Origin of the sequence: Marinomonas algicola (genome assembly GCF_014805825.1) — a bacterium.
Lineage (GTDB): Bacteria > Pseudomonadota > Gammaproteobacteria > Pseudomonadales > Marinomonadaceae > Marinomonas > Marinomonas algicola.
The window spans coordinates 2,306,862-2,364,532 of the sequence record NZ_CP061941.1; the positions used below are offsets into that span (position 1 = coordinate 2,306,862).

General features: G+C 43.1%; 58 protein-coding genes and 4 tRNA genes (2 of these 62 cut by a window edge). 25 read left to right on the forward strand and 37 right to left on the reverse strand.

Annotated features, from left to right (window positions below; all coding sequences use genetic code 11):
- The 6 genes in view from IEZ33_RS10495 to IEZ33_RS10520 are tightly spaced (at most 42 nt apart) and all read left to right on the forward strand, a layout consistent with a single transcriptional unit that may run on beyond the window.
- On the forward strand, positions 1-1,095 hold the 3' portion of the coding sequence (locus IEZ33_RS10495; protein ID WP_191600044.1) for a TRAP transporter large permease. Its footprint begins 177 nt before the window's first position; the window shows 1,095 of its 1,272 coding nt (coding positions 178-1,272); the start codon falls outside the window, past its left edge; its stop codon occupies positions 1,093-1,095.
- A 42-nt stretch (positions 1,096-1,137) separates the two neighbouring features.
- Positions 1,138-2,451 (forward strand): histidinol dehydrogenase, encoded by a 1,314-nt coding sequence (gene hisD, locus IEZ33_RS10500; protein ID WP_191600045.1) that lies wholly within the window; start codon positions 1,138-1,140, stop codon positions 2,449-2,451.
- Between the two features lie 5 nt (positions 2,452-2,456).
- Positions 2,457-3,221, forward strand: coding sequence for an SDR family NAD(P)-dependent oxidoreductase (locus IEZ33_RS10505; protein WP_191600046.1), 765 nt, complete (start codon positions 2,457-2,459; stop codon positions 3,219-3,221).
- Positions 3,222-3,242: 21 nt separating this feature from the next.
- Positions 3,243-4,211 (forward strand): cupin domain-containing protein, encoded by a 969-nt coding sequence (locus IEZ33_RS10510; RefSeq protein WP_191600047.1) that lies wholly within the window; start codon positions 3,243-3,245, stop codon positions 4,209-4,211.
- The gene (locus IEZ33_RS10515) at positions 4,204-4,917 is read left to right on the forward strand and encodes an alpha/beta fold hydrolase (protein ID WP_206696841.1); all 714 of its coding nucleotides are present in this window, start codon (positions 4,204-4,206) and stop codon (positions 4,915-4,917) included. Before IEZ33_RS10510 ends, IEZ33_RS10515 begins: the two co-directional genes overlap by 8 nt.
- The gene (locus tag IEZ33_RS10520) at positions 4,914-5,618 is read left to right on the forward strand and encodes an RraA family protein (protein ID WP_191600048.1); all 705 of its coding nucleotides are present in this window, start codon (positions 4,914-4,916) and stop codon (positions 5,616-5,618) included. The genes IEZ33_RS10515 and IEZ33_RS10520 overlap by 4 nt, the downstream gene beginning before the upstream one ends.
- Before the next feature lie 324 nt (positions 5,619-5,942).
- Here IEZ33_RS10520 and IEZ33_RS10525 read toward each other — a convergent pair whose 3' ends face one another.
- The 3 genes from IEZ33_RS10525 to IEZ33_RS10535 all read right to left on the reverse strand — a co-directional run bounded on the left by IEZ33_RS10525 (position 5,943) and on the right by IEZ33_RS10535 (position 11,329).
- Complete coding sequence (locus IEZ33_RS10525; protein WP_191600049.1) at positions 5,943-6,680, reverse strand: substrate-binding periplasmic protein; 738 nt, start codon at positions 6,678-6,680, stop codon at positions 5,943-5,945.
- A 243-nt stretch (positions 6,681-6,923) separates the two neighbouring features.
- On the reverse strand, positions 6,924-8,657 hold the full coding sequence (locus IEZ33_RS10530; RefSeq protein WP_191600050.1) for a BCCT family transporter: 1,734 nt from the start codon (positions 8,655-8,657) through the stop codon (positions 6,924-6,926).
- A 158-nt stretch (positions 8,658-8,815) separates the two neighbouring features.
- Positions 8,816-11,329 (reverse strand): CoA transferase, encoded by a 2,514-nt coding sequence (locus tag IEZ33_RS10535; RefSeq protein ID WP_191600051.1) that lies wholly within the window; start codon positions 11,327-11,329, stop codon positions 8,816-8,818.
- Positions 11,330-11,800: 471 nt separating this feature from the next.
- On the opposite strand from IEZ33_RS10535, the gene IEZ33_RS10540 reads away from it, so the two are divergent.
- From IEZ33_RS10540 to IEZ33_RS10550, 3 genes are all read left to right on the forward strand, one after another.
- Positions 11,801-12,958, forward strand: coding sequence for an iron-containing alcohol dehydrogenase (locus IEZ33_RS10540; protein ID WP_191600052.1), 1,158 nt, complete (start codon positions 11,801-11,803; stop codon positions 12,956-12,958).
- Between the two features lie 67 nt (positions 12,959-13,025).
- A complete protein-coding gene (locus tag IEZ33_RS10545) occupies positions 13,026-14,516 on the forward strand; it encodes a CoA-acylating methylmalonate-semialdehyde dehydrogenase (protein WP_191600053.1) in 1,491 nt (496 codons plus the stop codon).
- A gap of 238 nt (positions 14,517-14,754) precedes the next feature.
- Entirely contained in the window at positions 14,755-15,672 is a 918-nt protein-coding gene (locus tag IEZ33_RS10550; RefSeq protein ID WP_191600054.1) for a LysR substrate-binding domain-containing protein, read from the forward strand.
- 230 nt (positions 15,673-15,902) lie between these two features.
- Here the strand turns inward: IEZ33_RS10550 and pdxR are convergent, their stop codons facing one another.
- Positions 15,903-17,360, reverse strand: coding sequence for a MocR-like pyridoxine biosynthesis transcription factor PdxR (pdxR, locus tag IEZ33_RS10555; RefSeq protein ID WP_191600055.1), 1,458 nt, complete (start codon positions 17,358-17,360; stop codon positions 15,903-15,905).
- Positions 17,361-17,469: 109 nt separating this feature from the next.
- Here pdxR and IEZ33_RS10560 point away from each other — a divergent pair, with 109 nt between their 5' ends.
- Together IEZ33_RS10560 and IEZ33_RS10565 are read left to right on the forward strand one after the other, a co-directional pair.
- Positions 17,470-18,246: an aldolase gene (locus IEZ33_RS10560; protein WP_191600056.1), complete on the forward strand. Its 777-nt coding sequence runs from the start codon at positions 17,470-17,472 to the stop codon at positions 18,244-18,246.
- A 10-nt stretch (positions 18,247-18,256) separates the two neighbouring features.
- The gene (locus tag IEZ33_RS10565; RefSeq protein WP_191600057.1) at positions 18,257-19,135 is read left to right on the forward strand and encodes a dihydrodipicolinate synthase family protein; all 879 of its coding nucleotides are present in this window, start codon (positions 18,257-18,259) and stop codon (positions 19,133-19,135) included.
- Positions 19,136-19,567: 432 nt separating this feature from the next.
- On the opposite strand, the gene IEZ33_RS10570 is transcribed toward IEZ33_RS10565, so the two are convergent.
- From IEZ33_RS10570 to IEZ33_RS10590, 5 genes are all read right to left on the reverse strand, one after another.
- Positions 19,568-19,933 (reverse strand): WYL domain-containing protein, encoded by a 366-nt coding sequence (locus tag IEZ33_RS10570; protein WP_191600058.1) that lies wholly within the window; start codon positions 19,931-19,933, stop codon positions 19,568-19,570.
- A gap of 755 nt (positions 19,934-20,688) precedes the next feature.
- Positions 20,689-20,764: transfer RNA gene (locus IEZ33_RS10575), tRNA-Val, on the reverse strand.
- 53 nt (positions 20,765-20,817) lie between these two features.
- Positions 20,818-20,894, reverse strand: a tRNA-Asp gene (locus tag IEZ33_RS10580).
- A gap of 47 nt (positions 20,895-20,941) precedes the next feature.
- Positions 20,942-21,017: transfer RNA gene (locus IEZ33_RS10585), tRNA-Val, on the reverse strand.
- A gap of 53 nt (positions 21,018-21,070) precedes the next feature.
- A tRNA-Asp gene (locus IEZ33_RS10590) sits at positions 21,071-21,147 on the reverse strand.
- Between the two features lie 653 nt (positions 21,148-21,800).
- On the opposite strand from IEZ33_RS10590, the gene IEZ33_RS10595 reads away from it, so the two are divergent.
- On the forward strand, positions 21,801-22,094 hold the full coding sequence (locus IEZ33_RS10595; protein ID WP_191600059.1) for a hypothetical protein: 294 nt from the start codon (positions 21,801-21,803) through the stop codon (positions 22,092-22,094).
- 230 nt (positions 22,095-22,324) lie between these two features.
- Here the strand turns inward: IEZ33_RS10595 and IEZ33_RS10600 are convergent, their stop codons facing one another.
- The 4 genes from IEZ33_RS10600 to umuD all read right to left on the reverse strand — a co-directional run bounded on the left by IEZ33_RS10600 (position 22,325) and on the right by umuD (position 24,984).
- Complete coding sequence (locus IEZ33_RS10600; RefSeq protein ID WP_191600060.1) at positions 22,325-22,708, reverse strand: antitoxin Xre/MbcA/ParS toxin-binding domain-containing protein; 384 nt, start codon at positions 22,706-22,708, stop codon at positions 22,325-22,327.
- 66 nt (positions 22,709-22,774) lie between these two features.
- The gene (locus IEZ33_RS10605; RefSeq protein ID WP_191600061.1) at positions 22,775-23,197 is read right to left on the reverse strand and encodes a hypothetical protein; all 423 of its coding nucleotides are present in this window, start codon (positions 23,195-23,197) and stop codon (positions 22,775-22,777) included.
- Between the two features lie 69 nt (positions 23,198-23,266).
- Entirely contained in the window at positions 23,267-24,538 is a 1,272-nt protein-coding gene (gene umuC, locus IEZ33_RS10610; RefSeq protein ID WP_191600062.1) for a translesion error-prone DNA polymerase V subunit UmuC, read from the reverse strand.
- Complete coding sequence (gene umuD, locus IEZ33_RS10615; protein ID WP_191600063.1) at positions 24,538-24,984, reverse strand: translesion error-prone DNA polymerase V autoproteolytic subunit; 447 nt, start codon at positions 24,982-24,984, stop codon at positions 24,538-24,540. The genes umuC and umuD overlap by 1 nt, the downstream gene beginning before the upstream one ends.
- A 311-nt stretch (positions 24,985-25,295) precedes the next feature.
- Here umuD and IEZ33_RS10620 point away from each other — a divergent pair, with 311 nt between their 5' ends.
- Positions 25,296-25,625 (forward strand): hypothetical protein, encoded by a 330-nt coding sequence (locus IEZ33_RS10620; RefSeq protein WP_191600064.1) that lies wholly within the window; start codon positions 25,296-25,298, stop codon positions 25,623-25,625.
- A 22-nt stretch (positions 25,626-25,647) separates the two neighbouring features.
- On the opposite strand, the gene IEZ33_RS10625 is transcribed toward IEZ33_RS10620, so the two are convergent.
- The gene (locus IEZ33_RS10625) at positions 25,648-26,919 is read right to left on the reverse strand and encodes a YbiU family protein (RefSeq protein ID WP_206696842.1); all 1,272 of its coding nucleotides are present in this window, start codon (positions 26,917-26,919) and stop codon (positions 25,648-25,650) included.
- 110 nt (positions 26,920-27,029) lie between these two features.
- Here IEZ33_RS10625 and IEZ33_RS10630 point away from each other — a divergent pair, with 110 nt between their 5' ends.
- Positions 27,030-28,166: an ROK family transcriptional regulator gene (locus tag IEZ33_RS10630; RefSeq protein WP_191600065.1), complete on the forward strand. Its 1,137-nt coding sequence runs from the start codon at positions 27,030-27,032 to the stop codon at positions 28,164-28,166.
- A gap of 351 nt (positions 28,167-28,517) precedes the next feature.
- Here the strand turns inward: IEZ33_RS10630 and IEZ33_RS10635 are convergent, their stop codons facing one another.
- On the reverse strand, positions 28,518-28,748 hold the full coding sequence (locus tag IEZ33_RS10635) for a helix-turn-helix domain-containing protein (RefSeq protein ID WP_191600066.1): 231 nt from the start codon (positions 28,746-28,748) through the stop codon (positions 28,518-28,520).
- A gap of 132 nt (positions 28,749-28,880) precedes the next feature.
- On the opposite strand from IEZ33_RS10635, the gene IEZ33_RS10640 reads away from it, so the two are divergent.
- The 3 genes from IEZ33_RS10640 to IEZ33_RS10650 are packed head-to-tail and all read left to right on the forward strand — an operon-like array spanning position 28,881 to position 30,932.
- On the forward strand, positions 28,881-29,096 hold the full coding sequence (locus IEZ33_RS10640; RefSeq protein WP_191600067.1) for a hypothetical protein: 216 nt from the start codon (positions 28,881-28,883) through the stop codon (positions 29,094-29,096).
- 2 nt (positions 29,097-29,098) lie between these two features.
- On the forward strand, positions 29,099-30,304 hold the full coding sequence (locus IEZ33_RS10645; RefSeq protein WP_191600068.1) for an Arm DNA-binding domain-containing protein: 1,206 nt from the start codon (positions 29,099-29,101) through the stop codon (positions 30,302-30,304).
- Complete coding sequence (locus tag IEZ33_RS10650; protein ID WP_191600069.1) at positions 30,297-30,932, forward strand: hypothetical protein; 636 nt, start codon at positions 30,297-30,299, stop codon at positions 30,930-30,932. Before IEZ33_RS10645 ends, IEZ33_RS10650 begins: the two co-directional genes overlap by 8 nt.
- A 228-nt stretch (positions 30,933-31,160) precedes the next feature.
- On the opposite strand, the gene IEZ33_RS10655 is transcribed toward IEZ33_RS10650, so the two are convergent.
- The 3 genes from IEZ33_RS10655 to IEZ33_RS10665 all read right to left on the reverse strand — a co-directional run bounded on the left by IEZ33_RS10655 (position 31,161) and on the right by IEZ33_RS10665 (position 32,952).
- Positions 31,161-31,736 carry a hypothetical protein gene (locus IEZ33_RS10655; protein WP_191600070.1) on the reverse strand — a complete coding sequence of 192 codons (576 nt, stop codon included), beginning with the start codon at positions 31,734-31,736 and terminating at the stop codon, positions 31,161-31,163.
- Between the two features lie 43 nt (positions 31,737-31,779).
- Positions 31,780-32,025: a hypothetical protein gene (locus tag IEZ33_RS10660; RefSeq protein WP_191600071.1), complete on the reverse strand. Its 246-nt coding sequence runs from the start codon at positions 32,023-32,025 to the stop codon at positions 31,780-31,782.
- Positions 32,026-32,757: 732 nt separating this feature from the next.
- A complete protein-coding gene (locus IEZ33_RS10665; protein ID WP_420844853.1) occupies positions 32,758-32,952 on the reverse strand; it encodes a DUF4113 domain-containing protein in 195 nt (64 codons plus the stop codon).
- Between the two features lie 528 nt (positions 32,953-33,480).
- Between IEZ33_RS10665 and IEZ33_RS10670 the strand changes: the two genes are divergently transcribed.
- The gene (locus IEZ33_RS10670; protein WP_191600072.1) at positions 33,481-33,684 is read left to right on the forward strand and encodes a DUF4172 domain-containing protein; all 204 of its coding nucleotides are present in this window, start codon (positions 33,481-33,483) and stop codon (positions 33,682-33,684) included.
- 127 nt (positions 33,685-33,811) lie between these two features.
- On the opposite strand, the gene IEZ33_RS10675 is transcribed toward IEZ33_RS10670, so the two are convergent.
- The 11 genes from IEZ33_RS10675 to IEZ33_RS10725 all read right to left on the reverse strand — a co-directional run bounded on the left by IEZ33_RS10675 (position 33,812) and on the right by IEZ33_RS10725 (position 47,389).
- Positions 33,812-34,255, reverse strand: coding sequence for a DUF411 domain-containing protein (locus IEZ33_RS10675; protein WP_191600073.1), 444 nt, complete (start codon positions 34,253-34,255; stop codon positions 33,812-33,814).
- A 23-nt stretch (positions 34,256-34,278) separates the two neighbouring features.
- Entirely contained in the window at positions 34,279-36,627 is a 2,349-nt protein-coding gene (locus tag IEZ33_RS10680; RefSeq protein WP_191600074.1) for a heavy metal translocating P-type ATPase, read from the reverse strand.
- Positions 36,620-36,847, reverse strand: coding sequence for a hypothetical protein (locus tag IEZ33_RS10685; RefSeq protein ID WP_191600075.1), 228 nt, complete (start codon positions 36,845-36,847; stop codon positions 36,620-36,622). The genes IEZ33_RS10680 and IEZ33_RS10685 overlap by 8 nt, the downstream gene beginning before the upstream one ends.
- A 238-nt stretch (positions 36,848-37,085) precedes the next feature.
- Complete coding sequence (locus IEZ33_RS10690; RefSeq protein ID WP_191600076.1) at positions 37,086-37,979, reverse strand: copper resistance D family protein; 894 nt, start codon at positions 37,977-37,979, stop codon at positions 37,086-37,088.
- Between the two features lie 52 nt (positions 37,980-38,031).
- Positions 38,032-38,379 carry a copper resistance CopC family protein gene (locus IEZ33_RS10695; protein ID WP_191600077.1) on the reverse strand — a complete coding sequence of 116 codons (348 nt, stop codon included), beginning with the start codon at positions 38,377-38,379 and terminating at the stop codon, positions 38,032-38,034.
- Positions 38,380-38,509: 130 nt separating this feature from the next.
- Complete coding sequence (locus IEZ33_RS10700) at positions 38,510-41,629, reverse strand: efflux RND transporter permease subunit (RefSeq protein WP_191600078.1); 3,120 nt, start codon at positions 41,627-41,629, stop codon at positions 38,510-38,512.
- 9 nt (positions 41,630-41,638) lie between these two features.
- Complete coding sequence (locus IEZ33_RS10705) at positions 41,639-43,192, reverse strand: efflux RND transporter periplasmic adaptor subunit (RefSeq protein ID WP_191600079.1); 1,554 nt, start codon at positions 43,190-43,192, stop codon at positions 41,639-41,641.
- Positions 43,189-44,577 (reverse strand): TolC family protein, encoded by a 1,389-nt coding sequence (locus IEZ33_RS10710; RefSeq protein ID WP_191600080.1) that lies wholly within the window; start codon positions 44,575-44,577, stop codon positions 43,189-43,191. The genes IEZ33_RS10705 and IEZ33_RS10710 overlap by 4 nt, the downstream gene beginning before the upstream one ends.
- Before the next feature lie 71 nt (positions 44,578-44,648).
- The gene (locus tag IEZ33_RS10715; RefSeq protein WP_191600081.1) at positions 44,649-45,083 is read right to left on the reverse strand and encodes a hypothetical protein; all 435 of its coding nucleotides are present in this window, start codon (positions 45,081-45,083) and stop codon (positions 44,649-44,651) included.
- Positions 45,084-45,433: 350 nt separating this feature from the next.
- Positions 45,434-46,255 carry a DinB/UmuC family translesion DNA polymerase gene (locus IEZ33_RS10720; protein WP_240009504.1) on the reverse strand — a complete coding sequence of 274 codons (822 nt, stop codon included), beginning with the start codon at positions 46,253-46,255 and terminating at the stop codon, positions 45,434-45,436.
- A 159-nt stretch (positions 46,256-46,414) separates the two neighbouring features.
- Positions 46,415-47,389, reverse strand: a complete 975-nt coding sequence (locus tag IEZ33_RS10725) for an IS5 family transposase (protein ID WP_240009700.1) — start codon at positions 47,387-47,389, stop codon at positions 46,415-46,417.
- Positions 47,390-47,630: 241 nt separating this feature from the next.
- Here IEZ33_RS10725 and IEZ33_RS10730 point away from each other — a divergent pair, with 241 nt between their 5' ends.
- The 4 genes from IEZ33_RS10730 (at position 47,631) to IEZ33_RS10745 (ending at position 49,964) form a co-directional block, all read left to right on the forward strand.
- Positions 47,631-47,801 (forward strand): hypothetical protein, encoded by a 171-nt coding sequence (locus IEZ33_RS10730; RefSeq protein WP_191600083.1) that lies wholly within the window; start codon positions 47,631-47,633, stop codon positions 47,799-47,801.
- Positions 47,802-47,858: 57 nt separating this feature from the next.
- Entirely contained in the window at positions 47,859-48,128 is a 270-nt protein-coding gene (locus IEZ33_RS10735; RefSeq protein WP_476738634.1) for a hypothetical protein, read from the forward strand.
- Positions 48,129-48,330: 202 nt separating this feature from the next.
- The gene (locus IEZ33_RS10740) at positions 48,331-48,654 is read left to right on the forward strand and encodes a helix-turn-helix transcriptional regulator (RefSeq protein ID WP_191600084.1); all 324 of its coding nucleotides are present in this window, start codon (positions 48,331-48,333) and stop codon (positions 48,652-48,654) included.
- Positions 48,648-49,964, forward strand: a complete 1,317-nt coding sequence (locus IEZ33_RS10745) for a type II toxin-antitoxin system HipA family toxin (protein ID WP_191600085.1) — start codon at positions 48,648-48,650, stop codon at positions 49,962-49,964. The genes IEZ33_RS10740 and IEZ33_RS10745 overlap by 7 nt, the downstream gene beginning before the upstream one ends.
- Before the next feature lie 107 nt (positions 49,965-50,071).
- Here IEZ33_RS10745 and IEZ33_RS21100 read toward each other — a convergent pair whose 3' ends face one another.
- Both IEZ33_RS21100 and IEZ33_RS21105 read right to left on the reverse strand, forming a co-directional pair.
- The gene (locus IEZ33_RS21100; protein ID WP_428981121.1) at positions 50,072-50,320 is read right to left on the reverse strand and encodes a hypothetical protein; all 249 of its coding nucleotides are present in this window, start codon (positions 50,318-50,320) and stop codon (positions 50,072-50,074) included.
- Positions 50,321-50,498: 178 nt separating this feature from the next.
- Entirely contained in the window at positions 50,499-50,663 is a 165-nt protein-coding gene (locus IEZ33_RS21105) for a hypothetical protein (RefSeq protein WP_428981122.1), read from the reverse strand.
- A gap of 609 nt (positions 50,664-51,272) precedes the next feature.
- Here IEZ33_RS21105 and IEZ33_RS10760 point away from each other — a divergent pair.
- The 3 genes from IEZ33_RS10760 to IEZ33_RS10770 are packed head-to-tail and all read left to right on the forward strand — an operon-like array spanning position 51,273 to position 52,687.
- Positions 51,273-51,575, forward strand: a complete 303-nt coding sequence (locus tag IEZ33_RS10760; protein ID WP_191600086.1) for an antibiotic biosynthesis monooxygenase family protein — start codon at positions 51,273-51,275, stop codon at positions 51,573-51,575.
- A gap of 15 nt (positions 51,576-51,590) precedes the next feature.
- The gene (locus IEZ33_RS10765; RefSeq protein WP_191600087.1) at positions 51,591-51,974 is read left to right on the forward strand and encodes an amino acid-binding protein; all 384 of its coding nucleotides are present in this window, start codon (positions 51,591-51,593) and stop codon (positions 51,972-51,974) included.
- A 2-nt stretch (positions 51,975-51,976) separates the two neighbouring features.
- Positions 51,977-52,687: an ArsR/SmtB family transcription factor gene (locus IEZ33_RS10770; protein WP_232472874.1), complete on the forward strand. Its 711-nt coding sequence runs from the start codon at positions 51,977-51,979 to the stop codon at positions 52,685-52,687.
- 220 nt (positions 52,688-52,907) lie between these two features.
- Here IEZ33_RS10770 and IEZ33_RS10775 read toward each other — a convergent pair whose 3' ends face one another.
- From IEZ33_RS10775 to IEZ33_RS21110, 6 genes are all read right to left on the reverse strand, one after another.
- Positions 52,908-53,621 (reverse strand): hypothetical protein, encoded by a 714-nt coding sequence (locus tag IEZ33_RS10775; RefSeq protein WP_191600088.1) that lies wholly within the window; start codon positions 53,619-53,621, stop codon positions 52,908-52,910.
- Positions 53,622-53,709: 88 nt separating this feature from the next.
- A complete protein-coding gene (locus tag IEZ33_RS10780; RefSeq protein WP_191600089.1) occupies positions 53,710-54,783 on the reverse strand; it encodes a DUF7146 domain-containing protein in 1,074 nt (357 codons plus the stop codon).
- Between the two features lie 90 nt (positions 54,784-54,873).
- The gene (locus IEZ33_RS10785) at positions 54,874-55,215 is read right to left on the reverse strand and encodes a plasmid-related protein (RefSeq protein ID WP_191600090.1); all 342 of its coding nucleotides are present in this window, start codon (positions 55,213-55,215) and stop codon (positions 54,874-54,876) included.
- On the reverse strand, positions 55,215-55,712 hold the full coding sequence (gene radC / locus IEZ33_RS10790; protein ID WP_000791199.1) for a RadC family protein: 498 nt from the start codon (positions 55,710-55,712) through the stop codon (positions 55,215-55,217). The genes IEZ33_RS10785 and radC overlap by 1 nt, the downstream gene beginning before the upstream one ends.
- Positions 55,713-55,795: 83 nt before the next feature.
- Positions 55,796-57,451, reverse strand: a complete 1,656-nt coding sequence (locus IEZ33_RS10795; protein WP_191600091.1) for a VWA domain-containing protein — start codon at positions 57,449-57,451, stop codon at positions 55,796-55,798.
- A 69-nt stretch (positions 57,452-57,520) separates the two neighbouring features.
- Positions 57,521-57,671: the 3' portion of a hypothetical protein gene (locus tag IEZ33_RS21110; RefSeq protein ID WP_476738635.1), read on the reverse strand. It continues 8 nt past the right edge of the window; 151 of the gene's 159 nt are visible here — the last part of the coding sequence; its start codon lies off the right edge, out of view; its stop codon occupies positions 57,521-57,523.

Consider the following 57,671-nt stretch of genomic DNA (forward strand, 5'->3'; position numbering starts at 1 on the left):
ATTTTATTTACACTCGCAGGGAATTTAATGAGCCAAGGCGGTATTTCAGACCGACTATTAAAAGTAGCTTACGCTTTTTTCGGTAACACAAAAGGCGGGTTAGGAACCGTTACTATTATTGCATGCCTATTTTTTGCTGCCATTTCAGGTACAGGCTCAGCGACTGTGGCCGCCATAGGTTTAGCTATGATTCCAGCAATGGTTAAAAACGGCTATGACAAACCGTATGCAGGGGCAATGGTTGCGACAGCTGGAGGCTTAGGTGTCATGATACCTCCCAGCGTTGTGATGATTGTTTATGCCGTGACGGCTGGCGTTTCCGTTACATCTATGTTTATAGCTGGAATTGTTCCGGGCTTAGTTGTTGCCGCTATTCTTATTATTTATAACTTATTTCAATCAAAGCGATTTGATTCAAAGAAACAACATTTTGACACCTCTTGGGAGGCAAAACTAAAAGCCATCAATGATGCTAAATTGTCCTTATTAATGCCTATTTTAGTGTTAGGTGGCATTTACAGTGGCGTGGTCACACCAACAGAATCGGCCGCTGTTGCTGCGGTATTTGGCTTTGTTCTAAGCGTCTTTGTTTATAAAGAATTGTCCATCAGCCTTGTGCCTAAAATCATCCTTGAGTCCGCCTTACTTGTCTCTTCAGTACTCATCATTGTTGGTGCATCTGTTGCTTTTGGACGCATTATGGCTCTCGAAAATGTGCCCACTATTATTGCTAATTTCGTCATTAATTTAACAGAAAATAAAATTCTTATTTTACTAAGCATTAACTTACTGTTGCTGATAGTTGGTACTTTTTTAGAAACATTAGCCGCTATTGTTATTTTAACACCTATCTTATTGCCTGTTGTTGTGCAACTTAATGTCGACCCGGTTCACTTTGGTATCGTCATGATCGTTAATCTTGCAATTGGCTTTGTTACCCCTCCTCTCGGCGCCAATTTATTTATGGCGGCTCAAGTGGGTAATATCAAATATGAACATCTATCTAAGGCTGTTATTCCTTGGATCATAGCCATGCTATTCGCGCTTATGCTGATCACATTTATCCCTACTATTTCGTTGCTGTTTCTCAGTTAAACAGCACCACTCAATTTACATTAACAAAAAAAGAGGTCCATCATGGCTATCTATTTAAAAACTGGAAAAGAAGAAAGTGTCGTTGCTGAAATGAACGCCCAAGTAAGGGCCATTGTTGAAGCGGCAATCATTGATGTTGAAACTCGTGGAGATGAAGCGGTTCGTGAAATGTCGAATAAATTCGATAAATGGGATCGTGAGAGTTACCAGCTTACACAAACAGAAATTCAAGCCTGTTTGGATAGCCTGAGCAACCAAGAACTAAAAGACATTGAATTTGCTCAAACACAAGTACGTCGTTTTGCAGAACATCAAAAAGCCGCTTTACGAGACATTGAAGTAGAAACCTTACCCGGAGTGATCCTAGGTCATAAAAACATTCCTGTAAATTCCGTCGGTTGCTATGTTCCTGGTGGCAAATACCCCATGGTCGCCTCTGCACATATGTCCGTATTAACAGCCAATGTGGCTGGCGTTAAACGCATCGTATCTTGTGCACCACCATACAAAGGAAAGCCTTCCGCGGCTATTGTGGCCGCACAACATCTAGCAGGTGCTAATGAAATTTACGCTTTAGGTGGTATTCAAGCGGTTGCCGCTATGGCGATCGGCACGCAAACCATTAAACCTGTTGACATGCTTGTGGGGCCAGGAAACGCCTTTGTTGCCGAAGCAAAACGTCAGCTATTCGGCCGTGTTGGTATTGATTTATTTGCTGGCCCAACGGAAACATTAATCATTGCTGACGAGACTGTAGATGGTGAACTCTGTGCTGTTGACTTACTTGGTCAAGCTGAGCATGGCATTAACTCACCAGCCATTCTGTTAACAAACTCTGAGCAACTAGCTAAAGAAACCATGGCGGAAGTAGAACGCCAGTTAACCATTTTACCTACCGCTGATGCCGCGCGCCAAAGCTGGGAAGAATATGGGCAAGTTATCGTTGCTGAAAGTTATGATGAAATGCTTGCTATCGCAGATGATCTTGCGTCTGAGCATGTGCAAATAATGACTAATTGTGATGATTGGTTCAAAGACAATTTAACAAATTATGGTGCACTGTTTCTAGGCCCACGCACTAACGTTTCTTTTGGTGATAAGTGCATTGGCACCAACCACACCCTTCCAACTAAAAAAGCAGCACGCTTCACGGGCGGTTTATGGGTTGGTAAATTCATCAAGACATGTACGTATCAAAAGGTTATCACCGATGAAGCCTCTGCTCATGTCGGTGAACACTGTTCTCGACTTTGTGCTTTAGAAGGCTTTGCAGGACATGGAGAACAAGCCAATATCCGTGTTCGTCGCTACGGTAACCGTATCGTAACGCCTTATAGTGCTGTTCAACCTGAGTAATTGCCATGAACTTACCAAAAACACCGTCTTTTAACCTCCAAGGCAAACGCGCCTTGGTAACCGGTGCAGGTAGAGGTATTGGCCTAGCATCAGCTGTCGCATTAGCGGAAGCTGGTGCTCACGTCACCTTAACTGCACGAAGCGAAAACGAAATATCAAGCGCCGCATTAGCCATTAGAGAACAAGGATGGTTAGCCGACTCAAAAACACTGGACGTGACGAATCTGGAGGAAGTGGCTCAATTCATCGAGACCTCTGAACCATTCGACATTCTTATATCCAGTGCGGGAGGGGCCAAGCACCGCCCAGCATTAGAAGTCACAGAAGCCGACTTTGATTTTACTTTTGATTTAAACACCAAGTCTGCTTTTTTTGTCGCTCAATGTGTTGCAAACAAGCTCATTAAACATCAACTTCCGGGAAGTTTGATCACTATCTCTAGCCAAATGGGGCACGTGGGTGGCCCAAACAGAGCAACCTATTGCGCCAGTAAACACGCCATTGAAGGCTTTACTAAAGCAATGTCAAAAGAGCTGGGGGCGCACAACATTCGCATCAACACCCTTTGCCCAACGTTTATTAAAACACCTTTAACTGAACCTTTTTTACAAGATGCCAGCTTTAAGGCGTATGTCGAGGACATGATTGCGTTAAAGCGTGTCGGTGAAATTGAGGACATTATGGGGCCAGCTGTATTTCTTGCATCAGATGCCAGCGCACTAATTACTGGTAGCGCTCTAATGGTTGATGGTGGTTGGACTGCCTATTAAATTAAATTCAAGAGTGAATACATGAATACTCAAACATTACAACAAAGAATAGTACGCTACGGAGAGCTGATTCCTTGCCGTACTGCGTTTATCGATACTCACACTCCAGGCTCAGATCAAAAAGAAAACTTTACTATCATTGGGGCAGGTGTATCTGAAAGTCTAGATCAACATGTCCATATCCATGAGACACCTGGCTTTAACATTGGCGCAGCAGGACAGCCACCTAAATGCACTAATTCATTACACACTCATCGTACCGCTGAAGTGTTCTTTGTCCATAAAGGAACTTGGCGTTTTTTTTGGGGTATCGATGGGACCGATGGCGAGTTTATTGCTAAAGAAGGCGACCTATTCAATATCCCTACAGGCATTTTCAGAGGGTTTGAAAATGTGGGTGAAGAGTACGGTATGATTATGGCCGTTCTTGGTGGTGATAATGCTGGTGGTGGCGTAATTTGGGCACCCCACGTCATAAAAACAGCAGAGCAACACGGTTTAATTTTAGCGGAAACAGGCCGTCTTTATGACTCTAAAAAAGGGGAAAAATTACCTAATGGTATTAACCCAATGCCACTATTAACGTTTGAAGAATTGGCACAATTTCCTGTTTTAAGTGAAAAGGAAGTTATTCCTCACTATGTTGCTCGCTACCTCGATATAAAAGCAACTGGAAATAAAGAGACCATTCAAGTGTTAGGCGCTCAAGGATTATTAAAGGATAGGCCTGGGTTTGAAATTGATTTTTTACAAGCTGGTCAAGCCGGTTTAGGAGAATCCTATACAAGTAATCAACATGAAATTTTTATGGTCCATGAAGGCCATTGGAAAATAACAGTGGATGATGAAACGGCCATTCTTGCGCCAGGAGATACCTGTGCGGTACCACCTAATACAACCCGAAGTATACAACCTAATGTAAGTGGTGTGACTGGGCTGTTTCTTGTTCGCAGTACCGATGATGACGCAGGCTATACTCAAAGTGTTTAATTCAACATTACCGCTTGTTCTGATTCCTGGCATGATGTGTGATCAACGCTTGTTCGCACATCAGCTTACGGCCTTTCAGAGTGATCGCGATGTCCTGGTTGTTCATGCAAATCATGGATCAAGCATGGAAGCCATCGCTAATGACGTATTTAATCAAATCCCCTGGAAACGCTTTGCTCTAGCAGGGCTATCCATGGGAGGCATCATTGCTATGGAAATGGCCCGTCAGCATCCTGAGCGTATCGCTGGTTTAGCTCTGATGGACACCAACCCTTGGGCTGAATCTGCAGAAATACAAGCAACTAGAACACCACAAATTGAAATGGCGCTTGAAGGACGGCACTTAGAGGTCATCCAACATCAAATGGCACCAAAATACGGTGGTTCAGATACAGAACAAGAAGCTCAATTATCACTTGTTTTAGCCATGGCTCAAGATCTAGGACAAGACGTTTTTATTCAACAATCCTTGGCGCTACGTAATCGACAAGATCAATCTGAATCACTCAAAAACTTTACAGGCAACAGCATCACTTTATGTGGTGAATTTGACCAGCTATGTCCATTAAATCGGCATCAAGCTATAGCGGCTATGATGCCAAATTGTCAACTACACGTAATCCCTAATGCGGGCCATTTAATTACTTGGCAAGCACCACAAGCAACCAACAATCATCTTGAAAATTGGCTGGAGAATCTTATATGATTTTTGACAAGGCTTACTTCGACGCTCTACGAGCTGTTGATACTCCTTCTATTGCAAATGCCATCGAAGTGGTATTAGGCAAAAGACAAGGCGACGGTTTTACTCGTAAAACCGTTTTAGCTGCGAACACGTCTCTTGCTCCTATTTGTGGCTATGCACGCACTGCAAAAATTAAAGCCGCTGTACCCACTACAGAAAAAACAGAAATAATTGCGACTCGTCGAATGGCATATTACGAATACATGGCGAATTCACCGGAATGCAGCATCGCTGTGATCGAAGACCTAGACTATCCAGACTGTGTTGGTGCTTACTGGGGGGAAGTGAATACGGCCGTTCATAAAGGTTTTGGGTTAGAAGGAACTCTTACCAATGGTGTCATGCGAGATCTCGATGCTATGGCAGAGGGTTATCAAGTTATTGCGGGGTCTATTGGTCCTTCCCATGCATTTGTGCGAATCAAGGAAATTGATACACCTGTCTCACTATTTGGATTAACCATTCACCCAGGAGACATGATACATGCCGATAAACACGGGGCCGTTGTCATCCCAAAAGCAGCTCAAGCAGGTCTAGTTGAAGCCATAAAAAAAATGATTGATCGTGAAAAGATTGTTCTCGATGCAGCGAAACAACCTGGTTTTAACTTTGAGTCATTTAAACAAGCTTGGTCTGAGTTTGAAGCACAAAGAGAAAAATAGCGTTAGCGTTAGCGTTAGCGTTAGCGTTAGCGTTAGCGTTAGCGTTAGCGTTAGCGTTAGCGTTAGCGTTAGAAAATAGTCATAAAATGACATTCTAGAATAATGCCACTAGCTTGATCAGTCCTTACGAATTAATCATATAACGGATCTAGAAGCCTACCTCGGTAGGCTTCTATTAAACTACCGACTACTTCATTAACAATTAATCTTTATTTTACCTTGTTAATTTCAACATCATGGTATCTATTAAAGAATGACGAGTTGGATAAATGACTTTCGATAATTCTTCACTTTCTGATCCAACTCAATCATCAATTGCTTACCTTATTGCTGGTTGAATTCAGTAAGAATCTCGTTGTAACGACCAGATGTTTGAATTTCAATCAAACCATTGTTAAATGCATCACGAAGCTTTTCAGCGTTTGGAATAGATTTAGAAATCAAAAGAAATAAATCGTTTTCCTCAAGTGGTGGCGTCAAGATTTGCAGTTTTGAGACATCAATTCCTTCCGATTTGGCGGCTTCTCTCGCTACGGCTAGGTTATCTGCGTAAAGCTGTATTTCACCGGTATTTAATGCTTTCACCGCATCAGATACTTCTTGGTATTCTTTTAATTTAGTAAATGCGAAGCTTTCAAAAGATCCGCCAATAACAAATCCTTTTAGCTTCCCTATGCTGTATGAGTCTAAAGACTCAAATGAACTGTAGTTGTTTAGGGGGAAGTCAGACTTTTTAATCAGACCCGTTAGCACCGTATAGATTGGAATAGAGTAGTAATATTCTTTAGTACGCTCTTCTGTAAAGTAACCACCGACAATGGCATCTTTATCACCGTTTTTCACAGACGATAGCGCTGTTTGCCAAGCCGTAAACTCAATCGTACTGTCGTAGCCAGACTGAGCCAGTGCTTCATCAACAATAGCCGTTATGAAACCACCTTTTTCCAGGCTTTCACCGAAGAATGGCGGCCAGTTCATGGTTGTTAGCTCAACTGTTTGAGCTTGAAGCGTAAGAGGTAGAGCAAGAGCAAGAGCAGAAAAAAAGTTCGTAACTATTTTCATTTGGTGTTCCTCTTTTTAATAAAATTCAAAATTAACCTGTACATTCTTTATGCCACTGCAATCAAAAATATGTTAACTATTCCGTCCACTAAAAAAATAAGTGCCATTAGCCTTTTTAAGCACCCGTCACTAACAGCAACTTATTTAATTTAAGAGAACCTCTTTCCTATCTAGAGGTTCAATACACCCTTAACCTGATACTTTGACGAATAAGGAAGAAGCATAACTTCGTAATGATCTTCCTTACGAAAGATCCGCTATTTCCCTTTCCACTATTTTCTTCACTTGCTCTTCATCAGCGACAAAGCTTTCGCTGTCTTTGCGTAACGACTTAACTAAACCGAACATCATTGCAATGATGACAAAGGTAAAAGGCAATGCACCAGCGATTGAAGCCGCTTGCAAGGCTTTTAATGCCTCGCTTCCACCCATTAGTAGAATCATCAGGGTTACTACACCAAGTAAAGTCCCCCAAAGAATTCGCTGCTGAACCGGAGGGCGACGACCAAATGACAGCAATCGACCTAATACCAGTGTGCCTGAATCGGCTGCCGTTACAAAAAACACCACAACCACAACCAGCGCACAGACTTTAGCAATTGTCGCAGCAACGCCAGGAGTCAGTACTTCAAAAGCGGTAAACAAGGTTCCTGCATAATCCCAATTATTCACAGAAGTGTTGTAAATACTCATGTCTGCCCCATATATGGATGCATGAATACCGGCTGAACCAATCACACTAAACCACACTAAAGAAACGAGCGTTGGAATAAACACAACACCCATAACAAACTCACGAATAGTACGTCCACGAGAAATACGCGCAATAAACATACCTACAAAGGCGGACCATGCAATCCACCACCCCCAATAGAAAATAGTCCATCCACCCTGCCAAGTTTGCTCGTCACTGCTGCGAGCCGTCCAAAGCGTCATAGAAAGAGATTGAGATGCATAATCACCTAACGTAGTCAAACTGTTTGCAATCAAGTAATTCGCATTCGATGCAAAAAGAAAGTACAAAATAATAGCGATACAGATGTAACTATTAAACTGAGACAACATATTAATGCCTTTTGCGACACCACTAGTGGCAGACAAGGTGGCAATTAAGGTAATAAATACAATGGATAGAACGGTCACCATGGTGGATCTTTCAGCTAAAACGTTCAGCGAAATTAGTCCCGAGCTAATCTGCTCTACACCCAGTCCTAATGTGGTGGCAATACCGAAGATGGTGCCAAAAACGGCCAATATATCAACCGCATGACCAATCGGGCCATAAATCCTATTACCAATTAATGGGTAAAGTGCAGAACGAATTGAAAGTGGAAGACCTTTTCGAAAAGAAAAATAGGCCAACGACAATCCGACTATGGCATACATCGCCCAAGCAACAGCGCCCCAGTGAAATACAGTTAACGTTAAGCCACCAACAGCGGCCTCAGCCACAAGATCATTAGGAATAGGAAAACCCGCATCTCCTGGCTGCATGCCTGCGGCAAGTGCCGCTTGTTTAGCTTCGAAAAAACGGCTTACGGCCTCTTTCACTTCGGTACTAATGAAAGGGTTACCACCGCTCCAGCCGCTGGCAAAATGTATCATGGGTTCCGACATGGAGAAGAACAGCATGCCTGCACCCGTACCACAGCCGAAAAGCATTGAAAACCAAGCAAAGTTTGAAAACTCAGGTCTTTCGTTATCTCTACCTAATCGAATTGCACCCACTTTACTCACCATTAACGTCGCGCAGACAACGAAAGCAAGTAGCATGACAAGGATGTAATACCACCCCAACGTTTCTTCTATCCAGCTTTTCAAGCCTATGAACTGCTGACTGGCTATTTCTCCGAGCAAAACGGTATAGAGAATAAACACAACCACCATAATTAAGGCTGTTATTCCCAGAGTTGTATTAAGCCCTTTTAACATTCCCCGCTGGGAGATGAGGGCATCGATCTCTTTATCTTTTAGCATTGGTAACCTCTTTATTTTTTTTATTGTCTTAACGTCATATTATTAATCTAAAATTGATATAACAAACTAGAAAAATAGGGTCTCTCCATAACGAAATTAATGGCTCAATTACCATGAACGATCAAATCAACCCTACTCATGATTTTTTCTTTGTTTAACTAACTCGGCAAGTACTCTTTGGCCCAACCTAAGCTGGCAATGTTATCCTTAATCATGGCTTCTATTTCAGGCTCACTGTAGCCGACACTGGCTAAGACTTTTTTGGTTGAATGCCCAAATTTTTCAGTAGGCGCTATTGCTCGTATTAACGCCCGACTTGGCCGAATGGAATAGTGATCAATTTGAGTAAAACAATGCCCACTGGGATGTTCAGGGTAAACAGAAAACGCATAGCTACCAAAATGTGTTCCCACTTCACCATCATGAATACGACTGTAATCGTGGCGTAACGTCTCAATTGAATTTGGCTCAGCCACAGCAACATCAGCTACTCTAAGTAGGTTAAGCCAATGTGACGTAGCGGCTTGCTTAAACGCATGCTGTAAATATTTGTGGAGATCTGGCGTATCGCCAAGTTCGTGTAACCCTTCTAATGACTTTATTTTATCAAACTCGTTATAGTCCGAATCAAGGAAAATCCAACCGTCCATTGTTTCATAGAAATGTGATAAAGGATGATTACCTAGTGCTGTACGACCAGACGCCTCGTTAAATGGCTCTCTTCCTTTATAATCAAACATAAAGGGGATTTGCGCCATATTGGTCACGGCAGAAAGAGACGTTCTAACTCGGCTGACACAACCTGTCGTTAAGTGATGGTACATAGCAAGAGCCATTCCCATACCGGCCGCAAAGCCACAGTTAACATCTAACGTTCCAACATGAGCATGTTCTTCAGGCGTATCACGGCCGCCAAAACGCATCATGATACCGCTGTTTGCTTGAATAATATCGTCGTAACCAATGTAATCTGACTTAGGTCCTTTCAATGGGCCACCAAAGCAATCCAAGCGACAAAAAAGAACCTCTGGGTTAATCTCAAGTAAGCTCTTTGTATCCAACCCTAATGACACAAGCTGACGCTCAGGTGCATTAATAAGAACTAAATCAACAGATTTTACCAGTCGATTAAACACTTCTCGCCCTTTATCAGTCATGATATTAACGAGCGCTTTCTTTTTACCCATGTCAGTTTGAAAGCTATAAAGACACCCTATCAGCGGATCATAAAGCGGTTTTACTGGGTCCAACTTAATAACCTCTGCACCAAACCGTCCTAAAAAAGCGGCCGAGTGTGGACCCGCGATCACATTCGTGAGATCAAGCACCTTCTTACCATCTAACCAGCCCTTCGATTCTTGACTGGCCGTCTGACTTCTTTGTGGTAACGCGTCTGAAAATGGCGACTTCGAACGGCATAATCGATCCAGTGCTGTCTCAAAATCAACAAATTCTCTGCCCTTAGCTTGCATAAAAGCAGACGCATTATGCTCAAACCAAACCAAAGGTCCCGGCTGCTTCATCAAACCATATTCAGGGTCCTCAACCTCAATAATCAAGCCAGCTTGATTGGTATGATCGTCGTGCAACCATTCTTTGGTTGTACGCTGAGAAGCGCCAGGAATGCCAGTTTCACCAAAGATACGATCCCATTCACTGGCCGTTTTGGTTAAAAAAGCTTTCTTCATTTTCCCTGAAATCACCCCAGCCCATTTGGCCGGCAATGGGTATACACCAAGTGAGGTTTCGCCGTCCCATTCATGGACAGGTGCATGCAAGTCTTGTACATCCGGAAATCCTTCAGCAATGAGCTCGTTGTACACGCCTAATACTTGTAAAGCACGCTTGGCATGATTGCGATGAGATGGACAAACACAGTAAAATTTACCACCGTCAGCACAATCATAAGTGCGAAAAAATGGATCTAAGTATTCTTGTAGTTCTTCATAAGAGAGATCCATTTCGATTTCGTTCTCATGACGGTATTCAATTTCATGTTCACGCATGGTCTTGTAGCGTTCAGGCAACCCATCTATCACAAAAGAATTGTAAGAAAGTCCCTCCATTAATGCGGCCGCCACCGGTACCTCTATATGATCTCCATGACCATGATGAGCTCGCTCGTATAAGGCCATTATCACAGCGCTCGCCGCAAGCGAAATGGCGTAGGAAGAGCCTAAGGGAACCGGTGAAAAGCTTGGTTCAATACCCATGAGGACTCGGTTGAACCCCATGTCAGTAAAGGAGCCTGAAGTAGCGGCGATAATCGCTTCTGTCGCTTTCCATTCCCGCCTTAACATATCATTACTGGCAAAACCCGGTATTGATAGAGTGATAAGCTCTGGACGTTCCATTCTGAGTTCTTCGAAATCAATACCTACCCTAGCCAAAACGCCAGGACGAAAATTCTCTATTACGATATCGGCTTCATCAATCAGCTTCATTGCTTGACTGAGTCCTTTTGAGGATTTCAGGTCTAGAGTAATACATTGCTTGTTGCGATTTAACACCGCATTGGCAGGACTGACCCACTGAGGACCTTGTGGTGGGTCAATATGAATTACTGTTGCACCAAGATCGGCTAGCGTCATGGCAACAGCGGGCGCCGCAATTTGTTGTCCAAAGTCCACGACTCGAACACCAATAAGAGGTAGTTGATTGTTATTGTTCATCTCTATTGATCCTGTGTAAAAAAACGTCTTCTTACGGATAAAGAAAACCAGTACGAATGATGTTTATTTTTGTTTTTTTAGGGCCAAGCCACTTCGTAGGTACTGTAAAAATCAGCACTCGGTGAATACTAGAATTCCACCTAGTCAGCTACTAGCAATAAAAACGAGACCAATGGGTAATGTTTTTTTATACCTTTTCGAGAGCAGAAGGCACTTATTTCATAACCAACTGATATATATAAAAATCCTAAGAGAACCACCAGAAACCAAGGTAGGAGCAATAAAAAAATCCAACCCTAAGGGTGATTTTTTATTGCTTTAAAGACCTCAACTTATTCATAACAATGACGTTGTTTCGTAGCCTAAGGTTGCGGTAATTGAGGGTGTGCCCGAACACTATAAATATCCGTATTGCCGATGTTGGGAAATCATCAAGACAAATTAAAAATAACAATAAGTGGAGCCGTCGATATGTCTAACGAAATCATTTTGCCTCGTATTTTACAGGTAGGAGAAAATGCCAGTTTAGAGATTCCTACCATCCTGAACAGTTTAGGGTGCTCTCGCCCCCTCATCATCACAGATCAAATGATGGTTGAACTTGGCTACGCTAAACAGGTTCAATCTTGCTTACAAGATAATCAAATCAACTCAGAAGTCTTTTGCGATACCGTGCCAGAACCGACGGTTAGCTCAATTCAAGCTGGAGTTGAAACCGTTCGTAATGGCCACTTTGACAGTATTATTGCACTAGGGGGAGGTAGCCCAATCGACAGTGCAAAGGCCATTAGTATTTTAGGGAAGCTTGGTGGTGAGATGCGCGATTATAAATTCCCTAGAATTGTAAATGAAGAAGGGCTACCTATCATTGCCGTGCCAACTACAGCTGGAACAGGCTCTGAAGTCACTCGGTTCACCATCATTACCGATGAAATGAATGACGAAAAGATGCTTTGTGTTGGGGTTGGCTTTATGCCAGTAGCCGCTGTTGTCGATTACAAATTCACCCTCAGTTTACCGGCACGTATTACCGCTGATACAGGCATTGATGCATTAACTCATGCGATAGAAGCCTATGTAAGTAAGAAGTCAAACCCATACAGTGATAGCCAGGCTATTGCCGCGATGAAGTTAATTGGCCCTAATCTACGCCGCGCTTATCACGATGGCGGCGATAGCAAAGCCCGTGAAGCGATGATGTTAGGTTCTACCCTTGCGGGCGTTGCCTTTTCTAATGCCTCTGTTGCTCTAGTTCATGGTATGAGTAGACCTATTGGTGCCGCCTTTCATGTACCTCATGGGCTTTCAAATGCCATGTTATTACCTGCTGTAACCGAGTTTTCCATCCCAAGTGCCATTGAGAAGTACGCTGATTGTGCACGGGCAATAGGCGTCGCAGATCAAGCTGACACAGATGAAATGGCCAATCAAAAATTGATCGCTGAACTGAGAGCCATTAACGATGAATTACAAGTGCCCACACCAGAGCAATTTGGTATTGACCGGCAGCCGTTTTTTGACTTAATGCCGACGATGGCCGAGCAAGCTCTTGCGTCTGGCTCGCCTAATAATAACCCTGTCGTGCCATCTGCGGAACAAATTATCGATATTTACAAACAGCTTTGGTGAATTACCACTGCGTAACCGAGTCACATAAATAATTCAGTACGATACTAACGATATTAGAGGAATAACAATGAACACCATCGGACACCTAATCAATGGTCAATTAGTCACCACTACTCAGCGCCTACAAGATGTTTATAACCCAGCGACAGGTGAGGTTTCAAAGCAGGTAGCCTTAGCCTCTAAAGAAACAGTAGAAGAAGCCATTTCAGCAGCACAAGCGGCCTTCCCTGCGTGGCGTGATACGCCACCGATTAAAAGAGCCAGAGTCATGTTTCGCTATAAAGAATTGCTAGAACAAAACGCGGATAAAATTTGTGAGTTGATAGGTCAAGAGCATGGAAAAATTTGTCATGATGCGGCTGGTGAGCTACAACGGGGCATTGAAAATGTAGAATTTGCATGTGGTGTACCTGAACTTTTAAAAGGTGAGTTCAGTAAAAATGTTGGACCCAATATTGATTCCTGGAGTGAGTTTCAGCCTTTAGGTGTCGTAGCTGGCATTACCCCTTTTAATTTCCCTGCCATGGTTCCTATGTGGATGTTTCCGCTTGCCATTGCATGTGGCAATACCTTCATTCTAAAACCTTCGGAACGAGACCCTAGTTCGACTCTGTTTCTTGCGCAATTATTAAAAGAAGCAGGTTTGCCAGATGGCGTACTAAACCTTGTTAACGGTGATAAAGAAGCCGTTGATGTATTACTGACTGATGACCGAATTAAAGCCGTAAGTTTTGTAGGTTCAACTCCAATTGCCGAATACATTTATGCTACAGCCAGCGCCAATGGCAAGCGTTGTCAAGCATTAGGAGGGGCTAAAAACCACGCAATTGTGATGCCTGATGCGGATATAGACAATGCGGTAAACCAACTTTTAGGCGCTGCCTTTGGCTCCTCCGGTGAGCGATGCATGGCGTTGTCAGTTGCTGTCGCCGTTGGAGACGAAGCCGCAGATACTTTGGTCGAAAAAATGCAAACCGCTATACAAAACCTAACTGTGGGTGAACACAGTGACAAAAGTAATGATTTTGGCCCCGTCATTACTCGTGAACACCAGCAAAAGGTTGTCGGCTATATTAACAGTGCTGAAACGGATGGCGCTAAAGTGGTCGTTGATGGCCGATCGCCTAGCGTCTCTGGCTTTGAAAACGGTTTTTTTGTGGGGGCAACACTTATTGACTGTGTAACACCTTCCATGCAAAGTTACCAAGAGGAAATTTTTGGTCCCGTTCTGCAAGTCGTTCGTGTCGCGACGATGGAAGAGGCGATGAAACTTATTAATGACCATGAGTACGGAAACGGTACGTGTATCTTCACCCGTGACGGGGAAGCCGCGCGCTATTTCTCAACTCATATTCAAGTAGGTATGGTAGGTATTAATGTACCGCTCCCTGTACCGGTTGCATACCATAGCTTTGGCGGCTGGAAACGTTCGTTATTTGGAGACCTTCATGCCTACGGACCTGATGGCGTTCGCTTTTATACTAAACGCAAAACGATCACACAACGCTGGCCTTCTAGCGGCGTACGTGAGGGCGTCTCTTTTGCCTTCCCTAGCTAAGAAAACCATTAGTTAAAGTAAATAGGTCAGTACTTGTGCTGACCTATTTCTTATTTTGATTAACTTGAATAAATGGTTTATTCGAGCATTTAACAACTTAGTTTGAATAAATTTCATCGCCCAAATGAATTATCAAGCGAATAGATGCGGTAATTTAAATCCTTTTGATTTAGGATTTAAAAAACCGGTAACGAGCATTATTTGGCGCTCTAGACTCGTAAACTTAAGAAGTATAAAAATGAAAAAAAAACTTCCTCCTTTTAATTGGCTCAGATCATTTGAAGTGTCTGCACGCTACTTAAACTTCACGCAAGCAGCTCAAGAACTTAACATGACCCAAGCCGCCGTCAGTCAACAAATAAAAGGGTTAGAGGCTCAATTAGGGACTGAGCTTTTTAAACGTTTGCCAAGGGGCTTAGAGCTCACTAAATCAGGACGCGCTTACATTCCAATAGTGCATGAATCTATAGAGCGACTTATCGAAGTGACAGATGAACTCTTTGGACAAGGGCAGACCAGGCCATTAACCATTCGCTCTAGTTTGATTTTTTTTACAACTTGGCTAGCACCCCGACTCGGGCGTTTTAGAAGAATGCACCCTCATGTAAAGTTAAGATTACCGACTAATATCTGGCTGGAAGAGCTCGACAAAGAGTCAGACATGGAAATTCGTTACGGAATGGGTGACCGTCCTGGTGTGAATTGCCACAGACTCACATGGGATCACCTAATTCCGGTGTGCAGCCCTGCCCTTTTAATTGCTCCGATACCGCTCGTTTCCCCAAACCAACTTTCTGAGCACACTTTGCTTCATGTTGATGGATATAACGAAGGGTGGGCTTATTGGCTTAACAAAACAGGGTTCCAAAATATTGACTCGTCTCAAGGCATTCATTTTGATACATTAATTTCAGCACTCGAAGTCGCCAAATCTGGAGAAGGTATCGTATTAGGAAGAAGTTCTTTGATTAAAGAAATGATCGCTACAGGTCAATTGGTTGCTCCGTTTGAACCAAAACTCCCAACCTGTGAAGCATTTTATTTAGTAAGCTCTAATCGAGACGTTGAACATCCCCATGCTGAATTGTTTCAAGCATGGATTTTAGATGAAGTTGAGCAGTTAAAAAGTACCGATAATAGTTTTGGTATGTGGTAACGCCAAGAGCTACCTTAGCTTTTTTTACATCATTAAATCAAGACATTGAATAATGACTCGAGCCACATATAAACATCTAAACGCAATTGGCTAAATGCGCTAAGCATTCCAAGACAGCAGAGCAACTAAACTTTCTGTCCCATGCCGTTTCGGTCATGCGCTGAAGAAGGTCGATAAATAGCCATAGAGCATAACAAGAAAAGGCTTACTTGATTACGAAAAACAACCAATCAATACAATGCTTTCGACAACTGTTTTATTGATTGTGTAATTTCAGTTTCGCTTAGTGCACCAAAACCGAACCTTAAATGCGTAGGTGTAATTTGGTCGCCAGTATAGAGTGTACTTAGCGTCGAGTCATTGCCAGGCAGCTTTTCTAAAGTCCTCCCGTTAACGAGTTTCGAAATATCTACCCATATGGCCATACCGCCAGTAGGCAAAGTAAAAGAAATTTTATCACCAAAAATTCGCTTAAACTCCTGAGCAGCAAAATCCCTTCTGGTTTGATATTGTTTACGGATTTTACGAATATGTCGCCTTACTTCCCCTGACTCCATCAGTTCCGAGAGAACAATTTCAGAGACAGTATTTCCTTGTCTATCGATCAGCACAATCTCTTGTGCAGCTCTTTCAATAAACTGTGAATCCGCCGCAATGTAACCGAGCCTTAGGCCCGGTGCGAACACTTTCGACATAGATCCGATATGTAGAACGTTCTCCGAGTGAGGGAGACTGGCTAGTGGCGGAATAGGGTTGCTCTCATAATGAAATTCATGATCATAGTCATCTTCAAGTACCGCGAACTTGAATGATTTGGAGAGCTCCAGCAAAGCAAGTCGTCTATCCATAGGCAAGCATACCGTTGTTGGGTATTGATGATGAGGCGTAACATAAATGGCAGCAATGGTATGCTTGGCCAATATGTCTCGTAAATTCTCGATATCCAAGCCGTGTTCATCAAGCTTGCAGGTTATGACTTTAAAACCATTGGATTCAAACGCTGCTCTTGCTGGCAGATAACAAAGGTCTTCCATGATGATAGCTCCTTTGCTTGGATCTAACACCCTTGAAGCGAGGTATATCCCCATTTGACTACCTCTAACAATGCAGATTTGCTCAACTGAGCAGCTCATAAACCTATCGCCAGACAGCATTTTCCTTACTGACTCACGTAACTCTATGGTGCCTCTGGGATCGCCATATCCAAGCTTCGAGTGGCGACTTAGATTGATGCAAACCCTTCGATAGGTTCTCGCGAGTAGTTCATACGGTATTAGTCGTGAGTCAGGTGTTCCGTCATTAACTGTGACAGCACTGTCATAGGAACACACCGCATCCTGATAAAGTACTTCAACCAGTTCTGACGGAGATTTGGCTTTATGCGTGCTATTAACCAAATTTTCGTCAGACCTCGTAGGCCCTAGTTCGGGTAGTGTCTCTGAAACATAGGTGCCTGATCTGGGGCGAGTCTCCAGCCACCCCTGAACCTCCAATTCTTCGTAAACCTGCTGAACCGTTTTTCGATTGACGCTTAGCTGCTCAGCCAAAGAACGTGACCCGGGGAGCATACTGCCTGGAGTTAAACGACCATCTTGTATATCTGTCGTTAGCTTATTCAGTAGCTTCGAATGGAAGGTTTTGCCGGGGCTACTTTCCAGCCAAAACTTCGTCTCCCAAGGATTAGACATTTCACCCCTCATCTGGACCATTAAAAATATAAATACTGGATGTTATTTAGGTACCAGATTATCTGTATCTTGCTCGTATTGTCAATACCACTTGAAGAGGAGACGCAACATGAAGACAGCCAGTAAAACGAAATTAGAGCTGATGCAGAGCACTGAAAGCGATATGCAAAGCCTTATCAAAGACATCGGTCTATCGGATAGGGAAAAGTTAGCATTGACCTGTCGAATCCTATTTGATAAAGGCCATGATTCGGGCCTAGCCGGACAGATCACTTGTCGTTCTAAAGAACCCAATACGTTCTTAACTCAAAGATTTGGCCTGGGCTTTGACGAGATTAGTGCTGAGAACTTAATCGTCGTAGATCAAGATCTTAAGCCAGTGGATGGCGAAGGGATGCCTAACCCGGCAAACCGTTTTCACACCTGGATCTATAAAGAACACCCGGACGTTAACTGCATTATCCATACACATCCAACCTATGTCGCTGCACTATCTATGGTGGGCGTACCGTTGACGATTTCTCATATGGATACGAGTGGATTGTACGACGACTGTTCCTTTGTGGCTGATTGGCCAGGAGTTCCTGTCGGTAATGAAGAGGGACAATTGATTTCTAATGCCCTGGGGGACAAGCGCGCCGTTTTTCTTGCGCACCACGGCCAGCTCGTTACTGGCAGAACCATCGAAGAAGCCTGCAACCTAGCAGTATTAATTGAGCGCGCTGCAAAGCTTCAAGTTTTGGCGATGTCGGTGGGTGAAATCAAACCCTTACCACCAGAACTGGCGAAAGAAGCGCATGACTGGACCTCTACTGACAAGCGAAACAAAGTAAATTTTGCGTACTACGTAAGACAAACACTAAAAAACCACCCTAACTGTATATGAGGAAAATTCAATGAATCTATCAGGAATTATCGGCTATCCGGTAACACCGTTTGGCCATGACAACAAAAGCGTTGACTTAGACAAGCTTGGTAAAGTCATAGATGTCTTGCTTGAAGCCAAAGTCGATGCGATCGCAGCGTTAGGTAGTGCTGGCGAAGCAGCCTATTTGAGTGAATTTGAGTGGAAGCAAGTTGCTGAGTACACCGTAAAGTACGTTAATGGAAAGATACCAGTGGTAATTGGCGTTGCTGAGCTTACCACTGAGCAAGCTATCAACTGTGCGAAGTACGCCTATGACATCGGTGCAGATATGATCATGCTCTCACCTTTTTCATACTACAAGTTGAACGAGCACGAGATCTACTCTCACTACGAGAGTGTATCGAATGCTACGCCGCTGCCTATAATGATTTACAACAACCCTGCAACCTGTGGTGTTGATATGTCGCCAGAGTTCATGTTGAAAATGGTAGATGGTATCGAGAACGCATCCATGATCAAGGAAAGCACTGGCGACATTCAACGGATGCATAAAATCTATAAGCTATCGGAAGGCAAAACCCCCTTTTTTAATGGCTGTAACCACATGGCTTTAGAAGCGCTCAATGCTGGCGCAAGTGGTTGGTGTACAGCAGCACCTTGCCTAATAGCTGATCAGCCTAAGCAACTGTTTGATGCGGTTAAAGAGGGTAAGAGCGAAAAAGCTAAAGCGCTTTTTTATCAACAGTATGAGTTTCTTGAATTTATCGTAAGCTCTGGCTTGGCGGCTGCGGTTAAATCAGGTCTTGCGCTTCAAGGTAATGAAGTAGGAGGACCAAGAAAACCCTTACTACCCCTTAATGAGCTAGCCAAAACCCGCTTGAAAGGCATGTTAGCCGAACTCGTTTAAGCAAATATGAGAAAGGTTTACAAAACGCTATGTAAACCTTTCTATCTATCAATGGTGGGCTTTGATATGAGTGGCGGGGTAATTCGGACATTATCATTTCTTTGCTGAAAAGTGTGGCACCAAATTAGCATTGTCCTAAATTCAGATAATAAGTGCATCACTCACGGTTGGGTAAGTGTCTAGTAAAGTCTGGGAAGTCCAGTATCCAAAATCACCTGCGTATCACTTAATTTGGTTTCTAGAAGCCTTTTGGCCAACATCCTATTAACTAGGGCCACCAAATGGATTGACTCATTAGAGTACTTAACACCGGATTCACCAGCATCTATGTATTTTTGAAGCGAAAAACTTGGCTTGGGACGGTAGCATGAAGAGGATAATTTCATACTTTTGAAACGATGCAGTGCATACTGTCTGATATCAATGTGATCATCATAAGACCCAAGCACAGTAAGTTGCACTTTTTCTTATCATTAATCCGTAAGGGTGTAGAGTATACGAGTGTACTTTATCTTTAGAGTGGCTATAGTATTCAACATCTACCACCTTATTTGACATAACTGCTTCGCACACAATATCCCAACTACCAGATTCAATCTGTGCAGGAACAAGAAGTTTCCCATCAAGTACTATTTTGACTTTTTCCAACCAATTAGAATACGTATCGTCTGACTGAGATTGAATAAAGCTCTTTGCGCGATTCAGTTGAGGAGATAACTGAGATAAAAGAGAGGCTGGTATTATCCCGAGTAAATATTCGTTAACAAGGATAGTGTTCAATGCAGAGGATACGTCCATTGCAGTGAAACTTCCCTGATAGTCTGATGCAAAGCACCACCTATTAGGGCGGACCTTATCATTACAAATTATTGGATAATGCTTAGCTAATGCAGAGAGGTCTCACTGCACATTACGCGAAGATACCGAAAAGCCTTTTTCCTCTAGCTTTTTAAGTATGCTTTTTGTAGTAATACCAAGTCTAGGCTCAATCGGCATTAGCTCCAGTATGCTGATATATCGAATGACAGAATCCATTTCATATACTCATTGCACATTTAAAATGAATTCTATCCTAGAGAGCACCTTGATTATTAGTTAGATGTCACCTTAAAACAAAATAACCCTCGTTTATACGACCCAATGCATCGTCAACAAACCCGTGCCCACCAATCCTCAACACTTCTACGAGCACCGATTAATACAAACCCTAAGTCACACAACTTCAAATAGAAATATACTCACACAAAACGTGGCGAATACACAAAGCAATAAACGTTACAAATTAGCTGAGATAAAAAAAGGGGTAATAAGGTATTCAAAAAGAGAAAACTAGGGGGGTTGTGACTTATTAGTACGAACCTCAAAAACACATAAAAAATATTTTTACAATAAGGCAACAAGAAATAGGAATTATCATTTATGGCACAGATCGGTCACACAACATATTTCAAAAAAATATGGCCACAGATTGGTCACAAACATCTTGCGAGATAAAGAAAGGAAGAATCTTTGAAAATCAAAGATTTGAATGGAATTTACTGAAGATAAATAGATGGTGGGTGTGGAGAGGTTCGAACTCCCGACATTCGCCTTGTAAGGGCGACGCTCTCCCAACTGAGCTACACACCCATTTTCATGCTTTCGCATTCAAACAATTTGCCAAATTATCACGTTAGGATAAATGGCGGAACGGACGGGACTCGAACCCGCGACCCCCTGCGTGACAGGCAGGTATTCTAACCAACTGAACTACCGCTCCATTTATCAATTTTGCGTCTGATGACGAAGCGTTTACATCGCTTTAGATGGTGGGTGTGGAGAGGTTCGAACTCCCGACATTCGCCTTGTAAGGGCGACGCTCTCCCAACTGAGCTACACACCCATTTTCATGCTTTCGCATTCAAACAATTTGCCAAATTATCACGTTAGGATAAATGGCGGAACGGACGGGACTCGAACCCGCGACCCCCTGCGTGACAGGCAGGTATTCTAACCAACTGAACTACCGCTCCATTTATCAATTTTTCGTCTGACGACGAAGCGTTTACATCGCTTTAGATGGTGGGTGTGGAGAGGTTCGAACTCCCGACATTCGCCTTGTAAGGGCGATAAATCAAAAGAACTTTAACTTACTTCAACTAACCACGATGACGATTCTAACCAACTCTCATTAAAAATCAATAGCTTAGTAAAAAATTTATTGAATAAAAATAAAAGTTTAATGCTTTCGCAAAGCTTCATTAAACCAATTTTTGAAAAAAAATGGTCACAAAATTACTTTGCGAGAACAACAAGATTTTTACGAACTAGATGATCTTCGCTCGACAACGGGCGCAGATGATACAGCAATGATTCCCTATGTCTATAGTTATTTATATTTTTTCTTATAATTGGCTACTTTCCTCTATATGAGCAGCATACAACAACATATCCCCGCCTCCTAAAAACTGCATGTATAATTGATTTATACAGATTTTTATAAGGGAAAAGCTGATTTTTGGCACATATATACCAACCTAATACTTTGACCATAAAACTATGTCCTCTACAACAACAGGGTTTAGAAAATTAGAGAACTCTGATAAAGCCGACTTTCGACTGCTATCAACATCCCAGACAGATCTAAGCTATACTGCAAATCAATAATATTTTAAGGTAGTACATTATGAACTCGATCAAGTTTTCAAACATATTTGAAGTGGTGGCTGCAAACGAGAGCCTAAAGGCTCAAGCAGAAATAGTTGGTGTGATCCGTGATATGGCGGCTAAAAATGGTTGGTCAAATATCAAGGTCTGTGCCGAGGGAAACAGAATTATGATTAAGCAAGCGAAAAGCCAAGTAAATGACAATCGACTAAGTGAAGCAGAACTACTCGAAGGGCTAGACTCTTACACTGCTCACGCAGATGAACTATTCCTCAATGTGGATTACGAACTCGCTGAAGCTTTAATCGACTAACACAATGAATTAGAGCTACCTTTTATTGTTCGATCTCGTAAAGGCACTTAAGAGGCACACTGAAAGCGGAGCAAACCGCTCTAGGCAAAAGCAGCCCCCAACTTTATGACAGACCGAAAAGGTATCGTTGAAGACATTGGGCGGTTTGATACAAATTGATTGAGCGGATGTCTAGTCAATATTTAAGAACTAAATATCAACCCTTTAAGTCAGACAACAACACTGCTCACTTAAACAACAATTCCGTGGCTAATTTGGCCCAAAAGATCGCTTACCCGATTTATTCCCTCGTTGGTAAACATAATCGATTCTGGAGACTTACCATCTAGCGCTAATGCAGGTGCTTTAATCCATGATTTCCATTTGTCTTCATCACCAAACAGCCCTAAACCCGTTTGATGAACCTTTTCATTCAACTCTCTCATTTCAGATGCTTCAACTAACTCTAAGATTTCGGCATAGGTGTCAGCTGGAACACAGTAAAATACCGAATCGCCGTTCTTCAATACGGCAACCGAGGCATCTTTAGACTCACTCATAACGAGATCAAGATTTTTCTCGATATCATTAATATCAATACTTTTTTCAGTATGATTTTTTTGTTTAGTGCTCATACTTCTCTCCCAACATATTTGTTAAGTATAACTAACATGAAAAGCGTAATTAAGGATAAGTTATTTTTATATGAGAACCTTACTCCGAAAATGATTTCTTACCTTGAGAAAATCGTCAAGTGAAGGGTTTTCCAACATAAATTCTCTAGCTGATTTGCCATTAAATGTCGGATGATTTATTGACCTTTTGAAAAAATCATACTTAAATCCAGGTGGTGAACTTAGGTGAATCATCTTGTATATACTTACCAGCATCGCCAGTGTATCAATAGTTTCTTGGTCTACTTGAAGACTGTCATTAGTCTGTGCGATCTCTTTCCATTGCTTCCAAGTTGAAACCGTAATACCACCTAGAAGAACGCACATCTGTTCATCTGATAAGTCCCAACGCTCCTGTGGACATTGCTCATCTAGCCACAATACAACCGCTGCTATTATCTTGTCTGCTGGCAAATTACTGGCATTTTCTTTGATACCTTCATCGTTCATGAAGCACCTCTCAGTCACTGTCGTTTGAATTTTTAATTAATCGATGATTTCTATTTTCTACACCTTGAATCAAAAAACCTTTGGTAACTCTCCCCACTTCGTCGTATAAGCTGGCGATAGATGTTCTCGTTTCATGGACCATTGCGGAGATACACCTTGCGAGGCGAAAAAGATATTGCCGAGGCCGCTTTGGTTGATGTGATCCACTACAGCCATTAAGGCTTTTGAATTAACCTTATTATTTTCGACTCGGAATAAGTCTTGCTGAAATACTCCATGTTCGTAGAAATCAGCCAACATGACACCGGCTTTCATATATCGATAACCAGCACGCCAAATACCTCTAAATATCACGTTGGTGACTTCCAATAAATCTCGAGTGTCGTCCGTTGGGTTTGGCAGTTCGACTGATAAAGTTTTTGAATAGAAAGGTTCGTTTTTAACATGTGGACTGGTACGTATAAACACACTCACGACTCTGCAAAGGCGTTTCTCCCCTCGTAATTTCTCGGCCGCGCGGGTTGTGTATTTAGCAATTGCTTCTCTTAGTTCTTGTTTTTCTGTCACCTTATGCCCAAACGATCGACTACAAATAATCTGCTGCTTTGTTGGTCGTACGCACTCCAGGTCTAAACAAGACACACCATTTAACTCACGAATCGTTCGCTCCAACACCACAGAAAACTCGCTCCGCATCGCCTTTGCATCCGCGTTAGCAAGATCCAACGCCGTATGGATCCCCCTCGCCTTTAGCTTTGCCATAGTTCGACGACCAACTCCCCACACATCGCCCACTTCCACCAAAGACAACAAGCGCTTTTGTCTATCAGGTTCCATCAAATCCACCACCGAACCGGTTGCCGGATACTTCTTCGCCGCATGGTTGGCCAACTTAGCCAAAGTCTTAGTTGGTGCAATACCAATACCGACCGTAATACCTGTCCATTGATCGACCTTCGCTTTCACCTTTTTACCAAACGCCAGCAGATCCGTTACATGATCAACGCCGGTTAAATCCATAAACGCTTCATCAATGGAATACACCTCAACCCGTGGCGCCTCTTCTTCTAGTATCGTCATCACCCGATTCGACAAATCCGCATACAAAACATAATTCGACGAAAAACACACAATACCGTGCTGCCTTATCTCATCTTTAACTTGAAACATCGGCACGCCCATTTTCAGTCCCAGCACCTTTGCCTCCTTTGAACGCGCCACCACGCAACCGTCGTTATTCGACAACACAACAACAGGCGTATGTTTTAAATCTGGTCTGAACAGTTTCTCGCAACTCGCATAGAAGTTATTGCAATCCACCAAAGCAAAAACTGTTTGCATCAGCCACGCTCATACTTACGAATCACACTGGTTACTACACCAAAAACCTCGAACTCTGACTCTTCTGTTATCACAATGGCTTTATAAGCCTGATTTCTAGGACGAAGAAGTACATTCGGCTGTAACTCCAAGGTCTTTACTGTCATTTCTCCATGAATACAGGCAATTACGATATCACCATGACGAGCGGTTAATGACTTATCTACCAGCAGAACATCACCCGATAAGATACCAGCTTCAATCATGGAGTCACCTTGTGCACGAACATAGAACGTGGATGCAGGGTGAGAGACACAAAAGTCATTAAGGTCCAGCGTTCGCTCAACAAAATCTTGCGCCGGAGAAGGAAACCCAGCTGACACAGAATCAACATAAAGCGGAATTCGCAGACTATTTGCTGCGATAAACTCCGACGATTCAGATACACCTAAATATGTTACACGCATAATTCACCAAAATACTGTATATATATACAGTATACGTTTAGAGAGTACGAATAGCCAAGTTAATTCTCGCAAAAAGATAAATCCCAAACTCTAAGAGAAAAATTAGGGAAACAGCTCTAGGCAAACTGCCAGGATATCCCAGAGTTAGGGGCAGGCAGTCCATCAGGGCTATTGATTATGCTGATATTAGCCGGTTGAATAACTTGAATATTTGTTAAGCTCAATTGATAGGTTTACGAAATAACCTTTGTAATGGAAACTATTACAATCGACAATCCAAATACTCATAAAGCGAAAGAGCCTAGATAGAAATGAATGAACACCAGGAACTCATAAAAGCTCTGCATATAGCCCAAGAATTCGGTATTACTAGTATAAATCAGATAATTTTCTTTCTAGTAATAGCCAAGGAAAAAGAAGCGGCTCTTTCCGTTCTCGACCTAGCCTCTACTGACGATGCAACCTCAGCTGAATATAAATTTGCTTTAGGACAATTTCGAAAGCTTTCTTCAGGTAGTAAATATCGCTCTAATGATGGCCTAGGATTAGTAGAGTATGCAGACACAGGCCGCAACCGACGAATAAAACTGACAACAAAAGGCAAACAACTACTAAAGCTACTGGAAGATATAACATCATAAATATTCATACCTCTGCTTTCATTTAATACCCAAAACCCTCTTTACCGAACTCACTCAACTCCCCCCAATGAAAACGACCTTGCCAATTCGCCTCGTAATGTTCTTCTGGAAAATCATCCGGTGAATACCCTTGTTTAAAATTTTCCGCACACTGCTGAGCGTAGCGACGATTTTTTTCGCAACCTGGTGCTGCAGGTATGTACATAACATTCCCCCAATTTTGTTGATCCTTGACAGGGGCAACACCATGAATCAAGTCACAATGCCACCACACTGAATCTCCCGCTGTCAGATCCGGAATTAACGCTTTAGCGCGCAGCAGTAAACTGTGCCATTTTTCATCAATAGGGAGAACTCGATGTGACGAAACACCACATAATTCATCTTCTGCTACGTCATCCAGCAAAGGGCGTATCAGTAAATACGCCATCGCGGCAGGCAATGGAATGGTAAACAAAACTCCTTGATCATGTTTTATGTCACACAATGCTGTCCAACCTTGAAAGGTGCGGAACGCAGAACACTTAGTTGTCCCCCCTTCGTACTCGTTAACATCAGGACGATACGCTGCATCCCAAGGGTCATACAATTCGTATTGACCAGCCAGAATGTGACGAAATACCCGCTGATAAGCGGGCAATAACCAACGTTCCAATGCTCCAGAATCGGTATGAGGCCCAAGACCATTTGACGTTGTCCCCGGTGAACGGCGACGTACACGGTCAGGGTAAATATAGCTCACCGCTGGATCGAACCATCGCCGCCCTTCGGATTCAACTTTCCAAAAGCCATTCAAAAAGCATTGCACTTCATGCATGCGAGGACTTTGTCGAGCCTCCATTTGCGAAGGTGACCAATAAATGGGAAAAATCTCTGGTCTCGACGCACTCAATGTTCCAAAAAAATCATCGCCTGGGCCACGATATTGGTTGTCGAAATCATTTATCTCTACGTACTCCACCAAAGCCTCGTCCCACTGCTTAGCTTGTTCAGGTGAAAAATGCCCTCGAATAACAGCGCATCCCCGTTTTTTGATCAACGCTGTTATTGACTCTGGCACCGTTTGCCGATGAATTTGTTCGTAGGTTATTTCTGGCCAAACACTCTTTCCTTGAGCCTGACTGCGTTCGATGTCTTCAATCTCATTTTCTAAGTCCGCCATAATTTTCGCCATCAACGCAGGCACATCTCCGATTGACTCTCGCCATTTGACTTTCATTTCTCGTATGGACTGCTGCACATCACTTGGTAATACGCTATGCGAGGAATATGGGAGCTTTTTTATTGTTGTCATGACAAACCTCAGAATAAATAAGTAAAGTTTCCTAACTTGTTAAATCAGATTAACCTTGAGTAACCTTCAAGTAAAGTAAAATCTTTTTATCAACATCAAGGACAACCTCATTGCCAAAGACAATTGCACATAAACCTAGCAGTTTAGCGATAAATACCGACCGCGCCTTTATTGACTGTCTTCGCCATCAAGGCGTACTGTCCAGAGCCGCAATTGCTAGTCAAACAGGAATATCTAAGCCCACCATTTCAGAGTCAGCACAACGGCTTCTGGCACGCCAAGTGATTGTCGAATGCCACAAAAAGGACACCAAGTCATCCAAAAGACCATCGGTGTTGTACGAAATAAACAAACAACGTGGTGCATCACTCGCCATTGTGCTCGACGATGTTTCCATACAATTGACACTGTCCGACTTGCAAGGAAATGAATGTCAGTCACGCCACTTAACCTACTCTGAAGGACGAACTTCAGCCGAATATACAAGGGATTTACTGTCCGCCATCAAAGGAGTAATAACAAATACAACACCGCCTTTATTATCTATTGGCCTATCTGTTGCCGACCCTATTCATCCAAAAGATGGCAGTGTCGTGAAAATGCCCAACTCTCCGTTTCCAGTTGCCCAAGACATCAATTTTATCCAGCAACTTGAAAATGCATTTCATTGTTCGGTTGTAATCGACAACGATGTAAATTGGGCAACTCTGTCTGAACGAGAGATGACCCAATTGGACAACTTCATCTACGTATTTCTTGGACGAGGCATTGGCTGCGGACTGTTTTTTGAGCGCACTCTAATTCGAGGAGACAACGGCATGGCAGGAGAAATTGGCTATGTAACGCTAAAAAGCGGTAAGCATTTATTGGAAAGCCGCTATCAGGGGATGACAATCAATAACGCCCTATTAAAATCGGGAAATTTAGACAGGCAACTGGTTGAAGAAATAAATGAGGCAATTCGTTTAACGTGCCAAATAACACACCCCGAAACGTTGATATTAGGTGGGCCAATTGCCGCTGATCCTACAAGTTATTTTGCCATTGTCGCACAACTTAACAAGGCTCTACCAAACATAAACATTCAATTAAGTCAGGCTCCGGATAACGCGTCGTTAGCGGGAGCAGCAATAGGCGCACATCAACTGGCTTTGCTTTCGCTTGGATTAATTGATGGAGGCAATAACATTGCCCAACTGGGTTTTTATCGACTCTATGAACACGACACTGTGACCAAACTAGACTGATTTTAATTTGTTGCAAAAGCCGTTTTTCTTGAATAAATAGGGAGCCAACGGCTTTCAGCTTATGAAGGTCAACGAGCTAGTAGACTACCCCATCCTGCGACATACTAAACTATTGTATTTAGCTTAGGGAAGGTGCGAATAAGTCAGCTATTCAACAGTTGTGGATATAAAATTTCTTGTATTTTCAATTAGATAAATCAAGTGATCTCTTATTGAAATGACTTGTTCGCATTATCCCAAGCTTTTAGGTATTCGGATTGGCTGCTTATTTATTCTCAGATGCGGCATGGTCAACCCCGAAGATTAAAAGTGAATTTTCTCATGAGAAGAACGTGTTTACATCTTATATAACTATTCATGCTCTATCTGAATAAATTCAACCAAACTTGAAATATCACACTCGAAATAAATACAAAGCTTATCCAAATTATCGGTAACTGTATTATAGCCTTTCTGATTTGCCATTTTAGAGAGAGTGACCCTACTCACTCCAGTCTCTTCAGCAACTTCTCCAATTGTAATTCTTCTATCTTCGTCAAACGACTTTTTAGAAATTAAGTCTTTAATTTTAAACCTAAGCAAACCCACCACCACTCAAACGTTAAATATATTTAACAAAAAGACATTGACAGACATCAACCTACATTTTAGTATGTGTATATTGTTAAACATATTTAACAATATAGTTGAATCACTAAATAAAAGGACAATGACATGAACACATACCTTAGCACAGAACAGTTATCAGAGAGAATACATTACACAGCTCGCACTATTCGAAATGAGCTATTGGACTCATGCCTATTAGAAGGGCGCCACTATATTCGCCCGTTCAATAGAAGAAAAATTCTATTCATTTGGGAAGCAATTGAAGAAGACATGCTGGTTCAAGATGACAACTTAGCTATGGCTTATACAGAGGAGGCATAATTATGGCTAGTATCAATATTCGTAAAGAAACCAACACCCTTTATCTCGACTTTCGTTACATGGGGAAACGTTGTCGAGAACAAACTACCCTGAAACCCACCCTCGCAAACCGTAAGAAGCTCGAACGCACATTAGTTCAGATTGAGTCTGAGATTATAGCTGGAACCTTTCGTTACAGCGCTCATTTCCCAGATAGTAAATCCGCTAACAATTTTGATGATTTAGAATTAAAAACCCACCAGCCTGAAGACTGGAAACACCAGCAAAACCAGGTAGAGGTTACAATTTTTGAAGAGTTCATTGAAGGATGGATTGATCGAAATAAGGTTGCTTGGCGTCGCTCTCACATAGTTAATATTGAAAGTATTGTTACTAAGCACTATTTGCCTTTCTTTGGAAAAATGAAAGTCGACGACATCACTCGAAACGACATTCTTAAATTTCGAACCTCACTCGCCAAAGTTCCGGGTCGAAATGGAAAAGAAAGCCTAGCCAACACACGCATTAATAAGATTATTAATCCTCTAAAGCGCATATTTGAGGACGCCGCCGATGAATATAACTTTACCACGCCATACATTCGTATCAAACCACTTAAAAGCCCAAAAACAGATGCAAATCCCTTTACCATCGAAGAAGTAAATTTGATCCTCGATACCATGCGTATAGATTACCGTGATTACTTCCTAATCCGATTTTTTACAGGTATGCGCACTGGGGAAATTGATGGGCTGAAATGGAAGTATGTAGATTTTGATCATAAGGTAATCAAAATTCGAGAGACAATAGTTGCAGGTGAGGAAGACATAACCAAAACAGAGTCCTCTGTTCGTGATATTCATATGAGTACGCCAGTTTATAACGCTTTGATGCGTCAGAAAAAGCACTCAGAACATTTTGGAAAATTCGTATTTTGCAACCGCCATGGTGATGCAATTAAACATAACAATGTGACTCAGCGTATCTGGTATCCCCTTCTCAAACGCCTAAGATTGGAAAAACGACGCCCTTATCAAACCCGGCACACAGCGGCAACTTTGTGGCTGGCTGCTGGCGAATCACCTGAATGGATTGCTCGCCAAATGGGCCATGCCAATACTTCGATGCTTTTTCGAGTATATTCTCGCTACGTCCCTAACCTAACAAGAATGGATGGCTCAGCAATCGAAAAACTATTACAAAATAAGTTAGAGGTGAAATATGCATAGCTTAGATGCTCAGCCAAATTTGTCAGAGGCGACAACCTGCAAACGCTTTAAAGGCTGCTATCTATTAGAATCCGTGAAAGTAAAGATCACAGACACAGGATGGCCAGTACGCATTGCAACGATTAAAGATGTTCAAAACCAAAACTCTCTCGAACTTCGATTACTCGGAAGTAACTTTTTAGCTATTAACCACTTCGTGGGTGACTATGTGCAACTCGAAGCAGCCATAAAGCGCTATCGGAATGGTCAGTTCTTTTACTTGGCATGGTACGAGCCTGTTACTGGGCTTTTAATAAAACCAGTTATTCAAGGAAAGAATGCTGTACAACAGATAAGCCGAGAAGCCTGTTTACTAACTTTAAAACACCGGATTTTGTTTTTTCAATCAAAATCTGAACAGTCATTGTGTATTAGCATACTGACAAGCTTCAACCATCAACTGTCGATCTATGAACTACAGAACCTATGCAGCCAGCTTGCTCAATTAAACGACAATCAACTAGTCGTTGAACTGATACACCAAGTTGAAAAACAAAGTGATGACATAAGTACGACTGGGAAGCTATTAAATCAATTGAGCAATAAATTGCCATATCAAATTTGGGAGAAAAAGCTACTTGGCCTTTAACATCAACAGCCACTACATGAGTATCATGTAGTGGCTTTATTGAAAAAGCTTACTAATTTTTAGACGTTTCTACTCTCTAGCAAACTCAAGGAAGTCCAGTTCGATGAACTACGAAGCTCAGCGCAATTTAGAGAGTAGTGGACTTCGGAGTTGAATTCGCGGTTGACCTCTCGCCACCTACTTAACCATGAGTGGTGCACTTATTATCTTAATTTTCGCTCATTATCATTAGCCCTTAATCACTTTAATTACTCGCCAACTCGCAGTTCCTTTTTTGGGATCATTATCCCATATTTTTATAGCTTTTATAAACTCGCCATCATTTAGGCCATTTAATAAATATGGGGCAATAAAGGCATCACTCACAAAACCAAACCCTTTAGGGTTAAGCTTTAAGTCATCTTCAATTTCTACAACTTTTTCGCTAGTTTGGTAATCAATCTTATGCACTTCTAAGACATCAGACTCTCCTTGGTCTGAAGCGACTTTAACTTCAACCCAACTACCAATATCTGGTAACCCTTTACCATAAAAAAGACCTTTTCTAGCGCTTAGCTTATTACCTAAATCTACATAAATGCTAAAGCCTTTACCTGAGCGATGATTCGAATCAATAATGCCAGTAACCATTTCTAGCTTTTCAGTCGCGTATTGAAGTGATTTATTAGCAAGGAATTTTATTTCAGCTTTAAAATCGAGATCACTTATGCACGAAGCATCAAACCATGTTTGTTGAACAAGCTCTTCATGTTCAGGTTTTAAGGCCCAGCCTTTCTCATTGTATATTTCAATAAGTTTACTCAAAGACGCAGATGCCAACTTAAACTCATTACTACTAGAAAATAGCTTAGCTAGTCCAATCCATTTCTGGTTGTAACACGCTGTCTATGTAAAAGCCTTGGTTACCATCATTTGTTGAGCTTGGAGTGTCTATACTATTCAGTAACTCTTCTGTTTTTTGGTAGTTGTAAGTGCCTGGAATTGCTTTGTTCAGCCGTTCTGCGAATTCCACTAAATTTGGTTCTGCCAACATGTACATATTGATTAGAAAAATAGCGTAAAGAGCAGAATTTTCACCAATATTAAATAACATGGGGCAAAATGGGCCAATTTCAGATACAAAAAAGTAGTAAGTAAAATCTGGTAAGACTAGGGGGATTTGAACTGCTGACCGCTACCATATCATGGTTATGACGAATATTCCTGTAAATGGTGAACTATTACTTTATCTATTATTTTCAAAGCCTTAGTGACGCCTTATCCTTTGAATCAAAGTAATATAAGGCAATAAAGCTCTATAACAGAAGATTTTGGCTAATTTTGATACCGTCTTGGCCCATGCCCCCTACTCTTCGAATTAAAGCATCTCAAATTAGCCCATGCTTTAAAGGCAAAAATACCCTCAAATACATGGTTTCAATTGCTTTGAATCAAAGCATGCTTTTGGACATTTTTGTTACTTTGATTCGAAGCAAACGTGAGTTTTCGTGGGAATAAAAACCTCTCAGCATTACCAGAGGCCTGCAAAAAGATGGCAAGTCAATCCCATGATAAAAAGCAGAGATAAAAAAAGCCGCTTTAGTTGCGGCCTTTTTGTTTCGAAAGATTGAGAAGTCTTTCGGTAACCCTATCAGGATAACTTGGATTCATCTACTTTAACTAAATACCTGAATTGAAGTCAACTAATCACGGTCGATAACAAATGCATAAAACCTTTTATGTGGTAATTCATCCATAGAAAATCAAAATATTCTCTTGATAAACACGCTTAACAATTTTTCCTAAATTAACACTGCAATAATTTCTCTCTACAAGTTTTTAATGTTCAGTTACTATAAACATCAGTTCTCCATACTCTCGGTAGGTCTTTCCACCTTGCCGTACACGCTGATGATAAATGCTCTCGTTTCATAGACCATTGCGGCGTTGTACCTTGAGCGGCGAAGAATACGCTGCCAAGGCCGCTGAGGTTGATGCGGTCTACCACTCCCATTAAGTGTTTAGAGTTGACCTCTACCATCTCAAGGTTATGATGAATATTCCCCTACATGGTGTGCAACGACTTTATATAACATATTCAATGCCTTAGTAAATACCTCCCCTTTGAATCAAAGCAACTTTAAGCAAGAAAGCTCTATTTACTAGGATTTTGGCCCATCTTGGCCCATGACCTCTACCCTTCGAATCAAAGCATTTCAAATAGTTCATGCCTTAAAGGCAAAAACACCCATAAATACATGGTTTTGATTGCTTTGAATCAAAGCATGATTTTGGACATTTTTGTTACTTTGATTCGTAGTAAACGTGAGTTTTCGTGAGATTACAATCTTCCCATCACCACAAAAGGTCTACAAAAAATAACCTATAATGTATTATTTTGTAGACCAATTTACAGAATAATTTTCTGGAAACTAGCCTATTCACTCTCAATTTCCCCTTAGCCACTTCCATTTAATTACTCTTCACAACGACTAGAATGTGATTGCCTACAACATTCACATCAAATTATGATTAGATTAATCATGTTATTCAAATCATAGGGTGTGTTATGTGGATATGGCAGCAAGAAAATTTGCCTAACTTTATATGGGATAAAAACGTTGTAGAACCAATGTTAAGAGAAGCCCGTCTTAACCAAGGAATACTATTGGGTAAGATGGCCAGTCAATCCCATGATAAAAAGCAAAACAAGCTCAATACACTTTTGGCTAACATCGTGAACTCAAGCGCAATTGAGGCGCTCAAACTCTAGCAGTAAAAATTCCTCCCTAAGTTCTTACTGGATCAGGCTCAAAAGAATAAAGGAAAAAGCCGAGCTACTAGCTCGGCTTTTTCCTTTCAGCTTGATAACCTGTTGGATTTGATGGATCTATCGTTTATCAATACTGTTGATAGACAGTCATCGTACCTTGTTGGCTAAACTGAACCACATTAAAACCTTTGTATTGCTGACCTTTTGCAGCCATGCCAGGAGAATACCTTGGCATTCCAGGCACAGCCAACCCTGATACATTTTCAGGTTTCTCAAGTATTAAACGTGCCACATCTTGTTCTGGCACATGCCCTTCAATTAAGTAACCGTCGATTACAGCGGTGTGACACGATTGTAGTTGCATGGGCATACCCGTATCTTTCTTTAAAGAGGACCAGTCTTCTGTGTGATGATAATTAACGGTATATCCCTCTGCCTTCATTAGCTCACCCCATTTAACACAACAACCACATGTCGGAGACTTGTAGAGATCTATTATAGGTTGTGCAAACACGCTTGCACTGACTAACGTTAAGATTGAAGCTGCAATGCTTTTATTTATTACCTTCATATATTCACCTCTTTCAAAATTAGCTATTTACTATTAATTTGGCTATCTGATAATTTTACCGCCCGCAGCCTTAAAGCATTTAGTATGACACTCACCGAGGACAACGACATAGCTGCAGCGGCAAAAATAGGCGATAAGAGAATACCTGTAAACGGATAAAGTACTCCTGCAGCAATCGGTACTCCTGCCATGTTATAAATGAATGCAAAGAACAGGTTCTGCCGAATATTATGCATGGTTGCTCGGGATAATCGTCGCGCTTCCACTATGCCCATCAGATCGCCACGCAACAAAGTAATGCCCGCACTTTCTATGGCCACGTCGGTTCCTGTGCCCATCGCAATACCTACATCAGCAGTTACCAAGGCTAACGCATCATTTACACCATCTCCAGCCATAACAACAACACGCCCCTCATTCTTAAGTTGTTGAATAACCTTACCTTTATCTTCCGGCAACACTTCTGCTTTCACTTCATCAATGTGGAGCTTGCGGGCTACGGCTTCAGCGGAAGTAAGGTTATCTCCAGTCAGCATCACCACCCGAATTCCTTCCTTCTGCAGAGCGATTATTGCCGCTTTGGAGGTATCCTTGACAGGGTCTGCAATTGCCAGCAAACCACAAACCTTCCCGTCAACCGCGGCAAAGATTACTGTGGCACCGTCTTCTCGAAGTTGGTTAGCTTCTTCCTCAAAAGTTGAAGTATTAACATTTTCTGACTGCATTAACAGTCGATTACCAAGCAGAACCCTTTTTCCATCGACTTCACCGGTAACGCCTTTGCCGTTCGGTGAGTCGAAATCTATGGCGTCTGGCAGAGTTAGATTCATGGTCTTAGCTTTATCTAAAATGGCATGAGCTAACGGATGCTCGCTGCCTTTTTCAAGACTACCGGAATAACGCATCAAATCCTCATCGCTGAAACCGTTTGCCAAGGCCAGTTTTGTCACCTGAGGCTTACCTTCGGTCAAGGTCCCGGTTTTATCCACTACCACTGTGTCTACTTTTTCCATCCGCTCCAATGCTTCAGCATCTCGGATCAAGACACCGATCTGAGCCCCACGACCAACACCGACCATGATCGACATAGGAGTCGCCAGACCCAAGGCACAGGGACAAGCAATAATCAGCACACTCACAGCTGCGATCAGACCAAAGGCCATGGGTGGCGTTGGACCGACGATAGACCAGACTCCGAATGCAATGATAGAGACCAACAGAACCACCGGAACGAACCAACTAGCCACTTTGTCAGCCATTCCCTGAATAGGCGCACGACTTCGCTGTGCACTGGCAACCATCTGGACGATCTGGGACAACATTGTGTCACGACCTACTTTGTCAGCCCGTAAAATAAAACTGCCTTGCTGATTAATGCTACCACCAACTACTTGATCTCCAGTCTTTTTACTAACTGCCAGGGGTTCACCAGTGACCATGGATTCATCAACATTGGAACGGCCTTCAAGCACTTCGCCATCTAGAGGCACCTTATCGCCAGGTCTAACTCGCAATCGATCGCCAACCTTAACTTGATCGAGCGCCACATCAGACTCACTGCCGTCATCGTCCAGTTTTCTTGCCGTAGCCGGAGCTAGATCCAATAGAGCTTTGATAGCGCCAGAGGTTTTTTCTCGAGCTCGAAGTTCAAGTACCTGACCCAACAACACCAGCACAACAATGACAGCGGCCGCCTCGAAATACACTGCGACTGAGCCATCGTCAGCGTGAAAAGCGTCAGGAAATATCTGCGGAGTCAAGGTTGCGACAAAACTGTACAACAGAGAAACACCCGTACCGATGGCAATAAGTGTGAACATATTAAGATTACTATTAAGTACAGATTTCCAACCGCGTACAAAGAATGGTCCACCACACCAAACGACCACTGGAGTAGCTAAAGCCAACTGAATCCAATTGGATATTTGTGGCGACACAATATGGTCAACCTTAAAGAGATGGCCTCCCATTTCGATCAAAAAAACCGGAAGTGCCAGAGCCAGACCAATCCAGAATCGACGAGTCATGTCGGCGAGCTCTACTGAAGGGCCGTCGTCGAGGCTTACTTCCTCAGGTTCCAGCGACATGCCACAAATCGGGCAGTCACCGGGGCCTTGTTGACGGACTTCTGGATGCATAGGACAGGTAAACATGGTTCCGGCCGCAACCGGCTCTGTTTGCTCATTTTCTTCGTTGAGATACTTCTCTGGATTATTATCGAACTTCAACTGACAACCAGAAGAACAGAAATACCAAGTCTTATCGACATGCTGACTACTATATTTTGCAGTTCGAGTATCTACCGACATTTTGCACACAGGGTCATGCACCCCATGGCTTTTATGTTCATGATGATTCGTGTGTTCACTCATATTGTGCTCCTTTTTTACTCGCGGGCCAGTCAGAAAAAGCAATGAAATACAACAAAATCAGATTGACCATTGGGACCAGTATCAGCAGTCCCAGCCAGCCAGAATATCCAGCTCGCTTGCATATTCTATAGACAGGTATAACGACTAAGGTCGCAATCACTAACATCCATAACCAGTGTCCTGCCCACATTGTGCTACCAAACATACTTTCGTTCATCATGGTATTGTCCTTTCTTTTATATTGTTGAAATTAATGGTGATGCGAGTGAAGCTTTTATTTTTCGCCTCACCGCTCATCCTTTATTTCTTGTAAAAAAGCTTAAATCCAAGCTGTCACGCCATTAGACTGCCTAATGAAATAAATGTTTTAACAATAAAAAGGCGTTAATATCGGCTCTTGTCTGACTCTTCCTCTACCATTTCACCAACTAAAACAACGAAAATTAATAGAACTCCAATCAATGCATTGGAAGCCCAACAAAGGTGGTAAACATGGCAGTGACCGCCAAGATCGCAGCCGCGACAATTTTTTCGGTTAAAATGGATTTTTGAATAACATTCGCATTGCCACGCTCTAAAATGAGCGGCACAAGATACAATTTATGATACGCTGCCATCGCAAGAATAACGGCAACCAGAGCAAGCTTGACCATCAACCAAAAGCCATAGTCTGATGACAGTAAACCTTGCCATCCTGTCAATTCATAGCTCATCCAGACGCCACAAAGTAATAAAATCGACACGGTAATAACCGCCAGCTTACCAAAGTTCTCTAATACTATATTGGACTCTTCAACTGTTGCGTGGCGCACCGTTAGCCACAATGGAAACAACAATCCCAACCACCATGCAGCGATTAAGATGTGAATGAAAAATATCACTTGATAATACCAAGCTTGGCTCATCGAGTGCCCAGAAAGAGAAAACGAATACACTAAGCTAGCAATACCAAAAGAAGCGACCAGCAATGATAAAGGGGAATACGGCCAAACATTCTCGCTACTTCCCTGCCCCAATAAAATCAGAGCCAGCGCCACAATAACGTAGCCGGACAAATTAACCATCACAATGCTGCCAGCAGCGGAATCCCAATAGATAGAAACCATCTCTGGATCAAACATAGACCAAAGACCTTCCTCCATTGCAGCGCCAACCAGAATAAAGAAATACGCCACCGTAGCCGCACTTCCCACCAGCACGCCGACTTTTATATACCCTTTTATACAGAGCAATAAAACAGGCTGATGGCGCAGCAAATTGAACGCAAACAAACCACCAACAACACTGGATACACCAAAGTACAACATCCAACGTGTCAATAATTGCGCGACCTCCCAACTCGTTAACGCCATACCGCCTCCCGTTATTTTTTGCTCTATTACTCAAATGAACTGCCGCGAACCATTAATGCTGCATAAAGCTATACGACCCTTTCATCATGTGCCCATCTTCCCCCATGGCTTTCCACTGAACAGAATACGTATCTGGCGTCAGTTTCGGCAGCATGGCTTTAAAATGCTCCGTTGCTGCGGCTTTACGGTCATATTTAATCGCCACGGGCTTATTATCCGACCCAATCACTTTCAAACTCACTACTTGCATGGGCTGTTGAAAATGCATTTCTACGCGCTCAGCTTGTGCCATTAGCATGGAACCATCTTCTGGGTATGTCATTTTCATCATGCCGTGTGCATATACGTTTACAGCAGCTGTCATTGCGAATACAGAAAGCGCTAATTTGATTTTGTTCATACTATGATCCTTTAAAGTTTAATTGCTTTGAGCTTAATATTTGTTTGCACTGGCACAAAGAGGAGCCCACCTGTACCAGCATTTTGTGCGGCTCTGAAAAACCGCGTTTTACATCGATTGAAACAAACACTCATTTCAATGAAGATTTTTTCCATATAAAGTACACCGCAGGCAAAACTAATAACGTCAGTACGACCGCGCTCACCATACCGCCAACCATAGGTGCAGCGATTCGACTCATCACCTCCGATCCCGTTCCAGTACCATATAAAATTGGCAGCAAGCCGATAATGATAGATACCGCCGTCATCATCACCGGACGAACTCGCATGCCAGCGCCGTGAAGCACCGCATGGTAAAGCGTGTCCGCGCGAGGTAAGACGCCTTTTTCAGCGCATTTACTTTGTGTCTCAGTCCAAGCTTGATTCAAATACATCAGCATAATGACGCCGATTTCCACGGCCACGCCAGCCAGCGCAATGAAGCCAACCCCCACCGCAACCGAGAAATTGAAGCCAGACAAATACATCAGCCAGATACTGCCCACCATAGCAAATGGCAAGGTGCCCATAATGATCGCCACCTCGAAGAAATTACGGAAGTTGATATACAAGAGGACAACAATGATGGCCAATGTAAGCGGCACGACATAGGTCAGCTTTTCTTTTGCCCGTTGCATATACTCATATTGACCAGACCAATTTAATGAATAACCTGCTGGTAATTGCACTTGGTCTGCTACGATTTTTTGTGCGTTTTCGACATAACGGCCAATATCTACACCCTCAATGTCCACAAAGGTCCAACCGTTTAAACGCGCGTTTTCACTTTTTAATCCTGGCGGACCTTCTTCCACATAAACATCAGCAATATCCCCTAAAGCAATTCGTAAACCATTCGGAGTCACGATTGGCAAAAGGGCTAATTGCTCGGGTGAATCACGATATTCCTGTGGATAGCGAACATTAATGGGATAGCGCTCAAGCCCCTCAATAGTATTAGTGACATTCATGCCACCCACCGCCGAAGAGATAAGCTCTTGAACATCTTGAATGTTCAACCCATAACGCGATGCCTTCGCGCGATTAATGTCTATATTGACGTAACGACCACCGGCCACACGCTCAGAATAAACCGATGCCGTGCCCTCAACTGGTTTCAAGATTTTCTCTAGCTGCAAACCAATATCTTGAATCACTTTCAGATCAGGACCTGCAACCTTTATACCCACAGGGGTTTTGATGCCCGTTGCCAGCATGTCGATTCGTGTTTTGATCGGCATTACCCAAGCGTTAGTAATGCCAGGGATCTTGACCAGCTGATCAAGCTCTTGCTTGATCTTGTCGCTGGTCATGCCGTCTCGCCATTCAGAGTGAGGCTTGAGTTGAATAAAGGTTTCGATCATCGTCAAAGGTGCTGGGTCTGTCGCGGTTTCTGCACGGCCAACCTTCCCAAAGACAGTTTTCACTTCTGGCAAGGTCGCAATCAGTTTATTGGTTTGCTGTAATACCTGACGTGCTTGTCCGATGGAGATCCCCGGATACGCTGTTGGCATATACATCAAATCACCTTCGTCTAAGTTAGGAATAAACTCACTTCCCAACTTATTTAACGGCCACATACCAATGGCGAATATAGCAATCGCTACCAAAATGGTCGTTTTCGGAAAATTCAACACAGCTTTTAACGCCGGCATATACACCGCAATCAAAGCCCGATTAACAGGGTTTTTATGCTCAGGCAAAACCTTACCTCGCACAAAGTACCCCATCAAAACAGGGACGAGGGTGATGGCTAATGCCGCCGATGCAGCCATTGCATAGGTTTTGGTATAGGCCAACGGGCCAAACATTCGCCCTTCTTGGGATTCCAAGGTAAACACAGGCACAAAACTGACGGTGATAATCAACAGGCTAAAAAATAATGCGGGGCCAACTTCGGTAGCCGCGGCGGTCACAATCTGCCAGCGGTTTTCCTTGGTCATTTCGACTTTCTCCATATGCTTATGGAGGTTTTCTATCATAACGATTGCGCCATCGATCATGGCACCGATGGCAATCGCAATACCGCCAAGCGACATGATATTGGCATTAATTCCCTGCAAATGCATGACGATGAAAGCAGTCAAAATACCGACTGGCAGACTGATAATGGCCACCAAAGAGGAACGCACATGAAAAAGAAACACCATACAAACCAATGCAACCACAAAGAACTCTTCCAGCAGTTTGGTCCATAAATTCTCCACGGCACGATCAATCAAACCAGAACGGTCATAAACCGTCACCACCTCAACGCCTTTTGGCAAACTGGATTTCAAAGTTTCCAATTTCGCTTTTACGCCTTCGATGGTTTTCTGTGCGTTTTCACCAAAACGCATCACCACCACGCCGCCGACAGTTTCGCCTTCACCATTGAGATCTGCTAACCCTCGACGCATTTGTGGGCCAATACCAACGTCTGCAACATCTTTGATCGTCAACGGTGTGCCACTTTCACTGACGCCAAGCGGAATCATTTCAATATCTTCGACGCTCTGTATATAACCAGACGCTCGAACCATGTATTCAGCTTCAGCCATTTCAATGACCGACGCGCCGACCTCCTGATTACCGCGTTTGATAGCATTTTGAATGTGGTTCAATGGCATGTTTAACGCGCGTAACTTATCTGGATTCACACTTACCTGATACTGCTTCACCATACCGCCAATGGGTGCCACTTCCGATACGCCAGGCACGGTTTGTAATTCATACTTCAAGAACCAGTCTTGCAATGATCGCAATTGACTCAAGTCGTTTTGACCAGTTCTATCGACCAAAGCGTACAAATACACCCAGCCAACACCCGTTGCATCTGGCCCCAATTGCGCCCTTGCGTTACCAGGCAAGGATGGCGCAACCTGACTTAAATATTCCAGCACTCGGCTTCGCGCCCAGTACATATCGGTATCTTCATCAAAAATTACGTACACATACGAATCCCCAAAGAACGAATAACCACGCACTGTTTGAGCACCGGGCACAGACAACATCGCCGTGGTCAACGGGTACGTAACCTGATCTTCCACAACTTGTGGCGCTTGTCCTGGATAACTGGTTTTAATGATGACCTGCACATCAGACAAGTCAGGAATGGCATCAACGGGTGTATTCTTTAACGAATACAAGCCAGCGCCCACTAAAATAAAAGTAGCCAATAACACCATGAATCGGTTGTTTATGGACCAACGAATGATCGCTTCAATCATGATATTCCCCTACTCCGTGTCAGCGTCAAAATAGTCAGTGACCATGAATTTCACACTGCTTTCCCGCGTAATCTCAAGCTGAATATCTCTACCAATTGACAATTCATCCAGCGTCAACCAATCAGCTAACTCAAAGTCCATCGTCATCTTTGGCCATTTCCAATCAGTAATAGCATCATGATTCACATTCACCATCCGCATTGTCGCATCAATACGATTAATGCGTGCAGCTACCCAAACATTGTTGGTAGGTTCTGCTGCTGACATTGCATTACTAGACATTGATGTCTTAGTCGTTTCAGTGCTGCTGGCAGGCATTGACACCTGCTTACTGCCTATATTCAAGCGTTTGAAATCCGAGCTTTTGCTGGATTCAGAATCCAACAAAAACTGCGCCGATGTAACGACCTCGTCACCCAGCACCAAGCCATCTAAAATTTCCACGTAGTCATCGCCGAACGCACCGGTTTCGACTGCAATCGATTTATAACGCCCTTCTCCCAATGCCAGTACCACGCGGTTTTGCTCACCGCCGCGAATTAGAGCTTCTTTTGGAATCAATCGTTTTTTACCTGGCTCCGTGGTTTCAATACGAACATGGGCAAACATATCTGGCTTCAAAAGTTGCTCAGTGTTATCTAAACGAATGCGAACACGCAAAGTGCGGTTTTTCGCATTTAGAGTCGGATAAATAAAATCCACATTACTGGCAAAGTTTTCCCCCGGTAGAGAGTCCATAACAGCCTCAACCGGTTGCCCCACCGCGACAAGATGCGCTTGTCGTTCAAACACTTCAGCATCCAACCACACCTCACTCAAATCCGCGATCGACATCAAAGTTGTGCCTGGCTTAATGTAGAAACCATCTTGAATTCCAAGGTTGTCAATAACGCCGCTTTGTGGCGCAAAAAATCGCACTGTTTGAGACACTTTGCGCTTTGTCTTTAACGCTTGGATAAAACTGCTCGACACTTGCAGAGCTTTTAGCCTTTCTTCACCCGCGTTGATCATGCGCTGGTCTTTGCGCGCTAACGCAAAGACAAATTCTTCCTGCGCATTCACTAAGGTTGGTGAATACAAATCGAACAAAGGCTGACCTTTTTCAACTGAATCACCATTGAATTTAATAAAGCTCTTTTCGATCCAACCTTCGACACGAGGGTGAATATGAACAATCTTGTCTTCGTTGTAAGCCAAATAGCCCACCGTACGAATATCTGGTTTCAGCACGCCTTCAAACACTTTTCCTGTTCGCACGCCAAGGTTATTGACGACTTCAGGCGAGATGCTTACAGTACCAGCGCCCTGATTATTGGAACCTTGGTCATCACCATAAAAAGGGATTAAATCCATTCCCATAGGAGATTGTCCCGGCTTGTCACGACGGTAATTTGGGTCCATTGGCGCCACCCAATATAAAGGTGCTTTTTCATCTTTCGTGACTGATGCACCAGCATTCATTTCCCCGTTCATAGCATTAAATGCTTGAAGACCAAAGTGATAACCCGTAGCCGAAAGAACGCCACCTAGTACAAATACACCGATATACCCGATTACTTTCATTTGAGTTTCACCTCTTCACTTTGTGCCATTACATAATTCAATTCGGCTAAGCGCTTGAAGCGCTCGATACGAATATTTAATAATTCAATATGTGCATTTAATGTAGCGATGCGCGCCTGAACTACATCCGAGAAAACACCATCATTGCTGGTATAAGCATTCAACATGGCTTGCGCACTTTCTCTGTAACTAGGAAGTAACTTGGTTTGATAAAGACGAATTCGTTGATCTAGCAAGTTAATATCAGATGTCAGAACACGATATTTCGCCATGAGTTCATTCAGCACAAGCTGCTTTTCAGAAAGAAAAGACTCGACTTGTAAGGTCGCGGCTTTCACCTGAGCATCCTGTCGACTAGACGAAAAGATTGGCACGCTGACACTCACCGCAATCGACGCCAGATCGGCTCGATCTTTGCCGCTTAGATCATCGCCGCGATAACCGTAACCCAAGGTAACGCCCCATTCTGGTTTGTACTTTTGCTCGGCAATCGATTTATCTATCTGCGCGGTATTGGATTGAACATCGACAATTCGAACCAACGGATGCAGGCTCAGGCGAGCCGCCAATGCCAATGAATTCGATGAAAGCGACGAAAGGATATTAGACGGGGTTACCTTAATGGGTTCACCCGTTGTTTTCAGGGTGATATCTTGATCAGCTGTGTTCTGATCAACCATGGTAGGAAGAATATATTGGGACAATTTTTTCAGTGCATTTTCTTTCGCTTGGCGAAGCTGCGTAAGGCGATGATCTAACTTAATCAACTCCAGTTCAGAGCGAACTAAATCTTGCTGTTTAGCTCGCCCGTACGCCGAGCTATAACTACTTTCCACTACCTCATGAAGTTGTTCGAACAAGGTTCTATTTTGCTTCACGAGTTTGAAACTTTCTTCGTAGCTGTAGGCTGTTAGCCAAAGATTTGACACTTCCATTGCCAGCATTGCACGACGATTATCTCGCATCAAGGGCATTTGATCGCCTTGAACGGCGTACTTTTCCCCTGTTAAACGTAAGGTATCGCCCGCCGGAAACATCTGAGATACCGACACGCTAAATTGCGTCATCGCTTCTTGGTTAAAATCAAAGCTGTCAGTTGGCATATTCAATAAACCAACATTGATTTTTGGATCAGGCAATGCCGTCACGCCTTGGCTTAAGGCACGAATGGCATTCTCTTTTTGTTGATTGGAAGTCAACCAATCATCTTGATTGATGGCTTTTTCCACCGCTTGTTGCAGGCTTAACACTTCTGCGCTCGCAACAAAGGGCAGTAACGACAATAGGAAAACGGAGGCAATACGATTCGTTTTACCGATTAAAAATTGACGGCAATAGACACTCTGTAATACATAACAGAATGCCAAAAAGTTGTTTTTGGCCATTGGCTAAGGTACTCATTTTTTAAATTCATAAAATCTCAACGCAAATGAAAGCGATGAGTGAAACTGCGAATTTAAGAAATGACTATAGGAGGGAAATAAGGTGTATTTGGGTGGGTAGAAACGTAGAATTCAGACAACAGAGTCGTGTGAACAGAAGAAATATTGTCGGAATCAGAATGATAGCTGACCAGTAAGCCTGAAAAGCTACTGCAATGATTGTCCATACAATTTTGGTGATTGTGCTCTGATGTCAGACTAGAACATTCGTCCATCGAAGCGGACATACAAGAGACCCCCTTATCAGGAGACATATCATGATCCGATAATTCTGACGTGTCATGCATTTCCATAGACATCATATTCGAGGAAGGTGACATCATACTGTTCGTTGCCATTGCCATCGAAAATAACGATAGCAAAAACAGCAACAAACACACGAAACCGTGTTTTCTCGCTGAAATACTAACTTTATTTAAAAATAATGCAGGCATGTACAATGTACTCAACTTTGAATACACCAGACTATATGCAAGTAAATAGCGCAATGCAACTTGAAATAATTAATTTAAGCTAGAAAAAATTATAATCCTAGTTAATTTTTTTGATACAGATCTGCTTTAACTATTCAAGTTTTGTATACCCAGCCAGCCTACTTCGCCTTCATTTGACTATTTCTGTTGTGAAGTACCCAAGAAGTCAGAAACTATAGATATAACATTCTGGACTTCCCAGATGTTACTAGACCTATTAACGTTAGAACCTAGTTAAATAGTGGTGTTCCAAATTACTTATACCTCCATGCAGCACTGGCACTGGTATTGATTCAAATGAAAAAAGCCAAGAGGAAGCATAACAATTAATACACGTTGGGTAAGTCCTCCCACTTCGTCGTATACGCAGGCGATAGATGGTCTCGCTTCATGGACCATTGTGGTGATACGCCTTGTGAGGCGAAGAAGATGTTGCCGAGGCCGCTTTGGTTGATGTTATCCACTACGGTCATTAAGGCTTTTGAATTGACCTTATTATTGTCGACTCGGAATAAGTCTTGTTGAAACACACCGTGTTCGTAGAAATCAGCCAGCATGACACCGGCTTTCATGTATCGATAGCCAGCACGCCAAATACGTCTAAATATCACTTTGGTAACTTCCAATAAATCTCGCGTATCATCCGTTGGGTTGGGCAGTTCGACTGATAAAGTTTTCGAATAGAAAGGTTCGTTTTTAATATGTGGGCTAGTACGGATAAACACACTCACGACTCTACAAAGGCGTTTTTCCCCTCGTAACTTCTCTGCCGCGCGGGTTGTGTATTTAGCAATCACTTCTCTTAATTCTTGTTTCTCTGTCACCTTATGCCCAAACGATCGACTACAAATAATCTGCTGCTTTGTTGGTCTTATGCACTCCAGGTCTAAACAAGACACACCATTTAACTCACGAATCGTTCGCTCCAACACCACAGAAAACTCGCTCCGCATCGCCTTTGCATCCGCGTTAGCAAGATCCAACGCCGTATGGATCCCCCTCGCCTTTAGCTTTGCTGTAGTTCGACGACCGACACCCCACACATCACCCACTTCCGCCAAAGCCAGCAAGCGCTTTTGTCTATCAGGGTCCATCAAATCCACCACCGAACCGGTTGCCGGATACTTCTTCGCCGCATGGTTGGCCAACTTAGCCAAAGTCTTAGGGAATGTGCGATTAAGTCAGATTATTAGCACTAAGTCGCAGCTGGCCTGATTCGCTCTTTAATTCACTAAAAACCTCGGTTTTTAGTGTGTCTATTCCCTAGTTGGAGGCTTAAAAGCTCCAACTGCCGTCATCAAGACGGATTAACCCCGTGCAGACCTGATCATCTGATCCACTCGCAATATGTTTCCCAGTGCAAACAGCACCGCGAGCTTATTATCATTTTTTGATAGACCATTATAGACCACTTTGCGGAAGCCAAACTGGCACTTCAGTATCCGAAACGGATGCTCTACTTTTGCTCTGATGCTCGCTTTTATGTACTCAGTGTTAATGGACTTTTTATTAATACGGGGATGCTTCTTCCATTCCCGAACCTTGCTTGGCATCTCCGCAATCAACCAGTCCAACGTCTTATTCTTGGTTTCCTCACGTTTTTCTACGCCACGGTAGCCTGAGTCAGCAGAGACAAACGTCTCATCGCCATGCATGAGCTCAGTGATCTGGTTTAGGTCATGTTCATTGGCAGAAGTGGTGGTGAAACTATGCACCAAGCCACGTTTAGCATCGACTCCAATATGTGCTTTTAATCCAAAGAACCATTGGTTTCCCTTCTTAGTTTGGTGCATTTTTGGATCACGTGATTTGGCTTTATTTTTGGTCGAGCTAGCGGCTTCAATAATAGTCGCGTCAACGATGGTGCCTTCTTTGAAGTAAATACCTGAGTCTGATAGCCACTTGTGGACTTCTTTAAATAGTTTTCGTCCAAGCTTATGCTTTTCCAGTAAATGCCTGAAATTCATAATAGTTGTGTGATCAGGTATCGCACCTTCTAAGGATAATCCAGCAAAAAGCCGCATAGAGGTAATCTCATAAAGAGCGTCTTCCATTGCAGGGTCTCCCATGTTGTACCAGTTCTGCATAAAGTGAATGCGCAACATGGTAGACAAAGGATATGGGCGACGTCCGTTACCTGCTTTTGGATAGAAGGGTTCCATTTGGGCTTCAAGCTGCTGCCAAGGAATCAATTCATCCATGCGACCAAGAAAGAGTTCTTTGCGAGTCTTGCGGCGTTTGCTGGTAAATTCGGTGTCGGCGAAGGAAAGCTGGTTCATGATCGATAGGCGTCGTAGTTGTCTTAAGTCGGCGAGATTATCTCATGTTACCGACTTAATCGCATGTTCCCAAAGTCAGTAAGCCGACAGCAACGCGCCATTTAGCGATTTTAGTTGAACAAGGTTGTTTGGTTCGGTCTGCATCTGGCGGACGCAGTACTCGGTATTTGCTCGCTCAGTAAAAACGGAGTCTATGACTGTCTGTTCTACGACTTCCTAAACTTAACAAATAAGGAATATGATTTTGGAGTTCAAAATAAAAACGCTAGCATCTCAATCACAACTTGACCTCATCAACAGTCTATTTCCGAGCTTAGACATCATGTCTTCAACAGATTATCTATCTATTGTTCGTTCCGGTGTTAGTGGAGAAAAGTTGCAAGCTATCGTTAAGATGGCAGGTGAAAAGAGCTGATTCCTCACGCAATCGGAAAAAACACCTCATTTTTATCTATTATTATATAGCTATGAGATGCCTACAAAAGTGGGTCCATACCAGATCTCAAGGGACACACTCTGGTTATCTAGTGTGCTTAGCAACAAGCAACGTGTTGGTGGCAACTACGCATGGCAACAGCGCATTATCAAACCTGCACGACGCATTATTGATATCGAAATTCGAGCACGAAAATCAGCCCAAACTAAAGGTAAAGGTAAAGGTAAAGAAGCAGAAGTTGAGCAAGCGGTGCCTTCAACCGATGACGATATCACTGAAGAGGAAACAGATAACCCCGCCAACTAGGCTCCCATCAACGAGCCCCTCTCGAAGGGGCTTCCAACAAACTACATAAAGTCCCAAAATGGTTACTCTAATAGATTAAAAGTCATTTAATGTCACCAAAAAAGAACACTAAAGAATAATTTGACAATATTACCTTAAAGTTCTAGATTAAGAACATTAGGTAGGAATATATCGCATAGTGTAACCAAATAAGGACTTTATAATGAAAGTCGCGACAGCTACAGCATTAGCAGAAGAGATCGGCGACAGATTGAAGCAAGCTCGACTAAATCGAGACCTAACACAATCTGAAGTGGCGGAGCTTGCTGGCATTGCCCGCAAAACGGTTTTAAATGCAGAAAAGGGAAAAGTTCAGCTCGACATCATGATTGCTATATTAATGGCATTAGACCTCACGCAACAGATTGATCTATTTCTCCCTAAACAAGAAATTTCTCCCTTACAGTTAGCCAAACTGCAAGGAAAGAAAAGGCAGAGAGCCTCTGGCCAGCGCAGTAACAAAGATGAGGAAACACTAGAATGGTAATGGAAGTCATTAAAATAACATACCAAGACGATGTTGTTGGTGCGGTGAGTTTTGACACTGAAAAGGGACTTGGGTCATTTGAATATGATCCAGGCTTCATAAAAAAAGGGATAGAGCTGTCCCCGATCAAAATGCCATTATCGAATCGCATTTATAGCTTTCCCGAACTGGATTTCAATACCTTTAAAGGACTACCGGGTTTAATAGCTGACTCCTTACCGGATGATTTTGGTAACGCAGTTCTCAACGCATGGGTTGCAGGTCAAGGTCGTTCACCGAGTGACATTACACCACTTCAACGCCTCCAATATACGGGAAAGCGAGGCATGGGAGCTCTTGAGTATGCGCCAGCTACAAAGTTACGAAGTTTAAATGCTTCACAACAAGTAGAAATCCAATCGCTCGTTTCAATTGCACAAGAAATCTTAGATTCACGAGGTCATTTTGAAGTAGAACTCAAACAAAATGACCAAGACGATAAAGAAGCAATGATGTCTTTATTATCTGTTGGCATGAGTGCGGGAGGAGCACGGCCGAAAGCCGTATTGGCATTTAATGAAGATTTTACTCAAGTCCGCTCCGGCCAAACCAAAGTGCCAGTTGGTTTTACTCATTATTTGATGAAATTTGACGGCGTTAGTGAGCATAACAAAAATCAAGAAACCTTCGGTGACCCATTAGGCTATGGAGCAATGGAGTTTGTTTATCATCTAATGGCTAACAAATGCGGTGTCGATATGATGCCATGCCGCTTACTCCATGAAGGCAATCGACGCCACTTTATTACACAACGGTTTGATCGAATTAAAAACAGCAAGGTACACGTACAAACGCTAAACGGGCTTGCCCACGTTGATTATAAAAAGCCGGGGGCATTTTCTTACGCAGAGTTATTTGGCATTGCCAGACAGTTGAAGCTTTCTGCTGTTGAAGCTGAGCAGCTATTCAAGCGCATGACATTTAATATCATTGCTCGAAATCATGACGACCACTCAAAGAACTTTGCCTTTATTCTGAAAAAAGACAAATGGTCTCTCGCACCAGCTTATGATTTAGCTTATAGCTATAAACCAGGCAGTAAATGGGTGAACAGCCATTGGATGAGCTTGAATGGTAAAAGAGATAACTTTACACGCAGTGATTTCTATAGTTTAGAGAAACTTAGCCCTGTTTTTAACAAAAAAAAGATCGACGATATTATTGATGCAACGATTGAGCACGTATCAACTTGGCGTCAGCTTGCTGAGGAATGGAATGTACCAAAAACATTGATAGATGAAATACAAGAAAACTTGCGGCTAGATATTTAGTTAGCAGTACAGTAACTATTCCTGTGAGCAAAAAGGATGGCCTCTTATTTCAGGCCATCCCGAACCAAACAACAATTTAGCACACACGGATACGATGAATTATCAAATCAATTATTCCCCGAAATTTCTTCCGTCGCATCCCGACGCAGTTTCTGGGCATCCATTCCGTTTAGCCGTTCAATTGCTCTGTCTGCGGCACTTTGACGGTTTCCATCAACGTTTAGCGTACTTCCTGAGCTTGTGAGTCGTTCCAGATCCAGTGACGGTACTTCGGGTAAGTTGCCTGTTATCGACAAGATACCTATCCATTCATCCAGATTGACTTGTCTCCAATCTACCTGCTTTAACTGACTCACTCTGCTCACATTTCCAGATAAGCTGAATGAGGATCATGGTGAATGAATAAATCATGTAGGCCGTCATAACCGTACTCAGAACCGCGGCCGCAGCCGTTGATGACCCAGCCCCCATTAGAAGTCCCATGCAGACATAAAAGGCTCTTTAACCGCACTCCAGGTACTCGTTATCGGTTCCCTAAGCGTATTCCACAAACCATAGATTGCCGAAGACGGATTCATGGCCACCAGCTTCCGTACATGACATATCATTGGTCATAAACTGCGCCGCATTAAGCATCGCAGCGGCCTCTGCAAAGTTAGACTGCTTGATTGAATCTGGCTCTATACAATCTGTGCCCATACATCGAACTGGCCCCTCACAGTTGTATTGAGTTTCCATTCGAGCGTTTTGCACTTCAACGCTTTGTCCGCAGTCATACACCAGACTTTAGATATAGCAGAAGCCTTTATGACCTTGTTGATAGAATGGCCCCTCGCTGGCATGGGCGGGCAAGATGAATAGAAAGAAAATAATGATTGGGATAGTCACCCATAAGATATACCAAGGGAACAAAGGGGTTCTCATTGTCAGCTCCAGAAAATTTCATAGAGCTAACATGCTAAAGATAACAGTTAGAGCGATTGGACAGATAGATGCAGAAATCGTGTGTGTTTCTGACTAGCTGTTTTGACCAGTAACAACAGCTAACTTTAACGAGCCAAATTTATAATTGGACCACTTTGAGCTAGAACAGACGGCCACCGTTATAGCTCGTTTTTGGACATAAGCTTCTTAGAGCTACAACTTAATCTAGTGAACTACTAATTAGCTCAGATATGAAAAACTGGGTAATTCCTTCTATCCTCAACATCAAGCATATAACAACCATATTTCGGTCATCAACGAAGTATCATTTTTCCCATTAGCTATAGTACCTACAACAATTAGATGACATAGATAGGTAAAGAAATGATAGCTGTATTATTTGAGGCAATGGCTGTTTCGGAAAAGAGAGACAGATACTTCCAGTTGGCGGAACAATTAAAGCCACTTCTCAGTGATATCGATGGTTTTATATCAATCGAGCGTTTTCAAAGCACAACAAAACCAGACAAATTTATATCTCTATCTTGGTGGAAAGATGAAGAAGCCATCAAGCATTGGAAGAAAAATGTGCATCACAAGCTTGCTCAAGACGAAGGAAAATCTACTATTTTTTCTTTTTACAAAATCAACGTCCTAACCTCAACACGAGAATATTGTTCACAATAACATAGAGATAGTAAAATGCATGATATACATATAATTTTAAAAAATAGTCCTGGAGAATTAGCCCGATTTGGTGAAGTCCTTGGAAAGAATGGAATTGGACTAGAAGGCGGTGGAGTTTTTGCTCATGAAAATGAAAGCCATGCCCATTTTCTAGTCGAAGATGGAGAAAGAGCGAGGGATATCCTTACTGAGCATGGATTTGAAGTAAAAGGGGTCACTTCTCCACTTATACGAAAACTCAAACAAGAACAACCTGGTGAGCTTGGTGCGATATCTAAGGCGTTAGGAGATAAAGGCGTTAACATTATTGTTCAGTACAGTGATCATGATAATCGATTGATACTTGTAACTGATAACTATACATTGGCCGAAAATGCAACAATTGACTGGGCTGTATAAACTTGAGCAAAGAAAATATCTCTTCAGCAACATCAATAATAGACTTTAGTCAGGAAACCGACATGGCAGCCTTAGCGGCTGCCATGTCGGATGCCTCTAGGATGAAAATCCTATGTGCGTTGATGGATGGAAAAGCTTGGACTGCAACCGAATTAAGCGTTGTAGCAGAGGTTGCACCATCAACTACTAGTTCTCACCTATCCCGCCTGCTGAAAGCCAATCTTGTTATATGTTTATCCCAAGGGCGACACAGATATTTTCGCCTCTATAGTAAGAACGTCGCTGTATTACTCGAAAAAATGATGGGAATTACCTTCCAAGTAAATCGTCCCTCTCGTTCCAAAGTGCCTCAAGAACTTCTCCAAGCAAGAACCTGTTATGACCATTTAGCAGGCGAAATAGCTGTTCAACTGTATGATTCACTATTAAAAAACAAATGGATTGACAGTGATGGCAAAGGTATCACTAAGCAAGGACAAGAAAAATTTTTAGAGCTAGGTATCAATATCGATGAGAAAACTAGAAGGAAAAAATGTTGTCCATGCTTAGATTGGAGCGAAAGAAAGTTCCACGTTGGTGGTCACTTAGGAGCAGCGCTACTTAGTTTTTTTGAAGATAATAACTGGATAGAAAGAGTCCCCGGATATCGCGAAGTTGTTATTACTAATAAAGGTAAAAAAGAATTTCATGGGCGTTTTGACATTGATGTATAGGTGTTCTTAGAGAGCATAGCATGTAAATGGTTACTCATTAGCGCATGTTGTAATGGCACACTGAGTTTGGTCACGCAGTTAGATTAGAAAAAATAAGTCAAATGAGGCTTTGGTGATATCTGCGTTAAATCGGTCGAAACAAGGAATGGGGCATAAACGAGTTATAACTGAATGTCCGCTATTGGCACATAAGTAATATTCAGAAATTACGAAAACAACATTAGCTCACTTTGGCTGCAATAACTGTAACCAACGTTTTAATTGAGTCACCCGGAACCATAACAAAGTGCATTTTGCAACCAACATGCTGCCAGAACTCGGCCTCTTGTGCATATTTTTTTGCTTTTTGGATAGCAACGCTTTCTGGTAACTGGGCTTTAGTTAGCCCAGAGCATAGCAGCTTTGAGCACAAAGCCTTCCAAGGATGCTTAGGTACACCGTCTGCAAACCGTTCTACGAATCGTTCTAGCGCGTGACGAGTCACCACGACAGGTCCAATACTTGGCACATTGATGACCTCATCAATATCTCTCACCGTAACATTATCGGCGCTGTATTCTTCGAACGAATGTGAGAGCCAATCTTCCCGCTTCTCTACTGAGATCTGTGCTTCCTGGTATCGAGTGAGCAAAAACCTAGTCAGGCTGTAAAGTGAATGCTGAGTTGAGCGTTGTTTCTGTAACTTTTTGATAGCTCCTTTACTGACCCGGATTTGAAGCCCATTACCGCTTCGGTTACTCCCCATCACCTCTTTCACTGACAGTAAGTGATGAATAGCATAAAGCTCAGCTGCAATTGGCTTTTGCTGCTCAGGTAGCTTGTCGTATTGCTCACCTAAATCGACCTTTAGCTCACCACCTCTTCGAAGGCCGGTCTTCCAGTAAACCATAAACTCACCATCAATCTGCTTTGTTAACAGGGTTAATACCATCATGTTTGTTCTCCTATTGGTTATCTATTTTTCATTCTCCATGTTTTTTCAAATATGCAAGGCGCAAAAAAAGGGGCCGAAGCCCCTTGGATCAAATATGAACTTTCGGAAAGCCCATGGCACCGTAAACATTCAGCACATCATTCCAATCCCAACTTTTCACGCCAAGTGACGTTGGTATCGGGGGGATCAGCACTTGTGTCAGAATGCCTTTCTGCCAGGCTTTTTTCTTGAGTTCATTCGCTGCATTCAGGCCGGTCTCAGAGAGATCGTGGTCTGCCCAGATGTACAGCATTTTCACATTACTTGGTGGTTCAAACCTAGCCAGTAGGGTTGCATTCACAACCGACCAACATGTTTGCCCCGTAGCTCTGGTAACCGCTAAAGCTGTTTCGATGCCTTCAGAAACACCTAATACCTCACCAGGCTCACCTATCGGAATGGCACCACCAGTGATTGTTCTGTCACTTGGTATCGGCATCATCATTTTAGGCTTTTCAACCGGCGCTTTGAATCCATCTTTACTTAGGTAGATCCGATGGAACGTGGCCGAACGCCCTTGCTGAGTAACGATTTTACCTAGCAGCGTTGGGTAGCTATCGATAAACAGACCATCTTCATCATGGTAAGGCAAGTTAGGATGAAACCTCAGCACCGAATCCCATTCAGGACGAAGCCGCGTAATAATGCCGCGACGATGCAAATAGTTCCAAACCGGTTGCGCACGATTATCTGCAAGGGATAACGTTTCTCCCCAGGTTTGATTCAAGCGATGAATAATCGCTTTGTCCTCTTCCTGCTTTTTAGTCTTCCAGTCAACAGCGTTACTCGGTATTGCCCTAGTCGGTGCTTGTATTTGTCCGGGTTGAATACCTAGAACTTGGCCGATTGCTTCAATAGACTGAGCAAAGTTCCATCCATTAATCCATGATAACAGTTCAAAACCATCATGAAAGATACCGCAGGTGTTACAAACGCCACCTCCGGTATATTCAGCATCTTTGAACAGCCTAAAGCCATCACGACCGCCATGAACAGGGCAAGCCACATGACGGCCTTTTCGAGCAATAGCGGCATCAAGTTCTGGCACCAATGCCGCCAAGACTTGAAGCCATTGGCCATTGAGATATGGCCTTACTGTGTCAATTTGTAAAGGTAACGCCATATAACCTCCTTAAGTAAAATGCCGACTCCTACCACAGGTGGTAAAAGTCAGCTTGGGTCCTGCATTAGCCGTTCGGTTAATACAGGAGCGTTAGTCAAGCTGGATACCATGTCGTCTTAATAGCCACATGATGGAATCACGAAGCACATCAGGATCGACAACCGCAGCCATCGCGCAAACACGAAAGCAAAATGGCGTTAATTCGTCATTTTGAATCCACGACAACACATCCTTGCGCAATCGAGTACTGACACGACCGTCCAGCAATACACGGATCGCATCCAAAAGAATGCCTTCGCGTAACTGCCAGATTTCCGTGTCAGACCAAGTGACTGGGGCATCATCAAACTCAAATAGAAATTCGAGCTGTGATGATGTGTGTTGAAGGGACTGCTTTTGTGATGCAGGAGAATGGGCAATGCGCCCATTCATCAAAGATAACCGCGTTCGGCAAGCGAAACGCAGCCCTCGGATGCGACCACGACATGGTCAAGCGTTCGAATATCAACAAGTGACAAGGCGTCACGGAGTCGATGAGTGATGCGTTTATCAGCTTCACTGGGCTCAGGATCACCCGATGGATGGTTATGAACCAGTATGACTGCTGCCGCATTAAGTTCCAACGCCCGCTTTGTTACTTCCCTTGGATACACGCTCGCCGCATCTAAAGTGCCTTTGAACAGCTCTTCAAAACGAATAACGCGATGCTTTGTATCAAGAAACAGTACGCCAAAGACTTCGTGCTCATACTCGTGCATCAGGGTTTGCAGGTATGAGAACGCCGATGATGGCTGTTCAATTTTGCGACCTTTACTCAATCGACCACGGGCAAGCTTGAGCGCCATATCTAAGATATCCGCTTCAGTCACTTGCTCAGGAACGATGTAAGTACCGGCTTCTTCGCCAGCTAAGAATTTTTTGTTTTTCATAGGAGTCTCCAAGAAAAAGCGGAGACGAACCCATGCCCTGACGGGGACGGAATCGTCCCCGCAGGGTGGTAAAGTTGATGTGGTTACTGAATTAACAGTTGTTGTGTTACTTCGAATAACTCTCGCTTTAGATCTATGACGTCATTAATCACGATGCTTTGAGGAAAGAATTTCTCAACACTGCGTGTTTGAATCCCGATCCCCAGCAGCTCAAAGCCACTTCGTCTGCACCGGTCAACAATGTCATGCGTAGCAGCCCAATCATCTGGGTCACCATCTGTTAGCACTATCATTAGCTTTCGCTTCTGTTTTTGTGCCAACAAACTGTTTGCCGCAAACCACATAGCTTGTGCCATAGGGGTACAACCTCGTGGTTTTTGGTCAAAACATGCGGCCCGATGTCGAACCGATTGCTTGGGCAATAACGCGATAGAAACTTCCTGATGAATACCAGGAAAATAACTGACCGCAGGTACAACACCCGGTATACCTTCCAATGCCATGGCCAAAGCCAAAGCAGCTTCATTGGCAACATGAAAGTACTTGCGATTACCTTCGCCAATGGGTTTACCCATTGAGCCCGATATATCGACAAGCAAGTGCACAGCAGCATTAGGCGCAATGCGCGGCTGTCTTTGAATAAACAATCTCGACTCACCTGCTTGGGAAGCGGCAAGACGATGGGTTGCAACTCGAAGACCGTGCCGTTTGGCATGATTCCGATTGTCCTGACTGGACTGAACCATACCTCTAAGTCGGGCTCGAATTTGAGCCGACTCAGACGCCGATAAGGTCAAGATGGCCTCATCACCCAACATAGCTTGCTCTGCTTGGGGCAAACTGAGTGGAGTGACGCCTTGATGTCCTTCAGCTTGTTCCGACAACACTTCTGCCACTTGTGCAAAGGTATCGGGTTCAAACTGAGCGGCACTGGCCTCTAAGGCTTGTCGCAAATTGTCAGCTTGATCAGAGTTATCTGAATCACCCGTTTCAGCAACCCCCCCCGTTGCAGACGAGTCTTTTTCTGGGGTTTGACTATCACTACTGTTATTGCTGTCATTACTCGCCTCTTGTCCAATGTCATTACCGCTATCAGCATCCGACTCATCCTGTGGTGGACGAGATTCTTCTTCCAACATGGCAACGATGGCATCGACAAGTTTTAGCACTTCACCTGTAGACGCCAGGCTAGGCACTGCTGTCAGCATGGCGCTTAACCGGCTCATCGCTGCGGCAGGAAAGAGTTGTCTCACTCTTTCATCAACCGCTTGATACAAAGGCGTCAGCGCTTTCTGTCCCAGAAAATGGCATCTCAAGCGGAACAACAACCAGGCTTGCAAGTTAGATGCAGGCTCAGGCTGTGCAGGTACACACATTTGCTGTGTGTCCACCATGTACTCAATCACTTGCGAAATACTGCGCCGGGTTCCGGGGTAATCCTTTGCCAATTCGTTTTCAATGCGAACATCCTCAATAATATTAAGAAGTGCCTTACGGATCGGTTTGGACGACGCCTTTTGCACCATGTCAAAATTAGTATGCCGAATATGCGCCGCTTCATGAGCCAGATAACCCCAAGCTATATGTTGATAGTGTGGGTCGTCTGGGTTTGCTGTTGGGATCACAATCCGCTCACCATCGGTAAACGCATCTTGTCCTTGAATAAGCACCTTCACACCAAACTTTTCGCCATAAGCGGCGGCAACGATCGGCAGTGCGTTTTTTAATGGATGATTCATGGGAGTCTCCTAATCATTAGGGGGAATACTCCCTCAGCGGGAGCGTTTCCCCGCTGGGAATGTGAGTGTTTAAACCTGTGCTTTTAGCTTATCCAGGTCGTATTTTTGACCTAACCAAGCCACCAATTGAGCTGGACTCTCGTGCTGCTCAAATGACGTTTTAAGCTGGTCTAAACTCAGGATGTCATCCAATGTCAGACCGTACTGGTCTTGTAACTGA

Coding starts and splice junctions, on each gene's coding strand:
- hisD (WP_191600045.1), top strand. CDS start 1,138: ATGGCTATCTATTTAAAAACTGGAAAAGAAGAAAGTGTCGTTGCTGAA.
- IEZ33_RS10505 (WP_191600046.1), top strand. CDS start 2,457: ATGAACTTACCAAAAACACCGTCTTTTAACCTCCAAGGCAAACGCGCC.
- IEZ33_RS10510 (WP_191600047.1), top strand. CDS start 3,243: ATGAATACTCAAACATTACAACAAAGAATAGTACGCTACGGAGAGCTG.
- IEZ33_RS10520 (WP_191600048.1), top strand. CDS start 4,914: ATGATTTTTGACAAGGCTTACTTCGACGCTCTACGAGCTGTTGATACT.
- IEZ33_RS10525 (WP_191600049.1), bottom strand. CDS start 6,680: ATGAAAATAGTTACGAACTTTTTTTCTGCTCTTGCTCTTGCTCTACCT.
- IEZ33_RS10530 (WP_191600050.1), bottom strand. CDS start 8,657: ATGCTAAAAGATAAAGAGATCGATGCCCTCATCTCCCAGCGGGGAATG.
- IEZ33_RS10535 (WP_191600051.1), bottom strand. CDS start 11,329: ATGAACAATAACAATCAACTACCTCTTATTGGTGTTCGAGTCGTGGAC.
- IEZ33_RS10540 (WP_191600052.1), top strand. CDS start 11,801: ATGTCTAACGAAATCATTTTGCCTCGTATTTTACAGGTAGGAGAAAAT.
- IEZ33_RS10545 (WP_191600053.1), top strand. CDS start 13,026: ATGAACACCATCGGACACCTAATCAATGGTCAATTAGTCACCACTACT.
- IEZ33_RS10550 (WP_191600054.1), top strand. CDS start 14,755: ATGAAAAAAAAACTTCCTCCTTTTAATTGGCTCAGATCATTTGAAGTG.
- pdxR (WP_191600055.1), bottom strand. CDS start 17,360: ATGTCTAATCCTTGGGAGACGAAGTTTTGGCTGGAAAGTAGCCCCGGC.
- IEZ33_RS10560 (WP_191600056.1), top strand. CDS start 17,470: ATGAAGACAGCCAGTAAAACGAAATTAGAGCTGATGCAGAGCACTGAA.
- IEZ33_RS10565 (WP_191600057.1), top strand. CDS start 18,257: ATGAATCTATCAGGAATTATCGGCTATCCGGTAACACCGTTTGGCCAT.
- IEZ33_RS10570 (WP_191600058.1), bottom strand. CDS start 19,933: ATGGACGTATCCTCTGCATTGAACACTATCCTTGTTAACGAATATTTA.
- IEZ33_RS10595 (WP_191600059.1), top strand. CDS start 21,801: ATGAACTCGATCAAGTTTTCAAACATATTTGAAGTGGTGGCTGCAAAC.
- IEZ33_RS10600 (WP_191600060.1), bottom strand. CDS start 22,708: ATGAGCACTAAACAAAAAAATCATACTGAAAAAAGTATTGATATTAAT.
- IEZ33_RS10605 (WP_191600061.1), bottom strand. CDS start 23,197: ATGAACGATGAAGGTATCAAAGAAAATGCCAGTAATTTGCCAGCAGAC.
- umuC (WP_191600062.1), bottom strand. CDS start 24,538: ATGCAAACAGTTTTTGCTTTGGTGGATTGCAATAACTTCTATGCGAGT.
- umuD (WP_191600063.1), bottom strand. CDS start 24,984: ATGCGTGTAACATATTTAGGTGTATCTGAATCGTCGGAGTTTATCGCA.
- IEZ33_RS10620 (WP_191600064.1), top strand. CDS start 25,296: ATGAATGAACACCAGGAACTCATAAAAGCTCTGCATATAGCCCAAGAA.
- IEZ33_RS10625 (WP_206696842.1), bottom strand. CDS start 26,919: ATGACAACAATAAAAAAGCTCCCATATTCCTCGCATAGCGTATTACCA.
- IEZ33_RS10640 (WP_191600067.1), top strand. CDS start 28,881: ATGAACACATACCTTAGCACAGAACAGTTATCAGAGAGAATACATTAC.
- IEZ33_RS10645 (WP_191600068.1), top strand. CDS start 29,099: ATGGCTAGTATCAATATTCGTAAAGAAACCAACACCCTTTATCTCGAC.
- IEZ33_RS10650 (WP_191600069.1), top strand. CDS start 30,297: ATGCATAGCTTAGATGCTCAGCCAAATTTGTCAGAGGCGACAACCTGC.
- IEZ33_RS10660 (WP_191600071.1), bottom strand. CDS start 32,025: ATGTTATTTAATATTGGTGAAAATTCTGCTCTTTACGCTATTTTTCTA.
- IEZ33_RS10665 (WP_420844853.1), bottom strand. CDS start 32,952: ATGGTAGAGGTCAACTCTAAACACTTAATGGGAGTGGTAGACCGCATC.
- IEZ33_RS10670 (WP_191600072.1), top strand. CDS start 33,481: ATGTGGATATGGCAGCAAGAAAATTTGCCTAACTTTATATGGGATAAA.
- IEZ33_RS10675 (WP_191600073.1), bottom strand. CDS start 34,255: ATGAAGGTAATAAATAAAAGCATTGCAGCTTCAATCTTAACGTTAGTC.
- IEZ33_RS10680 (WP_191600074.1), bottom strand. CDS start 36,627: ATGAGTGAACACACGAATCATCATGAACATAAAAGCCATGGGGTGCAT.
- IEZ33_RS10685 (WP_191600075.1), bottom strand. CDS start 36,847: ATGATGAACGAAAGTATGTTTGGTAGCACAATGTGGGCAGGACACTGG.
- IEZ33_RS10690 (WP_191600076.1), bottom strand. CDS start 37,979: ATGGCGTTAACGAGTTGGGAGGTCGCGCAATTATTGACACGTTGGATG.
- IEZ33_RS10695 (WP_191600077.1), bottom strand. CDS start 38,379: ATGAACAAAATCAAATTAGCGCTTTCTGTATTCGCAATGACAGCTGCT.
- IEZ33_RS10700 (WP_191600078.1), bottom strand. CDS start 41,629: ATGATTGAAGCGATCATTCGTTGGTCCATAAACAACCGATTCATGGTG.
- IEZ33_RS10705 (WP_191600079.1), bottom strand. CDS start 43,192: ATGAAAGTAATCGGGTATATCGGTGTATTTGTACTAGGTGGCGTTCTT.
- IEZ33_RS10710 (WP_191600080.1), bottom strand. CDS start 44,577: ATGGCCAAAAACAACTTTTTGGCATTCTGTTATGTATTACAGAGTGTC.
- IEZ33_RS10735 (WP_476738634.1), top strand. CDS start 47,859: ATGCCTACAAAAGTGGGTCCATACCAGATCTCAAGGGACACACTCTGG.
- IEZ33_RS10740 (WP_191600084.1), top strand. CDS start 48,331: ATGAAAGTCGCGACAGCTACAGCATTAGCAGAAGAGATCGGCGACAGA.
- IEZ33_RS10745 (WP_191600085.1), top strand. CDS start 48,648: ATGGTAATGGAAGTCATTAAAATAACATACCAAGACGATGTTGTTGGT.
- IEZ33_RS21105 (WP_428981122.1), bottom strand. CDS start 50,663: ATGGGCACAGATTGTATAGAGCCAGATTCAATCAAGCAGTCTAACTTT.
- IEZ33_RS10760 (WP_191600086.1), top strand. CDS start 51,273: ATGATAGCTGTATTATTTGAGGCAATGGCTGTTTCGGAAAAGAGAGAC.
- IEZ33_RS10765 (WP_191600087.1), top strand. CDS start 51,591: ATGCATGATATACATATAATTTTAAAAAATAGTCCTGGAGAATTAGCC.
- IEZ33_RS10775 (WP_191600088.1), bottom strand. CDS start 53,621: ATGATGGTATTAACCCTGTTAACAAAGCAGATTGATGGTGAGTTTATG.
- IEZ33_RS10780 (WP_191600089.1), bottom strand. CDS start 54,783: ATGGCGTTACCTTTACAAATTGACACAGTAAGGCCATATCTCAATGGC.
- IEZ33_RS10785 (WP_191600090.1), bottom strand. CDS start 55,215: ATGAATGGGCGCATTGCCCATTCTCCTGCATCACAAAAGCAGTCCCTT.
- radC (WP_000791199.1), bottom strand. CDS start 55,712: ATGAAAAACAAAAAATTCTTAGCTGGCGAAGAAGCCGGTACTTACATC.
- IEZ33_RS10795 (WP_191600091.1), bottom strand. CDS start 57,451: ATGAATCATCCATTAAAAAACGCACTGCCGATCGTTGCCGCCGCTTAT.